At 33.3% G+C, this 57,671-nt stretch carries 47 protein-coding genes, 1 tRNA gene and 1 other RNA gene (2 of these 49 only partly in view); 22 read left to right on the forward strand and 27 right to left on the reverse strand.

The annotated features are described in order from the left end of the window. From glnA to fruA, 11 genes are all read left to right on the forward strand, one after another. Positions 1 to 109, forward strand: the final stretch of a protein-coding gene (gene glnA, locus GYM76_RS01360; protein WP_065563711.1) for a glutamate--ammonia ligase. Its footprint begins 1,301 nt before the window's first position; 109 of the gene's 1,410 nt are visible here — the last part of the coding sequence; its start codon lies off the left edge, out of view; it ends in the stop codon at positions 107 to 109. Positions 110 to 183: 74 nt separating this feature from the next. After that, entirely contained in the window at positions 184 to 1,233 is a 1,050-nt protein-coding gene (gene glnL, locus GYM76_RS01365) for a nitrogen regulation protein NR(II) (protein WP_065563710.1), read from the forward strand. A gap of 11 nt (positions 1,234 to 1,244) precedes the next feature. Next, positions 1,245 to 2,678 (forward strand): nitrogen regulation protein NR(I), encoded by a 1,434-nt coding sequence (glnG, locus tag GYM76_RS01370; protein WP_220225628.1) that lies wholly within the window; start codon positions 1,245 to 1,247, stop codon positions 2,676 to 2,678. Between the two features lie 200 nt (positions 2,679 to 2,878). Beyond that, positions 2,879 to 3,835 (forward strand): siderophore ABC transporter substrate-binding protein, encoded by a 957-nt coding sequence (locus GYM76_RS01375; RefSeq protein WP_220225629.1) that lies wholly within the window; start codon positions 2,879 to 2,881, stop codon positions 3,833 to 3,835. Positions 3,836 to 3,843: 8 nt separating this feature from the next. Then, positions 3,844 to 4,803: an ABC transporter permease gene (locus GYM76_RS01380; protein ID WP_220225630.1), complete on the forward strand. Its 960-nt coding sequence runs from the start codon at positions 3,844 to 3,846 to the stop codon at positions 4,801 to 4,803. After that, the gene (locus GYM76_RS01385; RefSeq protein WP_065735126.1) at positions 4,793 to 5,764 is read left to right on the forward strand and encodes an iron chelate uptake ABC transporter family permease subunit; all 972 of its coding nucleotides are present in this window, start codon (positions 4,793 to 4,795) and stop codon (positions 5,762 to 5,764) included. The genes GYM76_RS01380 and GYM76_RS01385 overlap by 11 nt, the downstream gene beginning before the upstream one ends. Further along, entirely contained in the window at positions 5,761 to 6,516 is a 756-nt protein-coding gene (locus GYM76_RS01390) for an ABC transporter ATP-binding protein (RefSeq protein WP_220225631.1), read from the forward strand. The genes GYM76_RS01385 and GYM76_RS01390 overlap by 4 nt, the downstream gene beginning before the upstream one ends. A gap of 145 nt (positions 6,517 to 6,661) precedes the next feature. Continuing rightward, positions 6,662 to 7,699 (forward strand): catabolite repressor/activator, encoded by a 1,038-nt coding sequence (cra, locus tag GYM76_RS01395; protein WP_220225632.1) that lies wholly within the window; start codon positions 6,662 to 6,664, stop codon positions 7,697 to 7,699. 189 nt (positions 7,700 to 7,888) lie between these two features. Continuing rightward, a complete protein-coding gene (fruB, locus tag GYM76_RS01400) occupies positions 7,889 to 9,085 on the forward strand; it encodes a fused PTS fructose transporter subunit IIA/HPr protein (RefSeq protein ID WP_220225633.1) in 1,197 nt (398 codons plus the stop codon). A 2-nt stretch (positions 9,086 to 9,087) separates the two neighbouring features. Further along, a complete protein-coding gene (gene fruK, locus GYM76_RS01405; RefSeq protein ID WP_220225634.1) occupies positions 9,088 to 10,023 on the forward strand; it encodes a 1-phosphofructokinase in 936 nt (311 codons plus the stop codon). Positions 10,024 to 10,031: 8 nt separating this feature from the next. Further along, the gene (fruA, locus tag GYM76_RS01410; RefSeq protein WP_220225635.1) at positions 10,032 to 11,774 is read left to right on the forward strand and encodes a PTS fructose transporter subunit IIBC; all 1,743 of its coding nucleotides are present in this window, start codon (positions 10,032 to 10,034) and stop codon (positions 11,772 to 11,774) included. Positions 11,775 to 11,826: 52 nt separating this feature from the next. On the opposite strand, the gene GYM76_RS01415 is transcribed toward fruA, so the two are convergent. Beyond that, positions 11,827 to 12,399, reverse strand: coding sequence for a TIGR00730 family Rossman fold protein (locus tag GYM76_RS01415; RefSeq protein WP_220225636.1), 573 nt, complete (start codon positions 12,397 to 12,399; stop codon positions 11,827 to 11,829). 142 nt (positions 12,400 to 12,541) lie between these two features. On the opposite strand from GYM76_RS01415, the gene GYM76_RS01420 reads away from it, so the two are divergent. Beyond that, a tRNA-Asn gene (locus tag GYM76_RS01420) sits at positions 12,542 to 12,617 on the forward strand. Positions 12,618 to 12,906: 289 nt separating this feature from the next. Here the strand turns inward: GYM76_RS01420 and GYM76_RS01425 are convergent. The 10 genes from GYM76_RS01425 to GYM76_RS01475 form a co-directional block, all read right to left on the reverse strand. Beyond that, positions 12,907 to 14,577, reverse strand: coding sequence for a toxin-antitoxin system YwqK family antitoxin (locus GYM76_RS01425; protein ID WP_220225637.1), 1,671 nt, complete (start codon positions 14,575 to 14,577; stop codon positions 12,907 to 12,909). Between the two features lie 123 nt (positions 14,578 to 14,700). After that, positions 14,701 to 15,111: an N-acetylmuramoyl-L-alanine amidase gene (locus GYM76_RS01435; RefSeq protein ID WP_220225638.1), complete on the reverse strand. Its 411-nt coding sequence runs from the start codon at positions 15,109 to 15,111 to the stop codon at positions 14,701 to 14,703. 359 nt (positions 15,112 to 15,470) lie between these two features. Continuing rightward, complete coding sequence (locus tag GYM76_RS01440) at positions 15,471 to 16,028, reverse strand: hypothetical protein (protein ID WP_220225639.1); 558 nt, start codon at positions 16,026 to 16,028, stop codon at positions 15,471 to 15,473. Between the two features lie 166 nt (positions 16,029 to 16,194). Further along, positions 16,195 to 17,187, reverse strand: coding sequence for a hypothetical protein (locus GYM76_RS01445; RefSeq protein WP_220225640.1), 993 nt, complete (start codon positions 17,185 to 17,187; stop codon positions 16,195 to 16,197). Positions 17,188 to 17,474: 287 nt separating this feature from the next. After that, positions 17,475 to 18,443: a hypothetical protein gene (locus tag GYM76_RS01450; protein ID WP_220225641.1), complete on the reverse strand. Its 969-nt coding sequence runs from the start codon at positions 18,441 to 18,443 to the stop codon at positions 17,475 to 17,477. Positions 18,444 to 18,552: 109 nt separating this feature from the next. Continuing rightward, positions 18,553 to 19,275, reverse strand: coding sequence for a hypothetical protein (locus GYM76_RS01455; RefSeq protein WP_220225642.1), 723 nt, complete (start codon positions 19,273 to 19,275; stop codon positions 18,553 to 18,555). A 700-nt stretch (positions 19,276 to 19,975) separates the two neighbouring features. After that, complete coding sequence (locus GYM76_RS01460; protein WP_220225643.1) at positions 19,976 to 20,200, reverse strand: hypothetical protein; 225 nt, start codon at positions 20,198 to 20,200, stop codon at positions 19,976 to 19,978. A 196-nt stretch (positions 20,201 to 20,396) separates the two neighbouring features. After that, the gene (locus tag GYM76_RS01465) at positions 20,397 to 21,023 is read right to left on the reverse strand and encodes a hypothetical protein (protein WP_220225644.1); all 627 of its coding nucleotides are present in this window, start codon (positions 21,021 to 21,023) and stop codon (positions 20,397 to 20,399) included. Positions 21,024 to 21,046: 23 nt separating this feature from the next. After that, entirely contained in the window at positions 21,047 to 21,583 is a 537-nt protein-coding gene (locus GYM76_RS01470; protein ID WP_220225645.1) for a hypothetical protein, read from the reverse strand. Between the two features lie 6 nt (positions 21,584 to 21,589). Further along, complete coding sequence (locus GYM76_RS01475; RefSeq protein WP_220225646.1) at positions 21,590 to 21,868, reverse strand: hypothetical protein; 279 nt, start codon at positions 21,866 to 21,868, stop codon at positions 21,590 to 21,592. A gap of 323 nt (positions 21,869 to 22,191) precedes the next feature. On the opposite strand from GYM76_RS01475, the gene GYM76_RS01480 reads away from it, so the two are divergent. Continuing rightward, complete coding sequence (locus GYM76_RS01480) at positions 22,192 to 22,929, forward strand: carbonic anhydrase (protein ID WP_220225647.1); 738 nt, start codon at positions 22,192 to 22,194, stop codon at positions 22,927 to 22,929. A gap of 646 nt (positions 22,930 to 23,575) precedes the next feature. Here GYM76_RS01480 and GYM76_RS01485 read toward each other — a convergent pair. The 8 genes from GYM76_RS01485 to GYM76_RS01520 all read right to left on the reverse strand — a co-directional run bounded on the left by GYM76_RS01485 (position 23,576) and on the right by GYM76_RS01520 (position 32,133). After that, positions 23,576 to 24,364, reverse strand: coding sequence for an RloB family protein (locus GYM76_RS01485; RefSeq protein WP_220225648.1), 789 nt, complete (start codon positions 24,362 to 24,364; stop codon positions 23,576 to 23,578). Between the two features lie 15 nt (positions 24,365 to 24,379). Then, positions 24,380 to 25,627 carry an ATP/GTP-binding protein gene (locus tag GYM76_RS01490; RefSeq protein ID WP_220225649.1) on the reverse strand — a complete coding sequence of 416 codons (1,248 nt, stop codon included), beginning with the start codon at positions 25,625 to 25,627 and terminating at the stop codon, positions 24,380 to 24,382. 349 nt (positions 25,628 to 25,976) lie between these two features. Further along, positions 25,977 to 26,246 (reverse strand): hypothetical protein, encoded by a 270-nt coding sequence (locus GYM76_RS01495; RefSeq protein ID WP_220225650.1) that lies wholly within the window; start codon positions 26,244 to 26,246, stop codon positions 25,977 to 25,979. 469 nt (positions 26,247 to 26,715) lie between these two features. Then, entirely contained in the window at positions 26,716 to 27,579 is an 864-nt protein-coding gene (locus GYM76_RS01500) for an FRG domain-containing protein (protein ID WP_220225651.1), read from the reverse strand. Between the two features lie 9 nt (positions 27,580 to 27,588). Then, positions 27,589 to 28,467, reverse strand: a complete 879-nt coding sequence (locus GYM76_RS01505; RefSeq protein ID WP_220225652.1) for a helix-turn-helix transcriptional regulator — start codon at positions 28,465 to 28,467, stop codon at positions 27,589 to 27,591. A gap of 90 nt (positions 28,468 to 28,557) precedes the next feature. Beyond that, positions 28,558 to 28,922, reverse strand: a transfer-messenger RNA (tmRNA) gene (gene ssrA / locus GYM76_RS01510). A 274-nt stretch (positions 28,923 to 29,196) separates the two neighbouring features. After that, on the reverse strand, positions 29,197 to 30,585 hold the full coding sequence (locus GYM76_RS01515; RefSeq protein WP_081303387.1) for an MFS transporter: 1,389 nt from the start codon (positions 30,583 to 30,585) through the stop codon (positions 29,197 to 29,199). A 144-nt stretch (positions 30,586 to 30,729) separates the two neighbouring features. Next, positions 30,730 to 32,133 (reverse strand): hypothetical protein, encoded by a 1,404-nt coding sequence (locus GYM76_RS01520; RefSeq protein WP_220225653.1) that lies wholly within the window; start codon positions 32,131 to 32,133, stop codon positions 30,730 to 30,732. 279 nt (positions 32,134 to 32,412) lie between these two features. Between GYM76_RS01520 and GYM76_RS01525 the strand changes: the two genes are divergently transcribed. Continuing rightward, positions 32,413 to 33,399: a LacI family DNA-binding transcriptional regulator gene (locus GYM76_RS01525; protein WP_065734732.1), complete on the forward strand. Its 987-nt coding sequence runs from the start codon at positions 32,413 to 32,415 to the stop codon at positions 33,397 to 33,399. A 444-nt stretch (positions 33,400 to 33,843) separates the two neighbouring features. Then, positions 33,844 to 34,740 (forward strand): DMT family transporter, encoded by an 897-nt coding sequence (locus tag GYM76_RS01530; RefSeq protein WP_220225654.1) that lies wholly within the window; start codon positions 33,844 to 33,846, stop codon positions 34,738 to 34,740. Positions 34,741 to 34,794: 54 nt separating this feature from the next. Here the strand turns inward: GYM76_RS01530 and GYM76_RS01535 are convergent, their stop codons facing one another. Both GYM76_RS01535 and mprF read right to left on the reverse strand, forming a co-directional pair. Then, positions 34,795 to 36,075: a virulence factor family protein gene (locus tag GYM76_RS01535; RefSeq protein ID WP_220225655.1), complete on the reverse strand. Its 1,281-nt coding sequence runs from the start codon at positions 36,073 to 36,075 to the stop codon at positions 34,795 to 34,797. A gap of 1 nt (position 36,076) precedes the next feature. Then, positions 36,077 to 38,680 carry a bifunctional lysylphosphatidylglycerol flippase/synthetase MprF gene (gene mprF, locus GYM76_RS01540; RefSeq protein WP_220225656.1) on the reverse strand — a complete coding sequence of 868 codons (2,604 nt, stop codon included), beginning with the start codon at positions 38,678 to 38,680 and terminating at the stop codon, positions 36,077 to 36,079. A 337-nt stretch (positions 38,681 to 39,017) separates the two neighbouring features. Here mprF and GYM76_RS01545 point away from each other — a divergent pair, with 337 nt between their 5' ends. After that, entirely contained in the window at positions 39,018 to 39,674 is a 657-nt protein-coding gene (locus GYM76_RS01545; protein ID WP_220225657.1) for an HD domain-containing protein, read from the forward strand. A gap of 23 nt (positions 39,675 to 39,697) precedes the next feature. Here the strand turns inward: GYM76_RS01545 and GYM76_RS01550 are convergent, their stop codons facing one another. The 5 genes from GYM76_RS01550 to GYM76_RS01570 all read right to left on the reverse strand — a co-directional run bounded on the left by GYM76_RS01550 (position 39,698) and on the right by GYM76_RS01570 (position 49,189). Then, a complete protein-coding gene (locus tag GYM76_RS01550) occupies positions 39,698 to 40,621 on the reverse strand; it encodes an AEC family transporter (protein WP_220225658.1) in 924 nt (307 codons plus the stop codon). A 19-nt stretch (positions 40,622 to 40,640) separates the two neighbouring features. Next, positions 40,641 to 43,325, reverse strand: coding sequence for a bifunctional uridylyltransferase/uridylyl-removing protein GlnD (glnD, locus tag GYM76_RS01555; RefSeq protein WP_220225659.1), 2,685 nt, complete (start codon positions 43,323 to 43,325; stop codon positions 40,641 to 40,643). Between the two features lie 437 nt (positions 43,326 to 43,762). Further along, positions 43,763 to 44,893, reverse strand: a complete 1,131-nt coding sequence (gene nrdB, locus GYM76_RS01560; protein ID WP_065563756.1) for a class Ia ribonucleoside-diphosphate reductase subunit beta — start codon at positions 44,891 to 44,893, stop codon at positions 43,763 to 43,765. Between the two features lie 117 nt (positions 44,894 to 45,010). Next, entirely contained in the window at positions 45,011 to 47,296 is a 2,286-nt protein-coding gene (nrdA, locus tag GYM76_RS01565) for a class 1a ribonucleoside-diphosphate reductase subunit alpha (protein ID WP_220225660.1), read from the reverse strand. A 558-nt stretch (positions 47,297 to 47,854) separates the two neighbouring features. Next, the gene (locus tag GYM76_RS01570) at positions 47,855 to 49,189 is read right to left on the reverse strand and encodes a replication-associated recombination protein A (RefSeq protein WP_220225661.1); all 1,335 of its coding nucleotides are present in this window, start codon (positions 49,187 to 49,189) and stop codon (positions 47,855 to 47,857) included. Between the two features lie 168 nt (positions 49,190 to 49,357). On the opposite strand from GYM76_RS01570, the gene lolA reads away from it, so the two are divergent. Next, positions 49,358 to 49,951, forward strand: coding sequence for an outer membrane lipoprotein chaperone LolA (gene lolA, locus GYM76_RS01575; RefSeq protein WP_220225662.1), 594 nt, complete (start codon positions 49,358 to 49,360; stop codon positions 49,949 to 49,951). An 85-nt stretch (positions 49,952 to 50,036) separates the two neighbouring features. Here lolA and exuR read toward each other — a convergent pair whose 3' ends face one another. Next, positions 50,037 to 50,810: a transcriptional regulator ExuR gene (exuR, locus tag GYM76_RS01580; RefSeq protein WP_065734724.1), complete on the reverse strand. Its 774-nt coding sequence runs from the start codon at positions 50,808 to 50,810 to the stop codon at positions 50,037 to 50,039. Between the two features lie 243 nt (positions 50,811 to 51,053). On the opposite strand from exuR, the gene GYM76_RS01585 reads away from it, so the two are divergent. The 5 genes from GYM76_RS01585 to GYM76_RS01605 form a co-directional block, all read left to right on the forward strand. After that, positions 51,054 to 52,319: an MFS transporter gene (locus GYM76_RS01585; protein ID WP_220225663.1), complete on the forward strand. Its 1,266-nt coding sequence runs from the start codon at positions 51,054 to 51,056 to the stop codon at positions 52,317 to 52,319. A gap of 76 nt (positions 52,320 to 52,395) precedes the next feature. Next, positions 52,396 to 53,808, forward strand: coding sequence for a glucuronate isomerase (gene uxaC, locus GYM76_RS01590; RefSeq protein WP_065563666.1), 1,413 nt, complete (start codon positions 52,396 to 52,398; stop codon positions 53,806 to 53,808). 48 nt (positions 53,809 to 53,856) lie between these two features. Beyond that, positions 53,857 to 55,320: a tagaturonate reductase gene (locus GYM76_RS01595; RefSeq protein WP_220225664.1), complete on the forward strand. Its 1,464-nt coding sequence runs from the start codon at positions 53,857 to 53,859 to the stop codon at positions 55,318 to 55,320. 13 nt (positions 55,321 to 55,333) lie between these two features. Beyond that, positions 55,334 to 56,833, forward strand: coding sequence for a UxaA family hydrolase (locus GYM76_RS01600; RefSeq protein WP_220225665.1), 1,500 nt, complete (start codon positions 55,334 to 55,336; stop codon positions 56,831 to 56,833). Positions 56,834 to 56,923: 90 nt separating this feature from the next. Further along, on the forward strand, positions 56,924 to 57,671 hold the 5' end (the start) of the coding sequence (locus GYM76_RS01605; RefSeq protein WP_220225666.1) for an MFS transporter. Its footprint extends 767 nt past the window's final position; the window shows 748 of its 1,515 coding nt (coding positions 1–748); the start codon lies at positions 56,924 to 56,926; its stop codon lies beyond the right edge, outside the window.

Below are 57,671 nucleotides of genomic sequence, written 5' to 3' on the forward strand. Positions count from 1 at the left end.
GTTTACTAATGACACTATCGATGCTTATATCGATTTAAAACGCCAAGATGTTGATCGTGTACGCATGACTCCGCATCCGGTTGAATTTGAATTGTATTATAGCCTATAAGTCATTATTTTATTATTTGAAGTTTTAACCACCGCTGTTTGGCGGTGGTATCTAATGAGAACGGAGTGCTTACGATGACATTTGATAATGAATCTGATGCGAATCTTGTTCTCGACTCTATGATAACCAATATTTTATTACTTGATAAAAAGCTCAATATTCTTTATGCCAATACTGCGGCACAACAATTACTAGCCCAAAGTTCTAAAAAAATATTAGAAAGTTGTCTTCCTGATTTGTTAGGGTATTTTTCGTTAGACCTTGATTTAATGCAAAATGCCTTAGATCAAAACCAAGGTTTTACCGATAGTGAAGTAAATTTAGTGATAAATAATGAACTACATATTTTATCATTGACGGCACAACTGCTTGCTAATGGCCATATTTTGATCGAAATGGCACCACTTAATAGCCATAAAAAACTAAGCCAAGAACAATTACAACAAGCTCAACAAAATGCAGCACGTGAGCTAGTCCGCGGACTTGCCCATGAAATTAAAAACCCATTAGGTGGGCTTAGAGGTGCAGCGCAGCTATTATCACGTGAACTGCCTAAAAATGAGTTGCAAGACTATACACAAATTATTATTGAACAAGCAGATAGATTAAGGAATCTTGTTGATAGGTTATTAGGCCCACAACAACGTTTACAACAAAAACAGCAGAATATTCACCAAGCTATTGAGCGAATTTATGCGCTTTTAAGTTTAGAAAAGCCGTCAAACGTAACGATTATACGTGATTATGATCCTAGCTTGCCTGAATTAGTACATGACTCTGAACAGATTGAACAGGTAGTTTTAAATATCATTCGTAATGCGATACAAGCGATTGGTTCGAAAACAGGCTCTATCATAATAAGAACGCGAACGGCATTTCAGGTTACTTTGCATGGTCAGCGTTACCGACTTTGTGCTCGCATCGATATTGAAGATAATGGACCTGGCGTTCCAGTGCATATTCAAGATACGTTGTTTTATCCGATGGTAAGTGGTTATGAAGGTGGTAATGGTATCGGTTTGTCGATTGCTCATAATATTATCGATCAGCACCATGGAAAAATTGAGTTTAATAGTTGGCCAGGCCACACAGAGTTTTCTATCTATCTGCCCATCAAACAATGAGGTTAATTGAAATGAATGTTTGGATTGTTGATGATGATAGTTCGATTAGATGGGTGTTAGAAAAAGCACTTACTAATGCTCATTTTAATTGCATCAGTTTTTCAAGTGGTCAAGATGTGATTGATGCTTTAGTTAATCACCCACAAAAGCCAGCCGTCATATTATCTGACATAAAAATGCCTGGAATTGATGGCTTATCTTTACTTAATTATATTAAAGAGCAAATGCCCAATTTGCCTGTGATTATTATGACGGCGCATTCCGATCTTGATGCCGCTGTTAATGCTTACCAAAAAGGTGCTTATGATTATATTCCTAAGCCTTTTGATGTTGATGAAGTTATTCAACTGGTGGAACGAGCTATTTTACAAACTCAAAGCAATAAACCGAGCAGTCCCTCTAGCAGTAAAGCTTCTACTGGTATTATCGGTGAAGCTCCATCAATGCAGGAAGTGTTTCGTATTATTGGGCGACTTTCAAAATCATCTATTAGTGTGCTGATTAACGGCGAATCAGGAACGGGTAAGGAGTTAGTTGCTAAAGCATTGCACACCCATAGTCCACGTTCTCAGTCACCTTTTATTGCACTGAATATGGCTGCCATTCCAAAAGATTTAATTGAATCTGAATTGTTTGGTCATGAAAAAGGCGCATTCACTGGTGCTGCCCAAATAAGGCATGGTCGTTTTGAGCAAGCCAACGGTGGTACGCTATTTTTAGATGAAATTGGCGATATGCCGTTAGATGTGCAGACGCGATTATTAAGAGTGCTTGCCGATGGTCAATTTTATCGAATCGGTGGTTATTCACCGGTTAAAGTTGATGTTCGTATTATTGCCGCAACCCATCAAGATCTTCAAGCGAGAGTAAGAGAAGGTAAGTTTAGAGAAGATTTATTCCATCGCTTAAATGTTATTCGTATTTTATTACCGCCATTACGAGATAGAGCACAAGATATTCCAAAACTGGCTGAACATTTTTTACGTACTACTGCCAAAGAGTTAGGCGTCGAAAGTAAAGTGCTGAGTCCTGAAGCGCTTAATTTATTATGTATGTTTAATTGGCCGGGCAATGTTAGGCAATTGGAAAATGTTTGTCGTTGGGTGACTGTAATGTCGTCAAATAATGAAATTTTTGTTCAAGATTTACCTCCAGAACTATTACAGTTATCGGTGCCTGCTACATCTGTTAATTATGACATTAATACCCATCCTCAGCCGTTAACAGATTGGAAAACGATGCTCGAACAGTGGGCTAAGCAAGCATTATTAGCGGGCCAAACAGGGATATTGACACAAACCGTTAGTGAAGTTGAACGAATTTTATTGAAATGCGCACTTAATTTTACTCGTGGTCACAAACAAGATGCTGCCAACCTTTTAGGTTGGGGACGAAATACGTTAACCAGAAAGCTTAAAGAATTATCCGAAGATTCCAATTATTAATTGACGTAGAATTGATCAATAATCAGCCTTTAATTTAATATTATTGGCTGATGTTTTTATAAGCTTATTAATTAATGATTTTTTTGTTTATCAAAGTTCATTGAACACTTATTTATTTTTAGTTACAATTCAGTCTAAATGATAATCATTCTATTTATCATTTACGCGCTTTTGAACTAAGCTAATAATTAGGAGTTACAATGTTTTCATCTATCAAATTTAAATTTTTAGTATTACTAACCGCTTTATTTGCTTTGGTTGGTTGTGATGATAAAAAAGAAGCACCTGCCGCTAATAAAACATCAATTGTTGTTGAACATGCTCAAGGTAAAACAGAGGTTCCTGAAAATCCGAAAAAAGTAGTCGTATTTAATACTGCAACACTTGATATTATTGATGCATTAAATATTCCCGTTACAGCAGTTCCTCAATCTGATGTGCATTTTCCCGAATTCTTATCTAAATATGCTGATAAAACTTATACCAATGTCGGTACATTATTTGAACCAAATTATGAAGTATTAAGTTCATTACAACCTGATGTGATTATTGCAGGTGGTCGTGCCACTGATGTATATAAAAAATTAAGTGATATTGCGCCGACAATTTCGCTTGATATTGATCCTAATAATTTTGTGGCTAGTTTGACGCAGCGTACTGAGCAGTTAGGTAATATTTTTGGTAAACAAGCAGAAGCTAAAAAACTAATTGCTGATTTTAATCAGAAAATTGATAGCTTAAAATCAAAAACTAGCACTGCTGGAACGGCTTTAGTGATTATGGTTAATGGCGGAAAAATGTCTGCTTATGGTCCTAAATCACGTTTTGGTTTTATTTTTGATGTATTAGGTTTTCAACCTGCAACAACATTCCAAGAAGCAGGACGTCATGGTAATGCAGTAACTTCTGAATTTGTATTAAGTGTTAATCCACAATGGATATTTGTGCTTGATAGAGATAACGCAATTGGTAATAAAGAAGCACAATCAGCACAACAGGTTTTAAATAACGAATTAATTCAAAAAACCGATGCATGGCAACAAAACCATATTGTTTATTTAGATTCTACTTCTATGTATATCTCTGGTGGTATTCAAACTTATAGTCGTTTGATGGATCAAATAAGTGATGTTTTACAAAAATCATCAGCAAATTAATATAAATCATGTCTAAAACGGTTTACTTTATTGCAGGCATTGTTTTTTTATTCGCAATGGCTGCATTAAGCCTTTTTATTGGTGCTGGGCATGTTACGTTAGCTGATTTATGGTCTGACAGTAATATGCGACAAATCTTTTTTGTTAGTCGAGTACCTAGAACAGTGGCATTATTATTAGCTGGCAGCGCGATGAGTGTTGCTGGTTTAATTATGCAACTCCTTACCCAAAATCGTTTTGTGGAACCGTCGTTAGTAGGTACAACTCAGTCGGCTAGTCTTGGTTTATTAGTGATGATGGTGCTTGCGCCTGGTGCAAGTGTGATGATGAAAATGGTGGTTGCCAGCTTATTTGCTATGGCGGGCACTATGTTATTTATGTTCATTTCTCGCAAAATTATTTATAAATCTGCCCTGATGGTGCCTCTTATTGGGATTATGCTTGGTGCGGTAATTAGTGCCATTTGTACTTTTTTTGCGATGTATTTTGACCTATTACAATCACTTGGTGGTTGGGAGTCAGGAGACTTTTCCGGAATCTTGCAAGGTCGTTATGAGTTATTATGGTTAGTTGGAGGTATTACTCTACTTGCTTGTTGGAGTGCAGATCGGTTCACTGTTGCCGGTTTAGGTAGAGACTTTTCGGTTAATGTTGGGCTTAATTATAATCGAGTCATGTTAATTGGTCTTGTTGTGATTGCTTTGATAGGTGGAATAGTCGTTGTGGTGGTTGGTGTATTGCCATTTTTAGGACTGATTGTTCCCAATATTGTCAGTTTATTATTTGGTGATAATGTTAGAAAAACGATTCCTTGGATCTGTTTATTAGGCAGTGGGCTTGTTTTGCTATGTGATATTATTGGACGCGTTATCCGTTATCCATTTGAAATACCAGCCAGTGTCATTCTTGGTGTAGTAGGGGCTATTATTTTTTTAGTATTGTTGAGTAAAAAACGTCATGCTAGTTAATCAAAAACGCCATATTTCTAGCCGAAAAACAGTATGGTTATTACTTGGTATTGCCGTGCTTTGTGTTGTTTTTTTCATGACATTTAATTTAAAAGGCAATATCAGCTACATTTTGACACACCGGACTTGGATTGTATTAACGATGATTTTAGTCGCCTTTTCGGCAGCAACTTCAACATTACTTTTCCAAACTGTTACGAATAATCGAATTTTAACACCTTCAATAATGGGGTTTGAATCACTGTTTGTGTTGATTCAAACAGTGGTAATATTTTTTATTGATGCCCAAGGTATCCCTTATATTGGTATTGTCGGTAAATTTATCTTTGAGTCATTACTATTAATTTTATTTTCTCTATTTTTGTATCGAGGATTATTTAACAAACTTAAACAAAATCTTCATTTAGTTTTATTAATTGGGATTATTCTAGGAACGCTGTTCCGTAGTTTTTCTAATTTATTACAACGTCTAATGACACCGACTGAATTTGCTGTATTACAAAGTCGAATTTTTGCAACATTTACTCGAGCTGAACCCGTACTAATTGTCTTTTCATTAGTTATTTCCAGCATAATTGGTCTATTTTTATGGCGAATGCGTTTTCGGTTTGATGTACTAGCATTAGGTCGTGATAATGCGATTAATCTTGGTATCGATTATCAAAAAAGTGTCACCATTATTTTATTATTAGTTTCGGTATTAGTTTCAATATCGACCGCATTAGTTGGCCCATTTACGTTTTTAGGCTTACTTATTGCAAATTTAGCTTACAGTATTAGTGGTTCCAGCCAACATCGCTTTTTATTGCCAACCGCATTTTTATTAGGAATTATTTTCCTTGTTGGTGGGCAAATGTTTTTAGAGCATGTTTTAAACATGGTTGGTGCATTATCTATTGTAATTGAGTTTATTGGTGGTTCGCTGTTTATCTTCTTATTATTGAAAAAGGTTCCAATGTGATAGAAATTGATAATATTAGTAAAAAATATCAAACCATATCTGTATTAAAAAATGTGAATGCGACCATATCACAAGGTGGAGTGACAGCTATCATAGGTCCTAATGGTGCAGGTAAATCGACATTATTATCAATTATTAGCCGTCTATTACTGGCTGATGAAGGACAAGTAAAAATACAAAGTATGGACGTGGTTAATACGCCAAGTGATAAACTTGCCACCTACTTATCGGTATTGAGGCAAGAAAACCGTTTTACTAGCAGATTAACTGTTTTTGAATTAGTAGGATTTGGACGTTATCCTTATTCAAAAGGGCGATTAAATAAAGATGACTTAGCACATATCCATCGAGCACTGGAATTCTTAAATTTAACTGAGTATAAAGATCGGTTTTTAGATGAACTTTCTGGCGGGCAACGACAACGTGCTTATGTTGCTATGGTGCTTTGTCAAGATACTGAGTATGTTTTGCTTGATGAACCGCTAAACAATCTTGATATGAAACACGCAGTTTCGATGATGAAACAGTTACGCCGAGCGGCCGATGAGCTCGGTAAAACGATTGTTATTGTTATCCATGATATCAATTTTGCCTCAGTTTATTCTGATTATATTTTAGCCATGAAAGATGGCCAACTTGTTTATCAAGGTAGTCCAAAAGAAATTATGAATTCAACTATTTTAGAAGATATATTTGATACGCCAGTAAAAATAGAAACTATTCATAACCAAAACATTGCTATTTATTATTAATAAAAGATTTTTTAACTAAAAGGGTTTAGATTCACACTAAATCCTTTTTTTCTTATAATTCGTTAAGTTTAAATGATAAGTTTTGTTTACATTTAATTTGTGTTCAGTTTAAATAACTGATGAATTTTTTTATTGAGATATATTCATGAAATTAGAACAAATTGCACTGTTAGCTGGCGTTTCAAGAACGACAGCCAGCTATGTAATAAATGGTAAAGCTAAACACTACCGAGTTAGTGATAAAACCATTGCTAAAGTGATGGCAGTAGTGAAAGAATATAATTACCAACCCAATGCTGTAGCAGCAGGTCTAAGAGCGGGGAAAACACGTACTATTGGTATCATCATTCCAGACTTTGAAAATATAAGTTATACCCGAATTGCAAGTTACTTAGAGCAGTTGTTAAGAAAAGAAGGCTATCAATTATTGCTTTCTTGTTCTGAAGATAATCCGGAAATTGAAAAAGAGTGTGTAAAACATTTAAAACAACGCCGTGTAGATGCTTTAGTCATTTCTTCATCGTTTGTTAATGATTCTGATTATGCGTTTTACAACGGTTGGCAAAATAGTGATACTCCTTTGTTTGCATTAGACAGAACACTCTCAACATCTGAATTTAGGAATGTTGTTGGATCTGACAAAGAAGATTCTAAAATGCTAGCTCAAGCTTTTAATCAATTTGTTGATGGAACAGTCGCTTATATTGGTGCATTACCTAACTTGTCTGTTAGCCAGCTACGAATGGAGGGTTTTAAGGAAGTTGCTCTAAATCATAGCAATAAAGTTGATTTTTTGTGTGCAAATAATTATAGTCGTCGCGATGCAGAGGTTACTTTTAGTCAATGGTTGGCAAATAATGATTTACCAAACGGCATTTTTTCCACTTCTTTTTCTTTATTACAAGGCACCATTGATGCAATTCTGAAAAAGTTTGGTCGTTTACCGGATAATCTAACAATTGCCACCTTTGGTGATAATGAGTTACTCGATTTTTTACCGTGTAAATTGATTGCGTTATCTCAAGATCATAAATCAGTATCAGAAGTAACCATTGAATTATTATTAAATAGTTTGCATAAAAAGAACTATCAACCAGGAACAACAGTCATACCGCGACGTTTAATTTATCGAGGTAGCCTGAGTCGAGAAAAATTGCTAAAAAGTCAAATTAAATCGTCATAGAGCTAAAAAGATTTACTCAAAAAGCTGATCTAGATCACATTTTAGGAATTAATAGATATAATTTATTTGATAATTAGGACGTTTATATTCATTATCGCTGAAACGATTCAATCATGATTCAATAACGATTATGGGATTGCTGAGTTGTTTTTAGTACATCCAATATTATAACCCAGAGGTATTTATTATATGTTTCATTTAGTTAAAGAAGATATCCATTTAAATGAACAAGCAACCAACAAAAGTGAGGCAATTAAAAAGATTGCAGCCGCATTAACTAGCGCTGGTTATGTTGAAGAAGGCTACGTTGATGGTATGCTTGAACGTGAAAGTCAAGCTGCAACTTATTTAGGTATTGGTATTGCTATACCTCATGGCACACCTAAAACTCGCCACTTAGTTAAAAAAACTGGGGTTCAAGTTTTTTGTTTTCCTCAAGGCGTAGAGTGGGGTGATGATGGCGAAAAAGCTTATCTAGCTATTGGTATCGCTGCGAGTTCTGATGAGCATTTAGAATTACTTCGCCAATTAACTCATGTACTTGGTGCTGATGGTGTTGAAGAGCGAATCAAAAAAATCCAAACTGCCGATGAAGCTTTAGCTATTTTAACTGGCAAAGAAAGTGTAGAAGATAGTCAATTTGTAATTGATGAATCCTCATTATTATTGGATATACAAGCTGATAGCTTAACTACATTACAAGCTTTAAATGCTTCACGTTTAAAACAACACGATGCGGTTAATGTCAGCTTTATTACGAACGTACTTGATAATAAACCAAGTTATTTAGGTAATGGGGTATGGTTAAGTGACAGCCGCGAAGGCAATTTAAAAAATGCGATTGCTATTAGCCGTACGGTGAATGATCTTAATCAAGATGGCAAACCAGTTAAGCTTCTTATTACTATTTCAGCTGTTGATGATTCAGTTACAGCTATCGTGAATAACATTGCATCATTAGCTTATAACCAAAAATTAGCATTATTAATTTCTGCAAAAAGTGATGATTTTAATAATCTACTCCTATCAGGGGATCATTCTGTATCATCTGAAACATCAGAAAATGTAACACCTAATGATTCATCAAACAGTGGTGCTAATGGTGAGGAATTAAGCCGAGTATTTGTTATTCCAAATGAAAATGGCTTACACACTCGCCCATCATCAGTTCTTGTCAAATTAGTTAAAGAGTTCAATAGCAAAGTGACGGTAGCTAATCTAGATGGTAAAAACGAGCCAGTTAGTGCAACTAGTTTAATGAAAATTGTTGCGCTAGGTGCGAAAAAAGGTAGCCGTTTACAATTCACTGCTGTTGGTAATGATGCAGAACAAGTATTAGATGCAATCGGTAAAGCAATTGAAAGTGGTTTAGGAGAGGGTGCTTAATCATGACTTATCGTGTTGCAACGATCACTTTAAATCCTGCTTATGATCTATTAGGTTTTTGCCCAAAAGTTGAGCTTGGTGATGTTAACTTAGTTCAAACTAATGCTTTGCTTGCTGCGGGTAAAGGTATCAATGTTGCCAAAGTATTATCTGATCTTGGTATTCAATTAACCGTGGGTGGATTTTTAGGTAAAGAGAATCGTGATGGTTTTAATTTACTTTTTAAATCTCTGAATGTTGATGATAAATTCCAGACCGTTGATGGTCGTACCCGAATTAACGTTAAACTCACTGAAGAAAATAGTGAAGTCACTGACCTAAATTTTTCAGGTTTCACGATTAACGATCAAGATTGGCAAACTTTCGTTTCCAATTCTTTAAAATGGTTGAAAGAGATAGATATGGTTGCCATTAGTGGTAGTTTACCTGCTGGAGTATCGCTGGAAAAATTCACAGAATGGATGAAACAAGTTAAAGCAATTTGTCCTAAAGTGGTCTTTGATAGTAGCCGTGATGCTTTAGTAGCAGGGCTTAAGGCCAACCCTTGGTTAATTAAACCAAATGATAAAGAACTGGAAATGTGGGTAGGCAGAAAACTATCTACATTATCAGAAATTAAAACAGCAGCCATGGAACTTATCGATGGTGGGGTAGAAAACGTAGTAATTTCACTTGGCAGCAAAGGTGCTTTGTGGGTAACTAAACGTGAAGCATGGTTAGCCAAACCACCTAAATGTAAAGTGGTTAGCACTGTTGGTGCTGGTGATTCAATGGTCGGTGGGTTAATGTATGGTTTATTAAATAATAAATCAATCAAAGACACCCTAGTATTTGCATCAAGTGTTGCCGCTTTATCTGTTGAACAAGCTGGTGTTGGTGTGTCAGACCGTCAAGCGGTTACCAACATGTCGGAAAAAATTGAAATAATCGCTGGATAGGAGTATTCATGAATATATACATTGTTGAAGGTAGCAATTCAGGCCCAGTTAATGGGCGATTAGCTAAAGCGGAATTAGCGTTAGCTGCTAATTCTTTAAATTTTAAAATTATTGATAATGCAACATCAGCCGATACTATCATTTCGGTTGGTAGCGGTAATATTAGTGACAAATCAGTTATTGGCAAAAAAGTTTATGTTGTTAATGATATAAATGATGTTTTTGCTGATCCTAAAAAAATCTTAAATGATGCACAAAGTAAAGCAACTGTTTATGAACAATCGACTGGTGATACTAGCACTTCTGTGGCAAACAGTGGACAAAAACGTATTGTTGCGGTAACTGCTTGCCCAACAGGTGTTGCTCATACATTTATGGCAGCTGAAGCGATTGAAGAAGAAGCGAAAAAACGTGGTTGGTGGTGTAAAGTAGAAACTCGTGGTTCTGTTGGTGTTGGAAATGAATTAACACCAGAAGAGATTGCTTCTGCTGATGTAGTTATAGCTGCATGTGATATTGATGTTGATTTAAGCAAATTTGCTGGTAAAAAACTTTATCGTACCAAAACTGGTCCAGCTCTTAAAAAGACCGCTCAGGAATTAGATAAAGCATTTGAAGAAGCAACAATTTATCAACCGTCTGGTTCTACTTCTGTTGCAACATCAAGCAATGAAAAGAAAGGCTTTTATCAACATCTACTAACAGGTGTGTCTTACATGTTGCCAATGGTGGTTGCAGGTGGTTTGATCATTGCGCTTTCTTTTGCTTTTGGTCAGTTCCAAGAGGTATTAAAAACAGTTACTGTACTTGAAAATGGCGTAGAAGTTGTTAAACAAACTCTTGTAAATGAGCTTGTTGGTGAACCTCATTTAGCTCAAATTGGTGGTTTAGCCTTCTCGTTAATGGTTCCATTGCTTGCTGGTTATATTGCTTACTCAATTGCTGATAGACCAGGGCTTGCTCCTGGCCTAGTTGGTGGTTTACTTGCAGTTTCAACTGGTGCAGGATTCTTAGGTGGTATTATCATTGGTTATTTTGCAGGTTATGTCGCATTAGCTATTACAAAATACTTACCATTACCAAAAAGTATGGAAGCATTGAAACCAATATTAATTGTGCCTTTACTTGCAACTTTAATTACTGGTCTTGTTATGCAATTTGTTGTTGGTACGCCAATCGCATGGTTAATGAAAATTATTACTGTATGGCTAAATACCATGAATGGTGCTAATGCTGTTATGTTAGGTGCATTATTAGGCGGTATGATGTGTACTGATATGGGTGGACCAATTAATAAAGTTGCTTATGCTTTTGGTACTGGTATGATTTCTTCACAAGTTTATGCGCCTATGGCTGCAGTTATGGCGGGGGGAATGGTTCCTCCATTAGCGATGGGATTAGCTACTTTAATCGCTCGTAAAAAATTTGCTAAAGCAGAACAAGAGAGTGGTAAAGCGTCTTTAGTTTTAGGCTTATGCTTTATCTCTGAAGGGGCAATTCCTTTTGCAGCGCGTGATCCGTTACGTGTTATCCCTTGTTGTATTGTTGGTGGTGCAATCACTGGTGGTATGGCATTAGCATTTGGTTCAACGTTAATGACGCCACATGGTGGTTTATTTGCATTAGCAATCCCTGGCGTAGTTAAACCTGTTGGTGGATATATATTATCAATCGTTGCAGGCTCTGTAATTGCAGGTGTTGCTTACGCATTGATTAAGAAACCTGAATCACAAACAACAGCTATCGCATAATAATTATGCAACTAAAAACGCCATCAATTGATGGCGTTTTTTTTATATTAAATTATTTTTTTACCCAGCGTTGTAAGTTTTTTGGTATAAAGTTGTCCATTTTTTCTAACATTGAATCAGCAGTATCTGAGATAATTAATGTTTGATAAAAACTTTCTCGAATAAAACTTTCTTGTACTGCGTGCTTTAAGAAGTTCAATAAAGGTTGCCAAAATTGGCTATTAAATAGTGCGACGGGTTTTTCATGATAACCAATTTGCATCCCTGTCCAAACTTCAAAAAGCTCTTCTAACGTGCCCGTTCCCCCTGGCATTGCAATAAATCCATCGGCAAGTTCAGTTAGTCTTGCTTTACGTTGATGCATATTTTCAACAACTTCTAATCGAGTAATACCAAGGTGTGCAGTTTCGGCTTTGACTAATTTTTCTGGAATGATGCCAATAACCTCACCATCATGATCTAAAACGGAATTAGCAATTATGCCCATTAATCCTTTATTGCCTCCGCCATAGATTAATCGTCTATTTTGATTGGCAATAACCTTGCCTAATTGCATAGCCGCTGTACGATACTCTGGACGATTCCCTTCACTAGCACCACAAAAAACACAAATATTCTTTTTCATAAATTTTACTCTACTTATTAATCTGTACTATTTTAGCATAGTATTCACTCTATTTGCTTACAAGCTGAGCAGTTAAACTTAATTAGTGTTTTATAGATTGACATAATCGTCATAGATAGTTAATATTCTGTCCGTCAAGTGTTCCTCCATAGTTCAGTCGGTAGAACGGCGGACTGTTAATCCGTATGTCACTGGTTCAAGTCCAGTTGGAGGAGCCAACTTTTCACTTTATCTCATATCTATACATCTCTATTTGTTTATAAATCAATAATGTCAAAATCAAATTGATGTAACACATCAGAAACAATTTGGTTAGGATTGGCTGAATAAGAATCTACTCGTTTGGGTTGATCTTTAGAGGATTTTATATTTTCTGTATGAAGGCTTTAGTTTTCCATTATAGGATGATTAAGTAATTATTTATATTTTTTAATTTATTGTTTACTTATCACCGTTCATAATTATGAGGGTGATAGGCAAAATAAAAAGCAGTTTAAAATACTATCATTACTTCATTTCATCAATTTCATTATCCACAAATTTTCGTTCGATAAGCTCACCGTCTTTATAGGTTTCTGTGTACAAAAGTTTGCCTTTTTTAGCAGAAGATAGATCAACAGATCCTTCTGGCATCTCTTGGTAATCTAATTTATAAAACTTCCAAATTCCAATCGGTAACCCTTTTTGGTAATTTGCTTCAAGGTAAGTATAAAGGTAAGTATAATAACCATTTGGCTTCTTCTCAACCCACAAACCTTCACGGGTATGATTTTCGACTAATCCTTGTTCTTCTTCATTTTGGAAAAATCCGTTTTGGTCGTAATATCGAATAAATTTGCCTTCAGGCGAAATTTGGAATTTTTCATAACGGATAAAATGCGTATCCTCTTCATCTTCTTCAAAATATTTAATATGAATAATATTGTTCTTATCTATAAAAAATAATTTTCTATAACCATTAATTACCCATGATAAAGAATAATAAACATTTAATTTATCGATAGTGTTAGTACTATCTGTTGTGATTAAATCCATTCTAGAATAATTATAAGGCTCGTATTCACTATTATAAACTGGCTTGTCTTCAAGTGTTGTATGAGAAGATGTTAATAGAAATAGATTTAGATTTTTATCATTAATATTTATTTTGCTTACTGGTGAAAGATAATTATCTTTTTTAATATTTTTATCAAAAAAATGTGATAGTTTATCATAGTAAAAATTACTCATTTCAGATTCATAAAATCTGTCTTTAAGAGTTGTTAATTGAGGGTTTAAATATAATTCTGGATATAAATAATCATTTGAATATTTACTCAAATAAAAAAATACTGAATCATAATTACGTTGTATCCTACTGTTATTCCTTTCCACTTTTTCTTGCCAAAATTGGGTTGTCCATTTTTTAGGAAAATGTGTTGATATCAGTTCTTCTTTACCAAAAGAAAGCTCGTTCGTATAGGGCAACTCACTATAAATATTTACTGAATAAGTATTATTCGGTATGGTGAAAAGCTCTTTTAACTCAGTCTCATATAAATCATCAAAATTGTAAATTTTCTTTGAAACAACTTTTCCATTCTTATATTGAGTTACGATTTTATAGTCTTTGCCTAATTCATCAGGATGATAATAGGTGGTTTCGATTAAATCGCCTTTTTCATCGTATGTTTTCCATAATCCTACAGGTATTGTGGTAGCATTATACATATCCATAAACCCTTCATATTGCTTAACGCCATTTTCAAAGTAAATAGTAGTGAGTTTGGGTAATTCTAAAGAGTCAGTAACTATTGTTTCTATAAGATTTATTTGTCCATTAGGATAATAAATAACATATAATACATCTCCTTTTTTAACTTCATCTCTTACATAGCGGATGAATTTTAGTTTTCCATTTGGGTAAAATCCTTGAGCAGAAATGCCGTCTGGTTTATATGATGACATATAATACACAGATTCTAATTGACCGCCTTTAGTATAGTAAGTTTTTATATAATCCGCTGCTTTATTGCCATTGATATAATATTCATACCGTAGAAAACCCTCCGGTGTATTGGATTCTTTAATTTGTACTGAATGTGAAGGGGGAGCTTCGGAAATCTTTTTTGCTTCAATGTGTTGAACACATGCCAAAATGCCACCAAAAAACATTGACACCATTAGTAATTTTTTCATTTTATTCCTAAAAATGTTATTTAATGTTGATTTCTAACCCTTGAGCAAGTTGCTCTGCTATTGAGTTCATGTTGTCGTAAATACTTTTTGCATCTTTAGGGTGTGTAATATAACCAAGCTCGATTAAAACTTTATCTTTCGTTTGATTTTTCCCCCAAGAACTCCTACATTATTTCTAGCATCAGGGTGTTTCTTTCCTATACTGACAACAGTATAACAACTAAAAATATCATTAGCTAATTCTAGCCCTTTTTTATCTCCTTCATAATAGATAACATGAGCGCCGGAAGTAAAATTGGTTAAGCCATCTGCATGAATAGAAATAAAATAATCCGCTTTGTTGTTATTAGCTATATCACAGCGAAAATAGATCGCTTCTTTATTATTGGAAACTTTAACAACGTTTTTACTATTTCCTTGGTATAGGTAATGGAGCCCTCTACTGTGTATTCTATTTCTGTTTTTTCTTCTCCATTGACTAAAAAGGAACTGGGTTATTTGAATACAGGTTTTGGGTAGTATCGGTATTTTCAATTTCCCTAAGACTGAGCACTAATTTACCTTTTCGGGGAGTATCGTAACATTTGGCAACCAGATAAATTTTGTCACCCCAAGAGGCTTGATTTAATTTTAAATAGGTATATTCATTAGGTTTATTCGGGGCATTTACTTTTTTTGCAAAATAGGCATCCGCTACATTAATATGAAAATCAGATTAATGTAACAAATCATAGACAATTTGATTGGGGTTGGCTGAATAGGAATCGGTTTGAGGTTGTAATACCTTGTTTTCGGGTTGATTGGGTTGTGATTGTTTATTGTCCGGCGAGGTTGCTCCTTTTTCCATTTTGGGTTGTAGACTTATTATTTGTTTATGTATCTAACTTTTAATATTATTTATTTTTGACGTTGAAACATTTAGGATCATCAATTGAATTTATGATTAAATTAATTTCATTTCCTTTCTTTCTTGACATACTATATTTACAGATTTGAATAGTATTTCCTGATTGGATTTGTTCCATAGATATTAATTCTAATAAGTTGTTTTTATCCTTTTCAAAAATGAATTTATCAACTGTTAAATGTCTGGTTTCTTGTATAATTTCTAAGGTATATTCTTTTTTACTTACTTTTGTCAAAGTAAATGTTAAATCATTTCTATCACCATAGTTACTAATTAATAATTTATAGTTTTCTTTAAATTTTATATTTCCTTGTTCTATTTGAATTATAAAATGATCATAAGGTTGATCCGATACTAAATTTTTATGGAGTTCCCCTGCATTATCAAATTGAATATGAAAAATATTATTTTTAATAATATCAGCTTCGCTCTCATCTTGAATCTTTTGTTTACTATAAACATTTTTAACTTGTCCTTGACAAGAAAAAGTTAATATCATTATTAGAATAAAAAAGATTCCTTTATTTTTTATTAATACACTCATTATATTTCATTATACCTTTTAATATTTCTGTAAACTTCTTTCTTTCTTCTAAACCATTGGGGACTTTTACATTTCATTAATTGCTCATGATACCAATAAAATATATGATTAATAGATAAATTAAATCAAAAATAATTATATTATACTAAGCGTGTTTAACATTGTCCTATTTTTCAAACTCACCGATTAAAATTCTTCCCCCTCGATCTTCAGGATCTGGTTTATCATGGAATGATGCACGTAAAATGATAAATTTATCTTTATAAAATCCGACAGGTCTAGAAGTAGCAAACATGCCTTTTAACTCATACTTATTCCAAGTTTGTCCATAGTCATATGAATATCGAATTGACGGGTTAATAGATGATAAAAGTTTATAGTCGCATACAAAATTTTTATATCGGTAAAAGTTCACATTTTTTGAATCAAGTGTATATAACTCTTTTTCCTCTTCATTATAAAAAGTTGCAGACGTTTTTAACAGGTTAGCTTTACCCAAAATAAAAGTGTCATCTTGATATAGTAAGACATCATAGTTATTTTTGAAACTTTTGATGATTTGCTGGTTTTGGGTTTTAGGGTCATAACTAATGATCTGATTTTTTTGTAAAGTTAGAATGTTACCCTGTGCGGTTAAATAAAATGGCTGATTGTTTAAGTCGTCAGGCAAGGGGTATTCTTCTTCTCGATTCAATAAATTAATCAGTTTTAAATTGCCTCGATTGGAATATATGACATATTTACCGTTGAATTTTTTATAATCGATATCATCGGCAGATAAATACTCATCTATTTTAACCACTTTTAGACTCTTATGATCTAAAAGATATTGGGAAATTTTTTTACTGTTATCGGGTAATCTATTTTGAGCTTCTACTAATGAATAATCATTACTGGTATCAATCCATTTCATCTCTTGTTCGGGTAGCAATAATTCTTGATAACTTTTGCCCCGATCTTTCGATATAAGTATTACTGCTTGATATCCTATTTGAATTGAATCAAAGGCATTAAGATCTTTTTTTCCAATCAAAATAATGGTGTTCTCATTGGGGGCTATAAATTCTTCAAAACGAAAAGCAGACATTGGGTCTAAGACAGTTGCTTGATCGGTTAATTGGTATAATTGATTAAAATCGTATTTGGCTATCCATTTCATATTTCCTTGTTTATCGGGGTTACAGCTGAATAAAAAAAGGCTTAATAGGGTAGTGATAATGAATTTATTATTTAGGGATATCATCATAAAAAACACTCTAGTTACATATCTTTTGTTATCGGACTCTTGTTATTAAATTTCAAAAAAACTGACGCCATTATAATGATTAGTTTTGAATGATTATTCGTTTTAATTTACTAATTTATATCAGTTTACTTACCACCGTTCATATTTATGAGGGTGATAAGCATAATAATTGTTTGTTTACTACACAATCTTTAATTCAATTAATCAATTTCTTTATCCACAAATTTGCGTTCGACAAGCTCACCGTCTTTATAGGTTTCTGTGTACAAAAGTTTGCCTTTTTTAGCAGAAGAATAGGGAATATAATAGGGAATAGAGCCGTCTTTTAACTTATATTCTAATTTATAAAACTTGCCTTCACCCTGTATTAACCCATTTTTATATTCGGCTTCAAAATATGAAGTACCAATTAAATGGTTTACTTTCTTCTCAATCCATAAACCTTCGCGAGTATGGTTTTTAACTAAACCTTGCTCTTGATTATCTTTATAGTTACCATTTTTAGGATAGTAACGAATAAATTTGCCTTCGTCATTTAGTTGATATTGATAAAACGGTGTTTGTGTTATTCCGTCCTCAGTAAAGGAATAGTCTCGGGTGGAAATGATCAGGTTTTCATCTATATAAAAAATTTTACCATCTGTAAAACCCATTTCTCCTGAGCGATTATAATAAATTCTTCTAGAATCAACCTGTACTCCATTTTTTAAGGATAACAGATATATAGATAGATTTAGATAACTGTTAGATTCTGATTTTTGTATTGCTAATTTTAAGATTTTATCGCCTTTTTTGAGGTATTTGAATGAAATAATAAAAGGTATCGCTTCTTCTTTATATAAATTATATCTGCTAAAAACCTCATCAGAATCTGAATATTCTATTTTAAAAAGTTTAGGATTATAATTTACGGTTTCCTCACAACCAAGTAAGGAACAAAAGCTATCCCTACTTCCATATCTATGAACAAAATTATTGTACAACTCTGCAATTGAATCTTCGTTTTTTGCTTTATGGAGTATTGCCCGCTGCCCTAATGGTGGTGATATAAGTGCACCTGACAAATCTTTTGCTGTGTCGGGAGTGGCAGGTGTATAAGTTATTATCGGTTGCCCATACGAACAACCCAACCATAGAGTCAATGTAAGTAAAATAATTATTTTATGCATAGATATTAGGGATTTCTCGAAAGTTATAAATAGATAAATGAATATTATATACGGTATGTATTTTATTTCTATTTAGTTAAACTAATACAATCCGCATAATCACTCATTTTTATTCAGGAACAAAATCACTAATATTATTAAAGACGATATGATAACCATCACCCATGTTTAACTTTATTTTTTTATAGGTAAATTCAACAAACAGGCTTTGTAATGAGTGAAAATCACGCTCTTTTTTAGATAAAAACTTTTTTGCATATTCAATATACTCAGGGCAACAATCCTTATATTTTTCTGGGTTATCGATTATTTCATTCTGATAGAACTGTTTTTGAACCAAATAAGACTCTTTTCGGATCTCATCAAAATATCTTTCATGGCAAATGGCTTCTAGCTGTGGTGTAGTTTTAATCGCTGTTGATAAAATAAATTTACCTTTATTGTTATGTAGCAGTATATCTTCTTTAAAAGAAAATGGTAAAAATACATTTCCCCTATCAATATCATCAATTAAGTTTTGAGAAACCGCATATTCTATTTCACCAGTTAATAGGAAATCTTGATCCTTGTTATCTCTAAATTCTATTTGGAGATCATCTATACCCAGATACAGCTTTTTAATGATAAAAAGCGTCTTACCTTTTTGTACCAGTGAAAAGTCTTCAGGGTTTAATCCTTTTAATGCTAATTTTTTACTGCCTAACTGAATTAAAACAGGATCATGGTCTAACACAATGACTTTGCTAGAGTTTATGCTTGTTTTTTCCTCTTTATGCGTATAAGCACAAGAAGTCAAAAAGCTAATGAGTAAAAGTATAGCTATCGTTTTCATTATTTTCCTAATTAAATAGTAGTATGTATAAAATCTATATTAAATCCCCAATGTTCATGATCATAATGATTTTGAACACCAGAGTTTACACCGGAAAACTCTGCCAAAGTTGTCGCATAGTTAGATCTGAATCCATATTCAAAAGCAATTTGGTAAATAATAGCATTTTTATTTCTATCAAAATATAAATAATACCTTCGATCTCACTGAAAACTTCTATCATTAACTTCCAAATAGCGAAAATCAATATCCAAGCCAGACCTATTACCAAAATGACAATGTCCACCATCGTGAGATGGTCTTTGCTGCCAAGGGTAACTTCAATTTATCTTTCTTTCGAACTTAAACTTTATTCGCCATCAAACTCGACTTGTCCATGACTTACCCATTGTTCATCTTTCCACTCACCGTCAAACCTTTCTACCCCAGACCAAACGACTTTTGATTTTTTGATATCGATAATGACACATTGATAGTTTTCGTGTAGCCATTGGTCATTGTCTGATATTTCAACATAACCTTTGATAATAGCATCGATTTTAACATAATGTTTATTTTCAGATATTTTAATATCAATCGATTCAATACCGGTATATCCGTCATCATATCCTTCGATTTTAGATATAACACCACTTTTACTTAGTCTTGGTTCTGAATAGAGTTTGAAATTTTTATTATAATTTAAGAAGATTAATTCTTCCTAGTTGTTGATTTTTAGTTTATAGGCATAGCCAGATTGGCCTAATAAATGCGTATCAGATTGCGAAATTATCTTAGGAGAAGAAATATCTAAAGGATCTAAAACATTAGTCGCTACGTCACTATATTCTAGGGGAGTGGGATGATTAACTGCTTGTTGATTTTCTATTTTTTGACTGCATGCTACGTTAGCCAAAGACAACAGAATGAGTAATAATATTCTCATTTTAAGTTTATTTCCTCTTCCCATTAAATCGAGCTGTTAATACTATTTAAAACTAATTTTTTGTTTTAATTTTAATATAAATAATAGCAATGAATAAGAACAACATTATCCAGTAAACATTCTTGTGGTTGTTTTGATGATGTGTTTCTCATTTAATTCACTACATGGATTAGAAATATGTGATATCTCTTTCCTCTTATTCTTTCCAATTAAATTTTTCACCCGACTGTTTTTTTTGTAAACACTCTTCAGTAGTATATTGTTGTGGGCAGGCAAAGCAGTCTTTTGTATTTTCATTGGTAAAATTTAAATCATCAGGGATTTTTATGATGCCATTTATTGGTTTTATCTCTTGACTTAAGCAGATCAAATTTGCATTTGTATTATCATAATCATCTTTTGCTATTTCAAATTTATAAGATATACGATCCCAACCAGTTTGTTTGAAAATTTCCAACTTATTATTTCTTTCTCGAATAAATAGCTCATAGGCGCTAACACCAATTCTGTTTTGTATTTCGACAATGACATAATCCAATTTATTTATCAAAGAAATTTCAAATACTTGATCATAGGTATTTAGATAATCTATAAAAAAAACTTCGGATTGCAAAATTAATTTCTGTGAAAAAACATTGAAAATATCTAAAATATAAGTATTTCCGAAATTATCTTTAATAATGGGTGACATTGTATTAGCCGTTTCATTTATATTCTTTTTTTCATTAAAGAAACCAACTTCCGCATTTTCGTTATTTGATTGTTTATTACTACAACTACATAGTAATACTATAATAAAAAAGTAACTTATTTTATTTTTCATCACGTTATCCATCTTATTAAGTATCATATTTCATCGATACTTTTTATATCATTAATCGCCAGTAAATTATATCTAGCTCCGTTTGAATAAACCTTTAATAAAAATGCGGTATTTCGTGTTCGTATATTTGTTTTATTACAATATTTTGTAATTATTTCATGGTTAGTAACGGTTAAGTAAAGATTTGCATTATCTTGTTTAAAGTTAAATGCAGTGGGTTCTGTATTATTCTTTTTATATTGATAATAAAGAATAAATTCGAGTTTTTTAGGTAAAAAACCATCCATTTTTTCTTCATCATATATATAGTTTCCTTTCCCACAATAATCAGATAATGTTGCTTCAAATTGCACATTATCCACTTGTATAGAATCAATATTGTTAGGTATAGCATATATATTTGATAATGAGATTTTTTCACCATTTATTAGGGTGAGGGAATTACTAAGAATGAAGTTTACTTCTTCTGATTCTATATTTTTTTTAATAGCGTTAGACACATTTCCTTTGCTGCAATTAGCGATAAAGGGAACAAGTAAACAGAGAGCTATTATTTTCATTTTCTTTTAGATTTCCTTATCTGGGATACCATATATTTTTTTATATCCGGATGGTGAAAAATAAGTATTTCTTTTATTAGTTACACCTTCAACTTTATATTTTTTGCATATAAAATACAATTTATTTTCATTGAAGGCACCTACGTTTTTATTTCCAATAGCATTATCATAAAATAATAAATATTTTCTAGCTGAATCATTCCTCATTCTCACTATTACAATAAAATGATCGGTGGTTTCATCCGTAATAGAAGAGCTAGGGTGATTATTAACTCGGTATTTCATTTTTAATTGAATCTTTACTTCATAAATACATGCATCAAGCTAAAACTATTTACCTTTTGGGTTTAGCCATACATTTTTCCAGTATTATTTTCATCTACAATTTTGATATTTTGATAAGACTTGCTCATTTTGATGAAATAAAATAAGAATATCTGCACTATCAATCACACTTAATTTATTGAAAATTAGCGGGAATAATACAAGAAGTATGTTCAAGGCTTTTTATTTAGATTTCGAGGCAAAAAAATATATTTTATTGAGACATCTTTATAAATGAGGTATAAAATTTATACACTGAAATTTAATTCTCATTGAAGGCAAACATGAAACGTAACGCAATTATCGCAATGTTTATGCTAGCAAGCTTATCTTGCGCCGCAGCAGAACATCACCCACATTGGGGGTATGAAGGACAGGAAAAACCAGAAAACTGGGGAAAACTTTCACCGGAATATTCAACTTGTGAAAATGGTAAAAATCAATCGCCAATCAATATTGATCATGTATTAAAAACAGAACATAGCAAGCTTAAACTTACTTTTGAAGCCGGTCAGCAAAATATTATTAACAACGGCCATACTATTGAGATCGATGTTTCCGGAAATAACCAATTAGAAATAGACGATGAAATATTCACATTACAACAATTTCATTTCCATACACCGAGTGAAAACACCATTAAAGGTAAATATTTTCCAATGGCAGCACACTTTGTTTATAAAAACAAAGATAATGAATTGGCCGTAATCGCATTAATGTTTAATAAAGGTGAGACTAATTCAGAATTAGCAAAAGCATGGCAACAAATGCCCACAGAATCAGGAAAAAGCGCCATTTTAGCAAACGCCGTTGATATTAAAGCGTTATTCCCAAAGGAATTGAATTATTACCGTTTTAGCGGATCGTTAACAACACCTCCATGTACAGAAGGGGTAAGATGGATCGTGTTACAGCAACAATCCCAAGCTTCAGCAGAACAAATCGAAAAATTCCACTCGATCATGCACCATGATAATAATCGCCCAATTCAGCCATTACATGGACGGGTTATTGTTGATTAAATAAAACTTTTTCTGCTCTAATAGATAATAAGTCAATGGGCTTTACTGACATTTTGAACACCATAATTAAGTTAGTTTAGCCCTTTAAGTATTATCAGAAATCGATAAAGTATTTGCGACATCTAATTCCCTATCATTCACATAATATATAAATTCATTTCTTATTTTTCTACAGATATTTCTTATGGTACTAGTTTATATAGCATGAAATGTTTTAGATGATTTTAATTAAATAATTGTCAAGTTTGACATGAACTTGTACCGATACCAATTATCTTAGCATAAAAGTTTTATTTGAATAATATTGCATTAATAACGTGATAAAATAACGTATGACATTTACTATCAAACGCTTTGGTGTTTTGGAAGGATCTGGGGGAATTTATGTAAATAACCTATTTCCCTTATTAAATTTGTTAAAACTCATAATAAATAAAATTTTTATTTTTTGTGTAAATTTCTATTTTTAGTTAGAGGAGGTATTTAATATTTGAAAAATTATTCTTACTGATTTTAGTTAAAATTTAAAAGTTAAAACTAATCTAGGTTTTCGATTTTGTAGTAATTTTGAAAAGTTGATCATAGAAAACCGGTAACAGCTAGCTCCAGTTTGTGCTAGTAAAATATATTAATTTAAAATATCAAGTTATCTATGCAGCTTCGATAACTGTTGATATGTTTTAATGTATGACTCTATGAATTCTTCTTCATGGTCTTTACTAAAAATGTATCCCTCATGATTTCTTTGATTAATATTTTCTAATAATTTTACTAATTTATGTATAGTACATATTGGATTAATTGACTCGTTATCCTTTTGCCATTCAATTAGTTTCATCGAATTATTTAGTGCTTCTTTATAATTATCAATAAACTGTTCTATACATTTTCTATTTGTTTCGTTATATTCTTTAGCATATTTTTTCAAATAAGCCTTTGCCGTATCCCCTATAGATTTCTTACCCTTAGAATTGAATGGTTTAGTGCATAAATCAAAATGCAAAATGAACCATATTTCAAAACAAGGATAAGTATAAATTGGAAAAATTTTTACTTTAGTTTGTTTAGGATTTTGATTCTTATAATTTATGATTTCATTAATAAAATTCTTATCATTAACTGTATCTAGATCGAATACGCAGAATATGTAATCATATGGCTCAAGCTTTTGGATTGATTCTTCTGCGATTGTTATAGCATTTTTAATAATTCCAACACTATCAGTATATTCACATTTTATTACTGATAGTGTCGATAAAGAAAGCTTATTTTTTAATCCATCAAAATAAATCTTCTCCGAAACACCTTCTGTCAATATCAAAATTTTGGGTATTATTGAACGTCTATGATTAATATTTCGTCTTATATCTTTTCTATTGGCCCGGTTTTTCTTATTTTCAAGTATTTTTTTCTTTTTTAAATCTTCACTTCCCATTAAAGACTCCCAGCTTTAATCTTTGAAAAATGGTGTAGCGCCATATCTTCCGCTTAAATAGCGTAGCTCCCAATTTTCTCTATCATTTCTTGGACGGAAGTCTGATAAAGAATATAAAATAGATGCTTGTTCTGAATTTTTCTCAATAAAATAAATTTGGTCTTTTCTTAAATATTCAGAGTCAATTAAATGAGTATCATGTGTTGCAGCAATTAGCTGATTGTTTGTTTTTTGAAAACTTCTTACAAAATTTTTCACTAATAGTGGATGTAAATCAGAGCCTAGTTCATCAATATAAAAAGCTTTTGACTCATAGATTGAATCTTTCATCATAATTGATGAAAGCTTGAGTAGCTTAATAGTTCCTCTTGATTCAAATTTTACCGGAAACTCAATTAAGTCATCATTATTATCTTTATGGTAGGTAGATATTTTATAAGTAAATTGGTCTTTTAAATTATCAAGTAATTTCTTTTTGATCTCTTCTGGAATATTATCATCATCAAAAAAATCTGATTCAATTTTTTTTTCATCAATGCTTAAGTCAACAATATTAATATCTTGAGAGCGAATAAAATCTAATATATTTTTTTTATAAGAACTATCATTGCAACACATCCTAGCTAAATTTATCATATCAGGTTCTTCAGATAAGCCTTTAACGAACCAATTATAAATAGGTTCTAAAAAGTGGGTATTTTCTTGAACTGCTTTTGATAAAAAAAGTACATTTTTAGCTGTTTTTTTTGCTATATCGTTAAAGATCCTTAATGGCTTCAAATCAGTACCAAAATTAAAGATATACTGGTCCTGAGTATCTAAAAATCTATCAAATATAAGCTTTTCGTACCGTTTTGGAAAATAAGAGAGATGTTCATTAAATATTCTGTCTTTATAAAATGAAATAGAATAGTTATATCGAATATTATTACAAAAAAAGTTAATTTCATAACGTGATGGAGAATGCCGACTTTCAGAATTTAATGCAAACTGAGGAGATGAGAGATCCCATAAATTATCATTTGGAGTAAATTTCAATGACTCTAAGACCAAACTTCTGAAGTGAGCGAGGGCTGTAATAAAATTAGACTTTCCTGATGCATTAGCTCCATAAATAATAACTGCTTTTAAAAGCTTAATTCCTTCTATAGGAGTATCAAATAAATTATCTTTATTATTATCATAGGGTGGTTCTGCAACCAAACTTAAAGTTTGGGGTTCTTTAAAAGAAAGAAAATTTTCTACAGTAAAATTAATAATCATTTATGGATCCTTTTTTAATGGATATTCTATCCATAATATTAGTATCTTTTATTCTAATATTATTGTCAATTATATGTAATACAGAAAATATTGATATCAAATAAGTGGGTTTGGAATTTTTGAGTAAATATCTCTAAAAAGCTAGAAATAGCTAATTAATCTTATCCTTTAGCTTGCTTTTAACTCATAACTTACCATATGTTATTCAGAATACAGATAGAGTGTTTGCAATTGAATCAGTAAACGCGAAAGATATTATATAATTTATACAAGACATTTTTTAATTTAGATTGTAATGGAGAGAAGGTAATACAAAAAATAAATGATGTATTCAATGCAAGGGAGTTACTTATATTAGAATATAATATTCCACTCGAACAGTTAATGATTTCTTTTTATTTTTACATTGAAAGTCTTCTTTTAAAAAGATTGAAAGAAAAATTTCAACTAGCATAAATGATAAAATAATGGTCATACTTAGTTTATCAAACATAGGATATACTGCCCCAAGGATATTTGAGATATCGGTTGCCATTCCTATCTGATATTTAACTGCGGAAAAATAATGGGCAATCATCAATACCTCAACTATAAATATTATAATCATAAAAGTTATCATGAAATTTTCATAATCGGCCTTTCCCTTTGTTAGTGGCGGTTATGTCGATAATGAATGATAAAATGACTGTATTGCTTTTCTTGCTATTCTGCTTAGGTTTGTGGATAGATGCCTTTTACTAATCTAATTTAGAATCTACCGTTAATATATTCAACATTTTTGCTCGTTCAGACTGTACAGTGAATATCAATTGATCTGTATAAAAATACAATTAAAAAATAAAATATATAGTTTCAATTTGATAATCTTATCACAATTAATTAATAGGTTTTCTCTCTGCCATATTAATAAAATTTCCAATTTGATTAATATTTATTCTAAGTTGATTCATTTCTCCCATTTTAATTTATCAAAACATGATATTTCTAGTTTTTAAGTTCAAGATTAGCGTTCATTTATTGGTAGATTAATTAATGTAAAAAGAAGAGATTATGATACATTAACTTAATGTGATGAAATGATATATTATTCAGATTATTGATCTATTTTTATAAGATATGTATCTCGCAGAGCTCTCGATATCGGGAAAAACCGTACTTTCATTAATATTGATTAAATCTAATTCTTGTAAAATTTTTTTCCGATTATGAATTTTTATTCTTTGAATTTCTATATGTTCATTACCGTTTTCATTTAAAGTAGCATTTAAGCCAAATAAAAGGAAAACGCCTGATTGAGAAGATATTCTAATATTATTTTTTATCCCTTTAATACATATAATATTTTTTAAATCATATTTATCAATTCTGGGTTCAAAAAATGGTTTTTCTTCTCTAATAAAATGTAATAGTTTCTTTATACTTGGTTGCTGATTAAAACGTTCTTTTTCTCTATTAAAATTAATTGCTTTTTTTTCATCGTGGGATAGTCTTGCTAAATTTGCAATACAACTTGCTGTATCAGAGTCATAATATTTAATATATTCGTTATCTATAAAAAATAGAATTACTTCACCAATTCTTTTGTCTATTTCGATACTAGATTTACAAGCGAAATAGAGAGCTATTAATGGATTTGATGTTAGATCGAGTAGTCTGGTGGGCATAGAGTAATGTTGCATTCTAACTAATTTATCTAATGTATATTTATCATTGATAAACTCTTTATATTCAGACATATAAAGTTCTCGATATAATATGTGCTCTTGGCTACAATATTCGGTATGACTTTGATTATTTTTTCTAAATAATGATGGTTCTAAAAGATAATTTTCATTTGAATGACCTCGATAGAATATCTTTTGGTGATTCTTATTTTCAATATTCAGTATTTGATCAATAAATTGAACCAAACTCTCTATATGAATATTTTCTATATTTTTTCTTTTATCCATTTTATTTTCTTAGTTATTTTCGAATATTTCTTTACAACCAATTTTATATAAGTACAGAGGAACATCAATTAAACCAACACTATTCAAGGGAATAAAATGTATTTCACCATTATAATCAGAAAATTGAATAAATCTATTGAGTTCAAATTCAATTGTATCAACATTATCAAATAATTCCGAAGCATTAACTATATCAATAGTTTCAACAGTATTATCATGATAATAAATATATGCCTGATTTAAAATCTCAAGTACATTATCCTCAGTAATTCTTTTTTCTTCAATTAATTTTGCTACGATATTTTGTAGCTCTTCTGAAGTATTCTGACAAAAATGTTCATAGTCAAAAAAGTATTCATCTATCAAGTTATAAAATTCTTCAGAGCCTAGTCCTTGATATCCATCCCACGGAAGCTCCCAATCTTTTGGCATGTCTGAAGCATCGTCGAGGAGTGAAATTTTTTTTACTATGTTTTTATTGATGAACAGTAATCGATTATTTAATGTGTCAAAAGATAAGATATTATTTTCTTTACTTGGTTCATCATTACTTAAGATTGATTCAACTCTATCAAATGTAGAATTAGTTATAGGGTACCATTTAATTATATTCGAATTATATAAAAGAATACCTATATGTCCCCAAAAATAATCAATAGTTTCGTTGGTGTTCCAAGGCATATGATTTGTTGTTGTTATTGTTTCATTACTTAAAATGTCGTGAACACTTGTACCAAAAATAACAGCAAGATCTCGTAATATTTTTAATTCAGGCTGAGCTTTATTCAATTCCCAGTTTTGGATATCTTTGGTTTTTACGCCCAACATATTAGCCAAATATTTTTGTGTATAATTACTTTGTTTTCTTAATATTTTAAGTTTTTCCATAAAAATAATATTATTATTTAAATATATATAATTATGGGTATAAATTACACAAAATACAAGTCATTAAGTATAGGTGGGAATTATAATTGATGGTGGAGCTGGCGGGAGTTGAACCCGCGTCCGAAATCTCTACATCCTTGGTACTACATGCGTAGTTTGTCTTTAAATTTCGCCTACCTGCTGCGGACAAACACGCTACCGATAGACTAGCTTGATTAAGTTTAATGCTTCCGCCCCAAGCAAGGCTTCCACACGATCTCGTTTGGGTTTGACTCCTCTTTATCCCCGTCCTACGAGCGGAGGCTAGGGAGAGAAGGCTCTATGCAGGTTATTAAGCTGCTAGTGCGTAGTTTTCGTCGTTTGCGACTATTTTTTTGCGGTTTATTTACGAGGCCTACCGCACCTCGGCATGCACCTTGGGTTTCGCAAATCCCGTCGAATCCAGAATCAGCCCCAATTGTGGTATAAGTAATATTAGGGCATTATAGGTGAATTCAAGTAGTAATACAAGTTAACCTATTTCTGGATTTATCTATCTTTCCATTGGTCTTGCAGGTTTTAAAATAGCGATATTAATAGTATGCTTTTTTTGTTTTCTCTGAATTGAATAGTTAATATCAAATAGTGAAAACTGTATATTATTTTGATTTAGGATTGTTTTTACATATTTAGCCAATCGATGAAGTAGAGGGAATAATAACAGATTTATCAATCCCTCCGTTTAGATGGTCAATAGACATTATGTGTTCTTTGAGCTAGTTCTTTGATGATATCAGGATAAATTTTTTCTAAGGTATAAAACCGTAATAATATAATGGTGATTGCGCTTAATACTAAGGGTGCATAAATAAATAATACTTGTAAAGTAGTTAATACACTTTCAGGTTGATTAGCAATATCTGTCGCAATATATCCTGCCATTCCTAATATCCAACCAATTCCTCCGGAAGCAATACCACTGCCTAATATGGCGCTAAAGCTTCCTCCACTATAGACTAGGCCATCATTTCTAATGCCAAATTTCCATTCGCCATAATCGATGGTATTGGCTAGCATAGAATATGCATTTCCCATAATAGGTGCAAAACCTGCTCCTCGTAAGATAGTTCCAATTATTGCAATATAGGTATCATGAGGTGCAATTGCCATGATAATACTACCTAATATAATGGTTGCCATACCAACAATTATAAATGTTAAACGGCTCATTATTTTTAAAATATAAGCTGAGCACATTAATACTACAACTAACGGTAGTGCAAAAGCCATATTGATTAAACCGATAAGTTGGCTATCGGCCAAAAGATATTTTGCGTAGTAAACACCCACACCATTGATTAGTCCTAAAATACTAAAACTTACTAACATGGTGAAGAACATTGTGACCCAATACTTATTTGCTAAAAGAGTTTTTAATGAAACACCAAGTGATGGCGCATTGTACTTAAATTGGTTAATTGGTTTAATCCGCTCTTTAGTATTAAAAAAAGTATAGAAAAAGGTAAAAATTAAAATTGCGGCATAAATTATCATGGTAAACTGCCAACCGCGTTCACCTCCACCAAAAAATTCGACTAAAGGTAGTGTAATATACGGAATGATTAACATGCTTGCAAAATAGCAAAGCATACGATAAGTATTTAATCGACTGCGTTGGTAAGAGTTTTGGGTCATTAATGCTGCTAGCGTGCCATAAGGGATATTGCTTGAAGTGTAAATAATCCAATGTATATTGAGCGTAATGGCAGCAAAAATTAATAATGCAAATTCACTCCAATTTTCTGGTGCACTAAATACCATTATCAAAGATAAACCAAATGGAATTGTCGACCATAAAATCCATGCTCTAGCTTTGCCATGTTTGCTTTTTGTTCTATCAACAATAAAACCCATAACGACATTAATCACAGCATCAAAAACACGTGAAAATAGTAGTACAGCTCCTAGTAAAGTAGCTGAAACTCCCACAATATCGGTATAATAGTAAAGCGCAAAGGTTCCAACGGTAACACCCGAAAAGCCTGTTGCAAAATCACCTAGTCCATAAGCGAGTTTTTCTTTAAATGAGATGTCATGGTCAGCCATATGACCATTGTTATCAATTACTGTTGTATTCATTATGATATCTCCAATGAATTTTCCATATTTAAATTACTGAAGATAATCGCCTATCTAAATTAAGGCTTTGATCATAAATAGTTGATGAAAGCCTTGATCATGATGATCATCTAACCTGATAGCTAAGTGACCTGATAGGCACGATTACCATTTTTCTGGAAAACATCCTTCATTTGAAAAAGAATTATTTTTACAGCTTAAAGTTCCATCACTGACGGCGATTGCCAAGCTATTTCCTAATTGATCATAACCACGAACATTTAGCGCAGTACCATCTATGTATAAAGTAAATAGCGTATCATCAGCGATAATCTGTAACTCATATTCACGATCCGCTTCAAGATGAATAGGGCGCTCTAAACCTTTATTCATCACGCGATACCAAGGATAACAAGGGGTTTTATCGAAAGTTAATCGGTTATCAACAAGCGAAAAAATAAAATCATATGATTCGCCAGTATGTTTATCTTTCATCAAACGGATGGAAAAATCTCGAGTACCTTTACTGAATTTAACTGTCGTTGAAAAACGGAATGTTTTGCCTGTATTTTCAATTAATAATTGTTCTTGACGTGCGTAAGGAGAATTAATTGAAAAATCATCAATTTTTTGGGGATGAATAAAAGCATTCCATAAACTATCCACTACTTTTACACCAAGTGTATGATCAGCTTTTTGATAAACTTCATGAGGTACAAAAGTTCCTGCCCATTGGAAATTTTTTAAATCATCATTATCTTCTTTAGTTGGTACCCAACCAAAAAGAATACGACGTTTACCGTCAAAGGCGGTTCTTGCTGCATAGTAAGCTCGCCCATCAAAAGCATCGTCGTCAGGGGTGATCCATGGACCTTCTAAAGATTGGCTCATGACGTAGCGAGTTTTACTTTGATCGCTATATTCGGTATAAATCAAATACCACCAATTTCCAATTTTGAATAAGTCAGGCATTTCAATCATGGTATATTTACCCGCTACCCAAAAATCACCTTGGAATTGCCAATTTTTTAAATCTTTTGATGTAAAAGCAACAACTCGACCCGATTGTTCTGTTTTCGGTCCTTTTAATCTTGCGCCTAGAATCAATAAATATTCTTGCTTTTCATCATTCCAAATTACCCAGGGATCTCGCCAATCACTAATGTCATAACCAGGTTGTGGTGTTAGTGTTATAAGTTGCGAGGATTTATGCCATGTTTTAAAATCGTCGCTCCAAGCATGTAATAATACTTGTGATGTTTTTCCCTCTTTCTCCCAATTGCGGTTGTAACCTGTATAAAAAGCATGTCCTTTACCTTCTGCTTCGAAGACACATCCAGCATAGATAAATTGATCGACATCTTGTTCACCACCTTTTTTAATAGAATCTCCCAAATTTTGGTAATTAACAAAATCAGTCGTAGTGGCAAGTGACCATCCAAACGGTTCACCAAAAGGGCAAGGGTTGCGATTGTCGCGTTGATCATAAAGATAAAAAACCCCGTTTTTTCCAAATGGCATAATATCGCCAACCCAGTAGCCTTTTGGTTGATAATGTAATTTTTGCATTTTTTACTCCTTTTATTTATATGTGAATAAATGACATTTCTTTGTCATTCACTTTTGAAATAATTTATTTCATTTCATGTCAACCGCGTTCATGTGTCAACCGCGTCCACAATTAGAATGCTAAATTTGTGAGGGATATCACTTATTCCGAAGTGATTTTGTGATGAATATCACTAAAAAATTTGATCTTAAAATTACAAATCAACTGAATGATTTACGTCATTATAAAAAGCATTATAATTATCTCGTTATAATATTAATGATAGTTAAAGGATGATTATGAAATTAAGCAGAGATGATGTTGCTAAACTAGCGGGTGTTTCCGCTACTACTGTTTCACGGGTATTAAATAATCGTGGATATATTAGTGCAACAACTCGTCAACGTGTGCAAGAAGCAATGGAAACGTTAGGATACTATCCTAATGAATTAGCACGTTCATTATCAAATAATAAAAGTAATTTAATAGGCTTGATTTTTCCAAGTTTAACTAATCCATTCCAAATGGAATTAATCAGTTATTTAGAAAGAATATTATCTCGCCAAGGTTATAAAATATTAATTTGCAACAGTCATCATAATCAAGAAGAGGAAAAAAATTTTTTATCGATGCTAAGGCGTCATCAGGTTGAAGGAGTCATAGTTAACTCTATGAATGAAAATTTAGCTGATTACTTAATACCCGATCTGAATATCGTCTCAATAGATCGAAAAATAAATGAAAAAATACCTGTTATTTCATGTGACAACTATGCTGGAGGACTTCTAGCTAGCCAACATTTAATAAAAAATGGTTGTAAGAAAATTCTTTATATTGGTTCGATTACAAATGATAAACAAGTTGATATGGATGCTAATAAACGGTATCAAGCTTACAAAGATAGCATTCAAGTTGCAGGTCTTAAGTCAATTACACTTGATATGGATTTTTCAATTAGTTATGAAGAAAAATATCAGTTAATTAAAAAACGGTTACAGTCCCAAACTATTGATGGAGTATTAGCTGATGATTCATCAGCGATTGCAACAATTAATGCTGCGCGAGATTGTGGATTATCTTTACCTTCGCAATTACAAGTAGTTGGATTTGATGGTGCTGAATTAACTCTACAACATATGCCGTTTTTAACTACAATCCGTCAACCAATTCTACAAATTGCCCAAAATGCAGTATCGATACTGTTAGCAATGATTAATGGTGAACCCTATCAAAGCATAACTAATTTACCAATTAGCTTGTATCAAGGTTATGATAATTCATTTTAAGTGATTTTATATATAAAAAAATCAACAAATAAATATTTATAAATCAATTGCATACAATAATTTATATAAAAACTTTAAATTTTTTTGAAATTATTTGGAACTTTTTATGATTTAGTCTGTCTATATATTCAGATTACGTTAATTCATTTTTTGCCTTCCACTCAATTTTTGAGTGGATTTTTTTTATCTACTGCTTTTACAAATTCAATTGCACGCTTTTCTAATATTCAAATAATCTGCATAAATAATTGATGTATGGAAACATATTGAAAAAAGATTAGCAGCAAGTTAATCTAGCCGATCTTAAATTTCTATTAAAATAGTGATATTTTTATCATGATCAAGCCTTTTTCCTATATTTTTATTTTTTGTATGTCCAATCTGACAACCAAATGATAGGGAAATGATTAACATATAAATAGTAGATGGAGAGTAAGAACTTAAATGTTATTTTCATTGAGGACAAGAGGGCATCTGATTGCTTTGATGACAGTGTTTCTCTGGGGAACTACTTTCATTGCCACTAAAGTATTGTTAATCGATTTTAAACCTATTGAAATCTTATTTTACCGGTTTGGGTTGGGTTATTTAACGCTTTGGATTTTAGCGCCACGGATCTTTGCTTGGCAAGGTTTAAAACAAGAGTTGATGTTTTTGTGTGCCGGGTTTTGTGGTGTAACCTGCTATTTTTTATGTGAGAATATTGCCTTAACTTATACCACTGCCTCAAATGTAGGTGTGATTACCACATTAGCACCTGTGTTTACCGCACTTTTATCAATCTTCTTTTTAAAAACTGAACGGCCAGCTAAGCGATTTTATATCGGGTGTTTGTTTGCAATCTTCGGCGTTGGATTAATAAGTTTGAATGGTAAATTTGTACTGTCACTTAATCCATTGGGTGATCTGCTTGCGGTAGGTGCCTGCTTGTTTTGGGCATGTTATTCAATTTTGACTAAAAAATGCAGTCATTATGGATACAATACGATTTTATTAACACGACGCTTCTTTTTTTATGGTTTAGTGATGATGTTGCCAGCGTTGTATCTGTTTGATTTCAAATGGGGACTGGATCGCTTCACGCACACGGCTAATCTTTTTAATATTCTATTCTTAGGCGTAGGGGCTTCGGCTATCTGTTTTGCTTCCTGGAATTATGCGGTGAAATTAGTTGGTGCAGTAAAAATTAGTATTTATTTGTATTTAGTTCCAATTTTAACCATTATTGCTGCAGTCGTTATTTTAAATGAGCCTTTTACTTGGATCGCGGCTATCGGTACGTTATCAACCCTCATTGGGGTATTGTTATCAGAAGGAAAAATCAGAATCAGCAAGCATTGATCTTATAAATCAGGTGAATCACTAAAAGGGGCTATTGCCCCTTTTTTGCTTATTTTAAGGTGTTATGCGTTTATCGATCGCTTCCATAATGATTTGACCGAGATGCGTATAGTTTTCATCAAAATGGTGACCACCAGGTAATTTATAAGCCTCTCCTTTCATCTCTGGTTGTAGACAACCGGTATCTTCTTTTTCTTCTTCGCCATAGATGCAAAATAATTTATTTGCTGGAATCTGATTTACTTCCGGCGCGGTTTTCATTTCATCGCCAGATTGACCAAGCCAGCCACTGACTTCTATTTCGAAATTAGCGTCTTTTGAAAAGGCAATCATAATTAAAGCTTGTACACTTTCTTGATCGTCTTTGGATAATCGATTGTATAGTGCAGGTAAGATATCACCACCAAATGAATAGCCAGCTAAAATAAATTTATTAACGCCCCATTTATCCCGATATTCTTGCATTAAATGAGTAAGATCTTTAGCACTACGTTCAACGGAACGATGTTGCCAAAATAGTTTTAGTGCATCGACACCAACGACAGAATAACCATGAGAAGCCATATACTCTGCCGAAACCTTGTCTAAATCTCGCCAACCGCCATCACCTGAATAATAAAAAGTAACACTATTGGGATGCGATTGTTTACCTTTAGCGGGTAATTCTATTACTGGTAATGGTTCATGCTCACCAAATAAAATAGATGGTAAATGTAAACTTAATAGTTCAATTGGTGATGCTTGATATTCGCCAATTTTGGTGGTTACTTTAATCTGCTTTTGTTGTCGAGGAAAAATGGCAACTTGTTCATCTGGTGGATTATTCCAAATTACTTGCCATTCTCCATGGTTTGCCTGAGCGGGTAAAGGTGCATCACAATCTTTATGATCTAATGTAAATTCAATCGATAAAGCTTTGGCATCATCATTTTGTTGGGTTAACCACCGATAAGCAAAGGCGGCACCTTCTTGCATACCAGCAACAACAAATTTATCTTCATTTAAGACTTTCTGTGCTTCCTCAAAACGAGTTTGCTGTTTTTCACAACTTCCTTGCGGTTCTAATTCAAACTGTACTAATTTAGCACCTGTTGATTCAGATAAACTTAATAATTGATCAGCCGTAAAATGATTATCTTTAGTGGCAACAATTATAGCAGCAGCCTCAGCTGATTGTTTTGGGGTAGCCGATAAGATAGAAAAGTTTTGATTAATGGCTATGGTATTTACAGAAGCGGTTCGTTGGTTTTTATAAAAATACCAACCTACGACTATGCAAACTGCAATGAATACTAAAATCATAAAGAATAAAATATAACGTATGATATTTTTCATCTTATTTGTTCTTATTGTGAGTTAAATTCGTTTTACCGCCAGAAATTAACATAGTGGTGTCAATCAAGGCGACCAAAGGATCAAGTCCATTGGGAACCGCCATATAACGTGGTTCCCAATGAGTAGCAAATTTTTCTTTAAAGCGACGTAAACCTTGGAAGTTATAAAAACGTCCACCACGTCGAAAAACTAACGCCCCTAAGCGTTGGATCATTGGCGCACCACGTCGCCTTTGCATACCCGCAAGCGGGACCATCCCTAAACTAAAGTACTGATAGCCTTTTTCCTGATAATGTAGAATCAATCCTACCATCAAAAATTCCATAGTGGATTTAGGAATATCTTGTAAAACTCGCATTAAATCAATGGTTGCACTGTAGTTTTGATTGGTTTCAAGTAAATTCACAAAAGCAATAATTTTGCCTTGGTATTCAATAACAGCAATGGTGAAATTATCTAAATAAGATTTCGAAAAAGCGCCTAACGAAAATTTCTTTTCTTTTGAGTGTTTATTTTTTAACCATGCATCCGAGACTATTTTTAGCTCATCAAGCGGTGCAGTACCTGGTGGATAAAATTTTAAACTAAGTCCATCACGTTGCCCGCGATTCCAAGTATATCGAAGATCTTTATAACCTTTTGATGTTAAATCAAATTCATTTAAATTAACTAACGCTTCTTCACCAAGTTTGACCACTCTAAGCCCTATATCCATATAGAATGGTAAATTGTTTGCTCTAACTTGGTAAAAAACTGGGCGTAAATGGTGTTGATCACAAAGATCCCTAAATTCCCATATTAAATCTGCGCGCGCACTATCATTACCAATCGGATCATAAAGCGCAACCATACTTCTTCCTCGCCTTGCATACATGATAAAAGCGGTTTTTGATTGATTGAAAAGTAATGATTTATCACCACTCATCACTAATCCGCCTTCAGGTTGCTTCGAGTTGAGGATGATTTGATGGGCTTCGCTCAATTCTTCTTTAGTGGGAATGGTTAAGATGGGTAATGCCGGTTTGAAAGACCAAAATAACATCACACCACTTAATAATATAAAACTCCCTAATGCTGCACGCAAGGCTCGAGGAACACGGCTATCTAATTCAAATTGCCACCATAAATTGTGACTATAAGGAATATCTTGATAAATAAATAAAATTAGCCAAACAAATAGGATAAGTAAGCCAAATGTGATCACAAAGGATTTTAACGAAAAGGGCAAAATACTTAGTCGGCTTTTACGATAAAAGGCGTGTCTAAAATAGAACAATGATATTGCTATCGATAATAAAGTAAAGGCTTCAATCCAATGTAAACCTCTTAATAATGAGCAGATACTACCTAATATCAACAAGATAACGGACAATCCCCAAGCAGAATAAAGTCGGCGACGTAATCCCATCGCTAGTAATAAACATAAAACACCAATTAAGCTGGCAGTTAAATGGGCAAAATTGACGATTTTGTTAGGAATGAAGGTACTGACAAAATGGTGATTGAATCCAGGGATGACACTTGAAAACATCATCACTACGCCAGCAAAGAATACCGAGGTGGCCATAATTGTTGCAGCAATGCCAGTATCGGTTTCTTTTACTTGTGGAACAGAAAGAAAGTTTTTACCTTCATTAATTAACAGCAAAATTCCTGCGGGAATGAGTGGTAATATAATATAAATTAATCGATAAATAACTAAAGCAATAGTTAATGATGCCGCACCAATTTGAGATGAAAAAGCGGCTAATATAATTGCTTCAAATATACCAACACCACCCGGAACATGACTAAGCACCCCTGCTACTAAAGCGAGAATATAAATCATGATAAAAACAATAAAATTTGGCTTATTCGGTAATAAGAAATAGAGGATCGCACCAGCTAAAATAGCATCTAGTAAGGTAATTAAAAATTGACTACTAGCTAAACGCCAGTTAGGTAAACGGATTTTCCAATGAAAAAATTGGTATAAACGCGTATCTTTATTTGGTTTTTCAGACAATCGATGAGCATATAAAAATAATAATACACCGGCATAAATGATAAATACTGCACTACATATTAACTCGATACTGATTACTGAAGTATGTAGTGCTATCGTGGTCTTTTCAATATGAATTAGTGCCGCGATTGATGCTAATAACGGTAAGGTAAAGCCTAATGAAAGAGTAACAAAAATTGACATCCTTGCTACATCTATAGTGGTTAATCCATATTTGAAATAGAGCCGACAACGAATGGCCCCACCTGATAATGCTGATAATCCTACAGCATTACCAATCGCCGAAGCACAAATACCGCCGACCGCAATTGTTGATAATTTTAGCTCAACGCCTGCATAACGTGCAGCTGACCATTCATAGCAGATAAGCATAATATAACTAGCTATTGCTGATAAACACGAAAGTAAAATTGCATGGTAAGGAAGTTGCTGTAGAGCTGACTTTAAATCGTTAATATTGATGGTTTTTAATAAATGCCAACACACTACCAGTGCAATACAAAAAATAGATAGTCCAAATAGTAGAGCGATGAATTGACGATATCGAGTGAAGCATTCTATAAGTTGCCATGGCAAAACTTTACGTGTTGATATTTTCACTTAATCAACTCCAGTTAGTTGCACTGATTATGAATTTTGATTAGCGCATTCTACCTCTCGGAATTAGTGAAAACAATCGAAAGAAATTAAAAAAAATATAAAAAAAACATTAAATACTAGGCATTTTTTAGTAAATGAAGCCAAACAGTCATTAATTATGATACCAATTTAGGATTAATGATTTTTTTTAATTGATTTTATTTGTTTTTTATAATTAATTTCTTTGTCAAAATTATTAATTAAAAGGATAAATAGCGGTTGAGTTTTAACTGCGGTAATATAAACAATATTCAGGTTTTAATAAAATCTTACACTAAATTTTAATAAGCATAATAAAATGACTATATCACCCCAAACCACTCTTAATAACGTTAAAATGTATGTAAAGCAAAAGCTCTCCCATGATTTTTCTGGTCATGATATGGCGCATATTGAGCGAGTGGTTAAATTAGCCCAAAAAATTCTTAACCACCAGCCACAAGCAAATGCTTTTATTGTGTTGATGAGTGCTTATTTACATGATGTTATTGATGAAAAAGTTACGGAAGATGTTGATAGTGCCATAATTGAATTAAAAGAGTATTTACGCAGTTTGAAATTAACATCAGCCGAAATTAGCGCTATTTTCGATATTATTGAAAATATGTCCTATCGAAAAAATCTTTCACAAAAAGCCACATTATCGCTCGAAGGGCAAATTGTTCAAGACGCGGATCGCCTTGATGCAATTGGAGCTATTGGCATTGGGCGCACTTTTTATTATGGTGGTAATAAACACAATATCATGCATGATCCCAATGTCCCACCTCGAATTAAACTTGATGAAAACAATTATAAACAGACCAATACAGTAATTAATCACTTCTATGAAAAATTATTTTTACTTAAAGATATGATGAATACTGACACCGCTAAACAAATGGCCGAACAGCGCCATGAAATATTGGTTAAATTTGTCAATCAATTTGAACAAGAATGGCTTGGCATCGATTGATTTTATCCATCTATTATTTTTATTTAGATAGGTATTGGCGCACCAATTATTGAAAGAACAATAGGTAATGTAATTAAACTTAACAAAGTACTCACCAAGGTTGCACTAGATACCAGTTCAGGATGAGTATCAAATTGTACTGACATTAAGGTCGTATTGGCTGCACTTGGCATTGCGGCTAAAACGATAAGAATTTGTTTATACATGGGTGACAGTGGCATAAAATAAACCATCGCAAAAGCCACTATTGGTGATATAACCATTCTTGCAGTTAAAGCAAATGAGAGCTTTGGGTAATCAAGTTGGGTAATTTTTATTTTAGCCAGCTGCATTCCGAGAATAATCATAATGATGACAATAGATGAGTCACCGATCATTCCAATTGAAGTCATAATAGATTTTGAAAGTGGAATGTGACAAAGCTGGAAAATAATTCCGGCAAAAGCACCATAGGCAACTGGCATTCTAATCACTTTTTTTATTACATCTTTTTGACTCACAATATCACTATGTGTACTGCCTTTAGCCGCATAATAAATACCAACGGTGCTCATAACAAATTGTTGTAACACCATCATAATGACACCTAAATCGAATCCAAGCGATCCAAAAAACACCAGTAATACTGGGGTGCCATAATTACCATTGTTCATAAAGCATGAACTTAAAATCAACGCACAACGCTCTTTTACCGAATAGCGCATAGCAATTGACCACATGCTGACAATAAATACCAAAGAAAAGCAGAGTCCAAAGATATAGGCAATATAGATAAAATAGTCACTGGTTAAGGTATGTGTGTAAAACGTTTTAAAAGCCAAAAAAGGTGAAAGCACATACAGCGACATTTTGGAAAGATTGGCGACATCAAACTTCAGAACTTTTTGGGCAATAAATCCTACAATAAAAATAGAAAAAATAGGAAATAAAATAATAAAAAATTGCATTGTGTTAACTTTTCGATAATTAGTTTATTGAATCTATAGCCAATACTATCGATTCGCGTAGTTTTTGACAGGTGTTATCATCAAGGGCTTTATTGTGTTTATCTGTTAGAATAAACAGATCTTCAATATGCTCACCAATTGTCGCTATTTTAGCACTACTCAACGATAAGTCTAACTTTGCAAAGACTTCACCAACACAAGCAAGTAATCCCGGTTTATCAAGTGCGATTAATTCCATATAAGTATCGTTAATTGAAGAGACAAAGTTAACTTGAGTCGGAACAGAAAATGATCGTAATCTTTGTTTAGTCGGCTTAATCGTCACACCTTTATAAACTGATTGATGAAGAACTTTATTTAAAGTTTGAATGATATCCTGATGGCGATTTTCAGGCACCACTTGCCCATTAGGTTCTAGTACAATAAAAGTATCAAGCGCAAATCCATTTTTATTGGTAATAATTAAAGCATCATGAATACTTAAATTTAGCATACTTAAAGCATTACATGCCGCTGCAAATAGGAAAGGTCTATCTGATGAGTAGATAATTATTTCCGTACCACCATGATAAGGATTTGGATTAATTGAAACGAGTGTTTGATTCAATTCATGGTTCAAAAGAAGCTGTACATGCCAAGCAATCTGTTCAGCGGTATATCGCAAAAAGTAGTCAACACGATAGCTTTGCCAAAAATGTTTAATGGATTGTTCATCGTAATTTTGTGCAAGCAATTGAGCTAATGCTTGCTGTTTATGTTGACGTGCAATACTGCGTTGTTCTGGTATTTGATGAATGCCAGAATCAAGCGAGCGCTTCGCTGTTAGATAAAGCTCACGCATCAAGCTCTGTTTCCAGCTATTCCACAAGGTTTCATTGGTTGCACAAACATCGGCAACCGTTAAACAAAGCAAATATTGTAATCGTCGTTTGCTTTTAACCAGTTGAACAAATTCACGAATAACTTCCGGATCTTGCAGATCACGGTTTTGGGCTGTTACTGACATCAATAAATGATAACGAACTAACCAGACAATCAAATCAGTATCTTTCGCATCTAATTCATGTAATTGACAGAAAGATTCCACTAATTTTGCGCCAATTTCCGAATGATCGCCATGCCGTCCTTTGCCAATATCATGAAATAATCCGGTAATAATAAGCAATTCAGGTTTTGATAATTTAGCCAATGCCATTGAACTATTTGGATGTTTTTGTTTGCCATCTTCTGAACGTAAAAGATCCAGTTCTAACAATAAACGGATAGTATGTTCATCTACGGTATAAGCATGAAATAAATCAAACTGCATCATTCCTGAAATCTGTTGCCAACCGGGAATATAAACCGCCAGAATACCATATTGATGCATGGGTAAAATGGCTTTTTTGATTGCATCAGGATGTTTGATGATCTTCATAAACAACGTTCTTGCCTCTGGCTTTTCACATAATAAATACGTGAGTTTTCGCCTTGCAGAACGGAGTTGTCTAATGGTATTAGAGTAAAGTCCGGTAATTTGAGGATTAAGTAAAAGCGTATAGAACAGCTTAAGAATCGTTACCGGATCATCAGTAAAAACACTATTATGTTTAACATCAATAAGGTTATCTCTACTTTGGAAATGCTCATCGATATCATAAGTTTTATATTGTGAGTAACTTTTCAATATTGATTCATCAAATAACTGTAAGAGCATTTGATTGAGTTCAGTAATATTATGTGCTACCCGATAATAATCATGCATCATGTTTTCAACCGGGGCATTTCCTTCTCCACTATAACCTAACATTTTAGCGATGCTTAACTGGCGATCGAATAGTAGGCGGTTGTCATAGCGGTTAATAACACAATGCAGGGCAAAACGCATCCGCCATAAAAATTTGCGACAGGCTTTGAATTCTTCGACTTCCTCGGGTGTGAGATAATCAAAATGTCCAATTTTTTGCAAAAACTCTCCCCCAAAATGGCGAATAGCTAACCATTGGATAATTTGCATATCACGCAAGCCACCAGGACTATTTTTTAAATCGGGCTCTAAATTATAGGTAGTGCTATGATATTGCTGATGTCTTTCTTGTTGTTCCTTGATTTTTGCGCGATAAAACGCTGGCGAAGGCCAAATTTTATCGCTAAAAATCTGTGTTTGGAGCTCCTTAAGTAATGACTCACTTCCTGCAATCAATCTTGATTCAATTAAGTTTGTCATAATTGTGATATCATTTTTAGCTTCTTGCAGGCAGGTCTTTAATGTTCTGACGCTGTGACCAATATCAAGATGAAGATCCCAAAGTAAACGAACTAGATCACCTATCTGTTTTTCAAGCTCTTTGGTGAGTGAGTTATCACTTAGTATCAAAATATCGATATCAGACAAAGGATGCAGTTCACAACGGCCATAACCACCAACAGCAATAAGTGCAATCCGATTTTTTTTAAATAGCGATGAAATTTGTTCTGGAATTTGATAGTAATGCCATAAACGTTCAAGTAGCTGATCGATAAATTGACTACGCAAATGCACTAAATCATCAATATCAGCATTGTTTTCGAATTGAGTAATCGACCATTGTTGAAACGCATTGAGTTGCTGTTTTATATAAGGAACTGTGATTTGGTTATCACTAAAATTAAGCGGTGAGACAGAATAAAACAAATGCGCATTAGTCATAGTCATCATATCAAATTGAGATAATTCAATTGTCATATCGTCTCCCGATTTTAAAAGAGTGTCAAGTTAGAATACCTTTACTTTTAATTAAAGAGCATTTGAACCTTTTAAAATTGATTTTTGATTTTTTTGTTAAAATAATTGAGGACTGTATACCGTTTGATAATATTTATTAAAGACACATTCACCTAAAAACAAATCCTTTGTTACTCAGAATAAGTATTAATAAATCATGACTTGGTTCATTTCATACTTTATGAATAAGGTAAGTTAATACTTTGTGTAAAAATAATTGAGGAGTCTATACCATTTGCTGATATTTTAGTTAATCTTAAGAATAGGGTAGATAAATTTGGAAGAACTAAATTACTTAAATTTATCAAAATGATAAATGTTTAGTTTGGCACTGATTGCGAATAATTAAACATAGCTTGCACAGTTTTATTTTTTCAATCCATGCAAGCTACTATCAATTATAATTTGAAATCACTTAAATCATCTTCGCTGATTTCTGAGTCAATCTGACCAACAAGATATGAGCTCATTTCTGCTTCTTGTGGTGCGACTTGTACGTTATCGGAAACAAGCCAATTGTTGATCCAAGGGATTGGGTTGGATTTTACTTCAAATGGTAATTTAAGCCCAACAGCTTGCATACGAATATTGGTGATGTATTCAACATATTGGCAAAGGATATCTTTATTTAATCCAATCATTGAACCACCTTCAAATAGGTATTCTGCCCACTCTTTTTCTTGATTGGCTGCTTGTAAGAACAGGTCATAACAATCTTGTTCGCACTCTTTGGCGATCTCGGCCATTTCAGGATCGTCTTCACCACTTCTTAGGGTGTTGATCATAAATTGAGTACCAGTTAAATGAAGCGCTTCATCACGAGCTATCAATTTGATTATTTTTGCATTACCTTCCATTAATTCTCGTTCTGCAAAGGCAAATGAGCAAGCAAAACTTACATAAAAACGAATAGCTTCAAGGGCATTAACGCTCATTAAGCAGAGATAAAGTCGTCTTTTAAGTTCACGCAAGTCGATAGTGACGGTTCGATTATTGATAGTGTGTTTACCTTCACCAAATAGGTTGTAATAACTTGCGTAACTAATTAGGTCATCGTAGTAACCCGCAATATCACCAGCTCTTTTTTGGATTTCTTTATTGGTAACAATATCATCAAACACTACAGAAGGATCATTGACGATGTTGCGGATGATATGCGTATAAGAACGAGAATGGATAGTTTCTGAGAACGACCAAGTCTCTACCCATGTTTCTAGTTCAGGGATAGATATTAGGGGAAGTAAGGCAACATTGGGGCTTCGTCCTTGTATTGAATCAAGCAATGTTTGATATTTTAAATTGCTAATAAAGATATGTTTTTCATGTTCAGGTAAAGCCGCATAATCGATACGATCTTGTGAAACGTCGACTTCTTCTGGGCGCCAAAAGAAAGAAAGTTGTTTTTCTATTAATTTTTCGAACATTTCATATTTTTGCTGATCATAACGAGCAACATTCACCGGTTGACCAAGAAACATTGGTTCTTTAAGTTGATCATTATGGACGTGTGAGAAGGTGCTGTAATTCATACTCATAGTCGAACTCCTAATTTTGTTTACTTTTTCACTAAATATTTGGAAAAAGTAGGAATAGTAAGGATAACTTATCGCTATCCTTCACTTTTGTTATAGTGCTAAACAGGGCCATTAAATTTTACATGCTCCGCCTTCACAACCATCATCACTTGATGTGAGTTCAATATCACCTTGAATATCTTCAGCACCATCACGTGTATTATGATAATAAAGGGTTTTTACACCGTATTTATAAGCTGTTAGTAAATCAGCTAAAAGTTGTTTCATTGGTACTTTGTCATTCGGAAATTTGGTTGGATCGTAATTAGTATTTGCCGAAATTGATTGGTCAATGAACTTCTGCATAATGCCTACTAAATGCAGATAACCTGTATTATTTGGAATTTGCCAAAGTAATTCATATAAATCTTTTAATTTATTATATTCAGGCACAACTTGTTTCAATATGCCATCTTTCGATGCTTTAATGCTGATATAACCACGTGGAGGTTCAATACCGTTAGTGGCATTGGAGATTTGGGATGATGTTTCAGAAGGCATTAATGCTGATAAAGTTGAATTACGTAAACCATGAGTTTTTATTGATTCACGTAAAGACTCCCAATCATAATGTAATGGTTCTTTAGTGATTGTATCGAGATCTTGTTTATAGGTATCAATAGGTAAGATCCCTTGTGAATAAGTCGTCTCATTGAATAGTGGGCATGCGCCTTTTTCTTTGGCTAAGTTATTCGATGCTTTTAATAGATAATATTGCATCGCTTCAAAAGTACGATGCGTTAGATTATTAGCACTACCGTCTGAATATTTAACACCGTGTTTCGCTAAATAATAAGCATAATTAATCACACCAATACCAAGCGTACGGCGATTAAGCGATGCGTTTTTAGCCGCAGGAACAGGATAATCTTGATAATCAAGTAATGCATCAAGGGCTCGAACAGTTAAGTCGGCAAGTTCTTCAAAATCGTCAAGCGATTCGATTTTACCTAAATTGAAGGCAGATAGGGTGCAAAGTGCGATTTCGCCTTTATCGTCATTGACATTATTAAGTGGTTTGGTTGGTAACGCAATTTCCATACATAAATTAGATTGATGTACCGGCGCAAGTTGTGCATTAAACGGACTATGCGTGTTACAGTGATCAACATTTTGTATATAAATTCGACCAGTCGATGCGCGTTCTTGCATTAATAATGAGAAGAGTTCTACTGCTTTTACTACGCGTTTTCTGATATTAACATCTTGTTCATATTGATGATAAAGTGCTTCAAATTTCTCTTGATCGGCGAAAAACGCATCGTAAAGCCCTGGTACATCTGATGGGCTAAATAGTGTAATGTTTTCATTTTTAATGAGGCGTTGATACATTAATTTATTGATTTGTACACCATAATCCAGATGTCGCACACGGTTTTCTTCAACACCACGGTTGTTACGTAATACTAATAAACTTTCAACTTCTAAATGCCAAATTGGATAAAATACGGTAGCCGCGCCACCACGAACACCACCTTGTGAACAAGATTTAACCGCAGTTTGGAAATATTTATAAAATGGGATACAGCCCGTATGGAATGCTTCGCCACCACGAATAGAGCTACCTAATGCCCGAATTCGACCCGCGTTAATACCGATACCAGCTCGTTGAGAAACATATTTTACGATAGCACTTGCGGTGGCATTGATGGAATCTAAACTGTCATCACATTCAATTAGCACACAAGAACTAAATTGACGAGTCGGGGTACGAACACCCGCCATGATTGGCGTGGGTAGTGAGATTTTAAATGTCGAAACGGCATCATAAAAGCGTTTGATATAATCTAGTCGAGTATTTTTAGGGTAATTTGCAAACAGACATGCTGCCACTAAAATATATAGGAATTGGGCGCTTTCATAAATTTCCCCAGTCACTCGATTTTGAACTAAATATTTACCTTCAAGTTGTTTAACCGCTGCATAAGAGAAGTTCATGTCACGCCAGTGATCGATAATTTTATCCATTTGTTCAAACTCTTCTTGGCTATAATCTTCAAGAAGATGTTTGTCATAACGTTCGCTGGCAACAAGTTTTTTTACATGTTCATAAAGCGGTGGTGGAGTAAATTGGTTATAGGCTTTTTTACGTAAATGGAAGATGGCTAAGCGCGCAGCTAAGTATTGGTAATCTGGTGCATCTTGAGAGATGAGATCTGCTGCTGCACGAATGATTGTTTCATGAATGTCGGAAGTGCGAATACCATCATAAAACTGAATATGTGAACGTAATTCAACTTGAGAAACCGATACATTATCTAAACCTTCAGCAGCCCATGTAATGACTTTATGGATTTTGTCTAGGTTTATAGGTTCTTTTTTTCCATCACGTTTTGTGACTAGTATTGATTTATTCATTTTCCATCCATTTTTGTGGTTTTTAATGGTGATTATAATAATTGATATTTATCAAAATATACAATATATAGTGCCTATTAATCATTTTATTACTATATATAGTGTGTTTAATAAGCGGTGATCTTTAATTTATTGACGAAAATCAATGACTACGGGTGATATTTAGAAATATGAACTTTTTTGTCAAAAAAAGGCAATGATAGGTAGTTACTTACCAAATGAGATATTGGGGAATGATAAGATCTACCTATCTATAATTACAACTCGAAATTCATATCATAAATATGAATCTATTTCGTTTATTTAGCTTTATAAGGATATAAAGCATAATAACTGTTAAAGCTATCTCCCAAATATAATTTTAATTAAATATGCTCAAGAACTAGGATAAGCCTTTGCTAAGGATCTCTCATTTACCTATCAGTGAATCAATTTTTTAGGTATATACAACTTTACCAAAAACTTTGTTTAAACATGCATGATTTAGTTTGATCAATTTAATATCAGTCAACATGTTTGCTCAAGCAAGAACTTTTGGTAACTATTAATATATTCAATCTAATTCTTTTTGTAGCGCTGATTTGTGCTAGCTTTATTTTGTGCTTCCAACCAAGCCAGTTTCTCCGAGTAATTTTTCTCAACACCTCGTTGTGTTGGGTGGTAATATTTGCTGTCGGCCATTTCTGGTGGGAAGTAGTTTTCACCGGCTGCATAGGCATTAGGTTCATCATGTGCATAACGATATTGTGCGCCATAACCTAAATTTTTCATTAAACTGGTTGGCGCATTGCGTAGGTGTTCTGGAACATCATAGTCAGGTTTGGATGTTGCATCTTTCATCGCTTGGTTAAATGCAAGATAAACCGCATTACTTTTAGGTGCACATGCTAGGTAAACAATTGCTTGTGCGATAGCTCGTTCGCCTTCTGCTGGTCCAACTCGAGTAAAACAGTCCCATGCTGCTAAAGCGACTTGCATTGCTCTTGGGTCGGCATTACCGATATCTTCTGATGCAATAGCCAATAATCGACGAGCGACATATAGCGGATCTCCACCGGCGGAAATGATTCTTGCATACCAATAAAGTGCTGCATCAGGTGCAGATCCTCTAATTGATTTATGAACTGCCGAGATTAGGTCATAATAACGGTCACCTTGATTATCAAATCTTGCACTACGTTCGCCGATGACTTCTTTTAGTAATTCAGGCGTTAATGGTTTTCCATCAGACATATCAACCAGCAATTCAAGCGTGTTGAGTGCGCGTCTTGCATCACCACCAACAAATTCGGCAATCTGTTTTCTGGTTTCCTCAAGTAGCGTAATTTTTTGGTTGCCATAACCACGTTCCGGATCATCCATCGCTTGTTGTAAAATTTGCTCAATATCTTCATTAGTTAATGATTTAAGCAGATAGACTCTGGCACGGGATAGTAGTGCTGAATTTAACTCAAAAGAGGGGTTTTCAGTGGTAGCGCCAATAAAGGTTACAGTACCATTTTCGACATAAGGTAAAAAAGCATCTTGTTGGCTTTTATTAAAACGATGAACTTCATCAACAAATAAAATGGTTCTTACTCCGGATTGTTGATTAATTTTAGCTCGTTCAATCGCTTCGCGAATATCTTTAATCCCTGAAGTTACTGCTGAAATTCGTTCTACTTTGGCATTAGCATGATGCGCAATAATTTCTGCTAAAGTGGTTTTGCCGGTTCCGGGTGGTCCCCAAAGGATCATAGAATGTAAATGACCTGCTTCAATTGCTTTAGGCAGGGGTTTATCTTTACCAAGTAGTTGGCTTTGACCTATATATTCAGATAAATTACGTGGACGCATCCTTGCCGCTAAAGGTTTAAATTCATCTGACCCAAATTCAAAAGAGAGACTAGGCATGCTACATCATCCAAATTTACAAAATACAATTATTATATACTGCTTAACTGATAAGTGAAAAAGAAAAGAAAATATCTTTCACAGCTAACAGAAAAACGGTAATATTTTGAACTAAATTAAAATGATTGTTTAATTTATTGTATTAAACAAAATGCATAAGGATTGGTAATGAAGAAGTTTTTAATTTTAATTGGGTTAATTACAAGCTGTGCAGCATGGGCTGGTGATAAAGAGGTGTTGCAAGAGCGATTAGCTAAAATTGATGGGTTTTATGCTCGATTTTCACAAGATGTGAAAACAGCCGATAAACAACCAGTTCAACAAGGTAAAGGTGATTTGTGGGTAACAAGGCCTTATTACTTTAATTGGACAATGACTGAGCCAGACGAGACGTCAATCATTTCAGATGGGCGTAACATGTGGGTTTATACTCCTGCCGTTGAACAAGTTAGTGTAATGAGCTTAAAAAAATCGGTGGATAATCGTTTAATGCTTTTGATTACAGATAGTCATAATCCTATTTGGAATGCATATACTGTTACACGTAAACAAGACTCTTTTACATTGAAACCAACTGATGGTTCTAACCAAGATTTTGTTATTTCTGTTTTGCCTACTGGGATGATTTCAAATTTTACGATTATCGAGGAAGATGGTCAGCGTAGTTTTTATGATTTATCTCGTCAAACCCTAGGTAAGGTAGCACTTGATAAGTTTAAGTTTACTCCACCAGCTGGAGTAACGGTTGATGATCAGCGTTAATGGTTTAAACGATAGTTAATTATTTAACTTTTGCGAATTAATACACTTTGCGCAATGGCGCAAAGTGTATTGCTTTTAATAGAATCTACTCATTTTCATTAATACTAATAACGGGGTTATCTGAAAATAGATAGTGATCTCGTTTTGTTTCAAAATCTTCGCTAGCAGCATCAAATAACATTTTTTTGGTGTTCTCTAGATGTTGCCACATGGCTAACTTAGCCGCTTTTGGATCACGATTAATTAGCGCATCTAATATTTTGTCATGTTCATCCCACCAGCTTTCAATGTCTTGTTGTTGTACATGTTCATGAAGTTTTTTCCATAATGGGTTTAATGTTCTTTGCTGCCAAGCTTCTTGAACGATAGTAATTAAAGCGGTATTCCGTGTGATCATGGCAATCTGTGTATGGAATTTTAGATCCCAATCAGAATCACGATAATGATCTTCTTTTTTAGCATTATGTTGAATTTCTAATAATTTGACGATGTCGTCTTTAGTAATTTGTGTTGCTGCAAATTCGGCAATGTTACTTTCAATAAGTTGGCGGGCTTGCAATAATTCAAAAGGCCCTGTCGTAGAAAAATTTAATCCTTTCTGGGAGGTTAGAATATTGGTCTGTAAACTATTAGCTATAACATGAATTCCAGAGCCTTTTCTTGCATCAACATAACCTTCAACTTCAAGCATAATAATAGCTTCACGGACAACTGAACGACTTACTTTTAGTTCTTCACATATCAATCTTTCAGATGGTAATTTGCTTCCTACTGGATAAATGCCGTCAATAATTCGGTTTTTAAGTTCAGTTGCGATAACTTGATAAAGTCTTTGATACTCGTGCTGTTCTTGGGTCATGATGAATTTTGCATAAATCCTTTAAGTTTTTTTAGACTTTTAAAATAACATCTAATTGCTTCAAATTAAATAATGTTGTTCCAATTTTTTTAATTAAATTTTTTAGTTACAAACTTTTTAGTTTAAAAAATATCCCTTTAATTATTAGGGATATAGTTCATTTTTGTGATGTATGTCAACTTTTTTAGTTGTCAGGCATGTTATTATGCGCCAAAATATCTATATATTTAGGAGCAATTAAAGATGTACAAAACGATAAAAAACCTACGATGGTATATGATAGCATTAGTCACCGTCGGGACAATTCTTGGTTATCTTACGCGAAATTCGATTGCGGTAGCCGCCCCGGTTCTTAATGAAGTAATGGGATTAACAACGCAGCAATATTCATATGTGGTAGCTTCGTACTCAGCTTGTTATACCATAATGCAACCAGTTGCCGGATATATTTTGGACTTGTTAGGCACGAGAGCGGGATATGCGGTTTTTGCTATTTTGTGGTCAGTATTTTGTGTTAGTACCGCATTTTCAGGTAGTTGGATCGGACTGGCTTTTGCTCGAGGTGCTGTTGGTGCAACAGAAGCAGCAATGATCCCTGCGGGACTTAAAGCGACTAGTGAATGGTTTCCGGCAAAAGAAAGGTCGATCGCGGTTGGTTGGTTTAATTTAGGTTCATCAGTGGGCGCCATGATCGCACCACCATTAGTTGCATGGGCAATTTGGTTCCATAGCTGGCAATGGGCATTTATATTGTGTGGTTTATTAAGTTTTATTTGGGGAATTTTTTGGTTAATTCTTTATCGTCACCCTACAAAACAGAAACGTCTTTCTGAAGAAGAAAAAAAATATATTTTATCTGGTCAAGAAGCGAGTCATCAAACTTCAAATAATGAAAAATTACCAGCTAGTAAAATTTTAACCAGCCGCCGTTTTTGGGGAATTGCTTTACCAAGATTTTTAGCAGAGCCTGCATGGGGTACCTTTAATGCGTGGATTCCATTATTCATGTTCACAGCTTATGGTTTTGATTTAAAACAAATCGCTATTTTTGCTTGGATGCCAATGCTTTTTGCTGATGTTGGATGTGTTCTTGGTGGTTATATGTCACCATTTTTCCAAAAACATTTTAAAGTAAGCTTAATTAATTCAAGAAAAATGGTAGTGACGGTTGGTGGTGTGCTTATGATTGCACCTGGTCTGATAGGTCTATTTTCAAGTCCTTATGTTGCTATCTTTTTATTCTGTATTGGTGGTTTTGCTCACCAAGCATTATCAGGAGCATTAATTACTTTATCGTCTGATGTATTTGGCCGTAATGAAGTGGCAACAGCGAATGGATTTACCGGCATGGCTGCATGGCTAGCTAGTACTATTTTTGCACTTATTGTTGGTGCACTTGCTGATACTGTTGGCTTTAGTCCTTTATTTGTAATTTTATCTTGTTTAGATCTTTTAGCTGCCTTAGCGGTTTGGACTATTTTGAAAGAACCAACATCAGATCAAAATTAATCAATAAATTAATAAGATTACAGGATGTATTTTCCTGTAATCTTTTAATAGTTAACTACTATTTATGGAGAATAAAATGAGTTTTTTAACTGAAAACTTTTTACTAGATACCGAATTTTCTCGTCAGCTTTATCATGATTTTGCTGCTGATCAGCCAATTTTTGATTATCACTGCCATTTACCACCGGAACAAATTGCTAAAGATTATCAATTCAAGAATTTATACGATATTTGGTTAAAAGGTGATCATTACAAATGGCGTGCAATGCGTACCAATGGTGTTGCAGAAAAATTCTGTACTGGTACTGATATTAGTGATTTAGACAAATTCAAGGCTTGGGCAGAAACTGTTCCTCATACTATTGGTAATCCTTTATATCATTGGACTCATTTAGAGCTTCGTCGTCCTTTCGGTATTGATAACGTTCTATTATCACCTTCTACAGCAGAGCAAATTTGGAATACTTGTAATGAGATGTTAGCGACTCCAGAGTTTACAGCTCGTAGCATCATGAAAAAAATGAATGTTAAGATGGCAGGTACAACAGATGATCCTATTGATGATTTAGCTCATCATAAAACTATTGCAGAAGATAGTTCATTTGATGTTAAAGTTTTACCAAGCTGGCGTCCAGATAAAGCATTCAATATTGATTCAGAATTCTTTGCGGCATATATGGAAAAACTTTCTGCAGTAGCCGATGTTGAAATTTCAACATTCCAAGCGCTTTGTCAGGCTTTATCAAAACGTATGGATCATTTTGCTGCTCATGGTTGTAAGATTTCTGACCATGCATTAGATACAGTTGTTTATGAAGAAGCTACTGAAAAAGAGTTAGATACCATTTTAACTAAACGTTTATCTGGCGAAGTTTTAACCGCTAAAGAAGTTGCTCAATTTAAAACTGCTGTACTTATTTTCTTGGGCGTTGAATACAACAAACGTGAATGGGTTCAACAATATCATATAGGTGCATTGCGTAATAATAATTCAAGAATGTTTAATTTAATGGGGCCTGATGTTGGGTTCGATTCTATTAATGATTCACCTATTGCTCAACCGCTTTCTCGTCTATTAGATGCTCAAGCAAAACAAGATGCATTGCCAAAAACGATTTTGTATTGTTTAAACCCATCTGATAATGAAATTCTTGGAACGATGATTGGTAACTTCCAAGGAGCAGGTATTCAAGGAAAAATGCAATTTGGTTCAGGCTGGTGGTTTAATGATCAAAAAGACGGCATGATTCGTCAAATGACACAGCTTGCTCAACTTGGATTATTAAGCCGTTTTGTTGGTATGTTAACCGATAGTCGTAGTTTCTTATCTTACACTCGCCATGAATATTTTAGACGTATTTTATGTCGAATGATTGGACGTTGGGTTGAAGATGGCGAAGCACCACGTGATATCCAATTATTAGGTCAAATGGTTAAAAATATTAGTTTTGATAATGCTAAAAACTATTTTGGTATTGAACTAAGCTAAAAAGCATTAAGTCGTTGTGATTAGATTAATTAAAGAAGAGTTAGAGTAATGAAAACATTAAACAGAAATGATTTTCCGGGTGCAAAATATACGACACGTGTTGTTCAGTTTGGCGAAGGTAATTTTTTACGTGCATTTTTAGATTGGCAGTTAGATATTCTTAATGAAAAAACTGATCTTGATGCTGGTATTGTTGTGGTTCGCCCGTTAAATACGGACTTCCCACCATCATTAAGTATTCAAGATGGGTTGTATACAACGCTTGTTCGTGGTTTGAATGAACAAAATGAAGCAGTGAAAGAGTTTAGATTGATTCGTTCAGTTAATAACGAAATCAATGTATATACTCAATATGATGAATATCTTGAGTTAGCTAAAGATCCGAATATTCAGTTTATTTTTTCAAATACTACCGAAGCTGGCATTAGTTATGTTGAAAGTGACAAATTAACAGATAAACCTGCAACGAGTTATCCAGCAAAATTGACTGCATTTTTATATGAAAGATTTGTTCACTTTGCCGGCAGTAAAGAAAGTGGTTTGATTATTATTCCATGTGAATTAATTGATTATAACGGCGATGCACTTAAAAAATTAGTACTTAAATATGCGAATCAGTGGAACTTGTCAGACCAATTTATCAATTGGCTTGAAAATGATAATTTATTCTGCTCAACTTTAGTAGATAGAATTGTTCCAGGATACCCAAAAGCGCAAATCGCTGAGCTTGAGACTGAATTAGGTTATAAAGATAACTTTATTGATTCAGCGGAATATTTTTATCTATTTGTTATTCAAGGACCGCAATGGTTAGCTGAAAAATTATGCCTTGATAAATGCAATATGAACATCAAAATTGTTGATGATATTAAACCGTATAAAGAGCGTAAAGTAGCTATTTTAAATGGTGCTCATACTGCATTAGTTCCTGTTGCTTATTTATCAGGTATTGATACTGTTGGCGAATCAATGAATGACACTCAGATTTTATCTTATATAAAAGAAACCATTTTTGATGAAATTATCCCTGTTTTAGATTTACCTCATCAAGAATTGGTTGATTTTGCTCAATCAGTTATTAGTCGTTTTAAAAATCCATTTATTGAACATCAATTGATGTCAATTGCTTTAAACAGTATGACTAAGTTTAAAACACGTATTCTTCCTCAATTAATTAATTATCAAAAAGAAAAAGGAACATTGCCTAAACATTTGGTGTTCTCTTTTGCTGCATTGATCGCATTTTATCGAGGTGTGCGTAATGGACAAAGTTATCCGTTACAAGATGATGCAATCTGGTTAGAACGCTTCAGTAATAGTTGGACAGCCATTGCAGAAGGGAAAAGTTCATTAGAGGATTTAATCAAAGTTGTTTTAGGTGACACGGCTCATTGGGAGCATGATCTATTAACTATTCCTCAATTAGCACAAACTTTAACACAATATTTAACTGTCATAACCGAAGAGGGAATGCGTCAAGCAATTGAAAAATGTGTTAATGGTAGCAAATAACATGAGTGATTCAATGGTTAAATATATAAAAATAAACAATAAAGATAATGTCGGTGTGGCATTATCTGATTTAGAAGCACATGAAGAAAATATCGTTGTTGATGGACAGGTAATTGATCTAAAAGAGCCTATTAAACAAGGGCATAAATTTGCACTTATCGATATCGACCAAGATGAAAATATTATTAAATATGGCTTACCAATTGGTCATGCTACTCGCTTAATTAAAGCTGGAGAGCATATTCATTCTCATAATTTAAAAACCAATTTAAGTGATATTAATGATTACAAATATCAACCTACTTTATCGAAAAATGATCTGTTGCATGAGATTACCGATAAGGAAGTACAAATTTATCGACGTAAAAATGGTGAAGTTGGTATCCGTAATGAACTCTGGATTATTCCAACTGTAACTTGTATAAACGGGATAGCAGAACAAATTGTTAAACAGTTTTGTGATGAGTTAAATAATCAATTAGAAATTGATGGTATAACTGTACTTGAACATCCTTATGGCTGTTCTCAGCTTGGACAAGATCATCAAAATACTAAAACTATTTTACAAAATTTAGTCAAACATCCTAATGCTGGTGCTGTATTGGTCATCGGACTTGGTTGTGAAAATAATCAGGTTTCAGAATTTAAGGCTAGTTTAGGTGAATATGATGAATCTCGAGTTAGATTTTTAATCGCTCAGCAAGAAACCGATGAAGTTGAATCAGCATTAGTTCATTTAAGAGAACTTTATGCCATTATGAAGCAAGATAAACGTGAAGTAGGGCATTTAAGTGAATTGAAATTTGGATTGGAGTGTGGTGGTTCTGATGGTTTTTCAGGTATTACAGCTAATCCAATGCTTGGTCTGTTTTCTGATTATGTTATTGCTCATGGTGGAACAAGTGTTCTTACTGAAGTACCAGAAATGTTTGGTGCTGAGAACATTTTGATGTCACATTGTATTGATGAGTCGACTTTCGATAAGACTGTACACATGATCAATGATTTTAAACAATATTTCATTTCAAATAATCAACCAATCTATGAAAACCCTTCTCCTGGGAATAAGGCTGGTGGCATTACAACTTTAGAGGAAAAATCTTTAGGTTGTACGCAAAAAGCGGGTGGTAGTGAAGTTATTGATGTTCTTAAATACGGTGAAATGTTAACTAGACATGGATTAAATTTACTAAGCGCACCTGGTAATGATGCAGTAGCTACTGGTGCTTTATCAGCAGCTGGATGTCATATGGTGCTTTTCACCACAGGAAGAGGCACTCCATATGGCGGTATTGTGCCAACAGTCAAAATTGCGACTAATACACAATTAGCTGATAAGAAAGCCAATTGGATCGATTTTAATGCCGGTAAACTGATACAAGGAGTCTCCATGCAATCTTTGTTGATAGAGTTTATTGACTATATCGTTCTTATTGCTAACGGGAAACAAACACGAAACGAAATTAACAACTTTAGAAATTTAGCCATATTGAAAAGTGGTGTAACTCTATAGATAAAAATCCAAGAATAAATATCCACGTCATTAAGTCCTTCGGGACTTGATGCGAGGGACCGTTTTTTTTAAATATTATAGGTATCTTTTATGAGTAAGGAAAAAAAGAATAAAATTACATGGTTAGTAAGATTTTCATACGGCAGTGGTAATTTAATTGGTAGTGGGGCATTAGCAATTAGTGGCGCTTGGCTACTCTATTTTTATACCACTTTTTGTGGATTAAGTGTGGTGCAAGCTGCATTAATTTTTTCGATCGCTACTTATTTGGATGTCATACTGAATCCATTGATGGGCTTTATTACAGACAATTTCTATCAAACTAAAATAGGGCAACGTTTTGGACGCCGTCGATTCTTTATTTTGATTGGTATTCCGCTAATGGTCATTTATCCTATGCTTTGGATTGATGGTATGGGATTTTGGTATTACTTAGTAACATATATTTTATTTGAGATTATTTATACCAGCATCATGATTCCATTTAATACGTTACCTGTAGAAATGACATCTAACTTTTCAGAACGTACTTATTTAACTGGTTCAAAAGCAATGTTTGGTAAAGTAGCTAATTTCTTAGGTGCGGCGATACCAGGTGTATTCTTTTATTTCTATAGTAAGGAATCCGCAACACCATTTTTGTTAACTGGGATCACTTATGCCACTATCATGATGTTAGCTTTGATTTTGCTTTATTGTAATAGTTGGGAAAAACCTAAAGAAGAAGTAAAAGATGAATCTGTTCATAGTTTTTTTGAAGCAATTAAAAAGCTTTTTATCGATATCTTATCAACATTCCGTGTTAAAACGTTTAGAACGCATTTAGGAATGTATTTAT

It is taken from the genome of Gilliamella sp. ESL0443 (assembly GCF_019469165.1).
Taxonomy (GTDB): domain Bacteria; phylum Pseudomonadota; class Gammaproteobacteria; order Enterobacterales; family Orbaceae; genus Gilliamella; species Gilliamella apicola_E.

Coding starts and splice junctions, on each gene's coding strand:
- exuR (WP_065734724.1), bottom strand. CDS start 50,810: ATGACCCAAGAACAGCACGAGTATCAAAGACTTTATCAAGTTATCGCA.
- GYM76_RS01445 (WP_220225640.1), bottom strand. CDS start 17,187: ATGAAATGGATAGCCAAATACGATTTTAATCAATTATACCAATTAACC.
- GYM76_RS01595 (WP_220225664.1), top strand. CDS start 53,857: ATGAAAACATTAAACAGAAATGATTTTCCGGGTGCAAAATATACGACA.
- GYM76_RS01440 (WP_220225639.1), bottom strand. CDS start 16,028: ATGAGTGTATTAATAAAAAATAAAGGAATCTTTTTTATTCTAATAATG.
- GYM76_RS01485 (WP_220225648.1), bottom strand. CDS start 24,364: ATGGGAAGTGAAGATTTAAAAAAGAAAAAAATACTTGAAAATAAGAAA.
- GYM76_RS01450 (WP_220225641.1), bottom strand. CDS start 18,443: ATGCATAAAATAATTATTTTACTTACATTGACTCTATGGTTGGGTTGT.
- glnD (WP_220225659.1), bottom strand. CDS start 43,325: ATGACAATTGAATTATCTCAATTTGATATGATGACTATGACTAATGCG.
- GYM76_RS01465 (WP_220225644.1), bottom strand. CDS start 21,023: ATGAAAAATAAAATAAGTTACTTTTTTATTATAGTATTACTATGTAGT.
- GYM76_RS01490 (WP_220225649.1), bottom strand. CDS start 25,627: ATGATTATTAATTTTACTGTAGAAAATTTTCTTTCTTTTAAAGAACCC.
- nrdA (WP_220225660.1), bottom strand. CDS start 47,296: ATGAATAAATCAATACTAGTCACAAAACGTGATGGAAAAAAAGAACCT.
- GYM76_RS01520 (WP_220225653.1), bottom strand. CDS start 32,133: ATGCAAAAATTACATTATCAACCAAAAGGCTACTGGGTTGGCGATATT.
- GYM76_RS01535 (WP_220225655.1), bottom strand. CDS start 36,075: ATGAAAAATATCATACGTTATATTTTATTCTTTATGATTTTAGTATTC.
- GYM76_RS01570 (WP_220225661.1), bottom strand. CDS start 49,189: ATGCCTAGTCTCTCTTTTGAATTTGGGTCAGATGAATTTAAACCTTTA.
- GYM76_RS01460 (WP_220225643.1), bottom strand. CDS start 20,200: ATGAGAATATTATTACTCATTCTGTTGTCTTTGGCTAACGTAGCATGC.
- glnG (WP_220225628.1), top strand. CDS start 1,245: ATGAATGTTTGGATTGTTGATGATGATAGTTCGATTAGATGGGTGTTA.
- GYM76_RS01505 (WP_220225652.1), bottom strand. CDS start 28,467: ATGGAAAAACTTAAAATATTAAGAAAACAAAGTAATTATACACAAAAA.
- GYM76_RS01600 (WP_220225665.1), top strand. CDS start 55,334: ATGGTTAAATATATAAAAATAAACAATAAAGATAATGTCGGTGTGGCA.
- glnL (WP_065563710.1), top strand. CDS start 184: ATGACATTTGATAATGAATCTGATGCGAATCTTGTTCTCGACTCTATG.
- GYM76_RS01530 (WP_220225654.1), top strand. CDS start 33,844: ATGTTATTTTCATTGAGGACAAGAGGGCATCTGATTGCTTTGATGACA.
- lolA (WP_220225662.1), top strand. CDS start 49,358: ATGAAGAAGTTTTTAATTTTAATTGGGTTAATTACAAGCTGTGCAGCA.
- GYM76_RS01470 (WP_220225645.1), bottom strand. CDS start 21,583: ATGAAAATAATAGCTCTCTGTTTACTTGTTCCCTTTATCGCTAATTGC.
- GYM76_RS01550 (WP_220225658.1), bottom strand. CDS start 40,621: ATGCAATTTTTTATTATTTTATTTCCTATTTTTTCTATTTTTATTGTA.
- GYM76_RS01455 (WP_220225642.1), bottom strand. CDS start 19,275: ATGAAAACGATAGCTATACTTTTACTCATTAGCTTTTTGACTTCTTGT.
- GYM76_RS01380 (WP_220225630.1), top strand. CDS start 3,844: ATGTCTAAAACGGTTTACTTTATTGCAGGCATTGTTTTTTTATTCGCA.
- cra (WP_220225632.1), top strand. CDS start 6,662: ATGAAATTAGAACAAATTGCACTGTTAGCTGGCGTTTCAAGAACGACA.
- GYM76_RS01500 (WP_220225651.1), bottom strand. CDS start 27,579: ATGGATAAAAGAAAAAATATAGAAAATATTCATATAGAGAGTTTGGTT.
- GYM76_RS01515 (WP_081303387.1), bottom strand. CDS start 30,585: ATGAATACAACAGTAATTGATAACAATGGTCATATGGCTGACCATGAC.
- nrdB (WP_065563756.1), bottom strand. CDS start 44,893: ATGAATTACAGCACCTTCTCACACGTCCATAATGATCAACTTAAAGAA.
- GYM76_RS01375 (WP_220225629.1), top strand. CDS start 2,879: ATGTTTTCATCTATCAAATTTAAATTTTTAGTATTACTAACCGCTTTA.
- uxaC (WP_065563666.1), top strand. CDS start 52,396: ATGAGTTTTTTAACTGAAAACTTTTTACTAGATACCGAATTTTCTCGT.
- GYM76_RS01475 (WP_220225646.1), bottom strand. CDS start 21,868: ATGAAATACCGAGTTAATAATCACCCTAGCTCTTCTATTACGGATGAA.
- GYM76_RS01495 (WP_220225650.1), bottom strand. CDS start 26,246: ATGATAACTTTTATGATTATAATATTTATAGTTGAGGTATTGATGATT.
- GYM76_RS01385 (WP_065735126.1), top strand. CDS start 4,793: ATGCTAGTTAATCAAAAACGCCATATTTCTAGCCGAAAAACAGTATGG.
- GYM76_RS01545 (WP_220225657.1), top strand. CDS start 39,018: ATGACTATATCACCCCAAACCACTCTTAATAACGTTAAAATGTATGTA.
- fruK (WP_220225634.1), top strand. CDS start 9,088: ATGACTTATCGTGTTGCAACGATCACTTTAAATCCTGCTTATGATCTA.
- fruA (WP_220225635.1), top strand. CDS start 10,032: ATGAATATATACATTGTTGAAGGTAGCAATTCAGGCCCAGTTAATGGG.
- GYM76_RS01425 (WP_220225637.1), bottom strand. CDS start 14,577: ATGAAAAAATTACTAATGGTGTCAATGTTTTTTGGTGGCATTTTGGCA.
- GYM76_RS01525 (WP_065734732.1), top strand. CDS start 32,413: ATGAAATTAAGCAGAGATGATGTTGCTAAACTAGCGGGTGTTTCCGCT.
- GYM76_RS01480 (WP_220225647.1), top strand. CDS start 22,192: ATGAAACGTAACGCAATTATCGCAATGTTTATGCTAGCAAGCTTATCT.
- fruB (WP_220225633.1), top strand. CDS start 7,889: ATGTTTCATTTAGTTAAAGAAGATATCCATTTAAATGAACAAGCAACC.
- GYM76_RS01415 (WP_220225636.1), bottom strand. CDS start 12,399: ATGAAAAAGAATATTTGTGTTTTTTGTGGTGCTAGTGAAGGGAATCGT.
- GYM76_RS01585 (WP_220225663.1), top strand. CDS start 51,054: ATGTACAAAACGATAAAAAACCTACGATGGTATATGATAGCATTAGTC.